At 71.6% G+C, this 57671-nt stretch carries 45 protein-coding genes and 1 riboswitch (2 of these 46 only partly in view); of the genes, 16 read left to right on the top strand and 29 right to left on the bottom strand.

What is annotated here, in order from left to right; genetic code table 11:
• From ABZ795_RS21275 to ABZ795_RS21265, 3 genes are all read right to left on the bottom strand, one after another.
• Positions 1-173 carry the beginning of an alpha/beta hydrolase gene (locus ABZ795_RS21275; RefSeq protein ID WP_357531588.1) on the bottom strand. Its footprint begins 934 nt before the window's first position, so 173 of the gene's 1107 nt are visible here — the first part of the coding sequence; the start codon lies at positions 171-173; its stop codon lies beyond the left edge, outside the window.
• Positions 170-1288 (bottom strand): alanine racemase, encoded by a 1119-nt coding sequence (gene alr, locus ABZ795_RS21270; protein WP_357531587.1) that lies wholly within the window; start codon positions 1286-1288, stop codon positions 170-172. Before alr ends, ABZ795_RS21275 begins: the two co-directional genes overlap by 4 nt.
• 83 nt (positions 1289-1371) lie before the next feature.
• Positions 1372-2841, bottom strand: a complete 1470-nt coding sequence (locus ABZ795_RS21265) for an NAD(P)H-hydrate dehydratase (RefSeq protein ID WP_357531586.1) — start codon at positions 2839-2841, stop codon at positions 1372-1374.
• Positions 2842-3014: 173 nt separating this feature from the next.
• Between ABZ795_RS21265 and ABZ795_RS21260 the strand changes: the two genes are divergently transcribed.
• Positions 3015-3335, top strand: a complete 321-nt coding sequence (locus ABZ795_RS21260) for a hypothetical protein (protein WP_357531585.1) — start codon at positions 3015-3017, stop codon at positions 3333-3335.
• Positions 3332-4939: an alpha/beta hydrolase gene (locus tag ABZ795_RS21255; protein WP_357531584.1), complete on the top strand. Its 1608-nt coding sequence runs from the start codon at positions 3332-3334 to the stop codon at positions 4937-4939. Before ABZ795_RS21260 ends, ABZ795_RS21255 begins: the two co-directional genes overlap by 4 nt.
• Before the next feature lie 47 nt (positions 4940-4986).
• On the opposite strand, the gene glmS is transcribed toward ABZ795_RS21255, so the two are convergent.
• On the bottom strand, positions 4987-6900 hold the full coding sequence (glmS, locus tag ABZ795_RS21250; RefSeq protein WP_327024075.1) for a glutamine--fructose-6-phosphate transaminase (isomerizing): 1914 nt from the start codon (positions 6898-6900) through the stop codon (positions 4987-4989).
• Between the two features lie 158 nt (positions 6901-7058).
• On the opposite strand from glmS, the gene ABZ795_RS21245 reads away from it, so the two are divergent.
• Positions 7059-8252, top strand: a complete 1194-nt coding sequence (locus tag ABZ795_RS21245; protein ID WP_357531583.1) for a pyridoxal phosphate-dependent aminotransferase — start codon at positions 7059-7061, stop codon at positions 8250-8252.
• 85 nt (positions 8253-8337) lie between these two features.
• On the opposite strand, the gene glmM is transcribed toward ABZ795_RS21245, so the two are convergent.
• The 6 genes from glmM to ABZ795_RS21215 all read right to left on the bottom strand — a co-directional run bounded on the left by glmM (position 8338) and on the right by ABZ795_RS21215 (position 12980).
• Positions 8338-9693, bottom strand: a complete 1356-nt coding sequence (gene glmM, locus ABZ795_RS21240) for a phosphoglucosamine mutase (protein WP_357531582.1) — start codon at positions 9691-9693, stop codon at positions 8338-8340.
• 136 nt (positions 9694-9829) lie between these two features.
• Positions 9830-10294, bottom strand: a complete 465-nt coding sequence (rpsI, locus tag ABZ795_RS21235) for a 30S ribosomal protein S9 (protein WP_131303517.1) — start codon at positions 10292-10294, stop codon at positions 9830-9832.
• Positions 10295-10314: 20 nt separating this feature from the next.
• A complete protein-coding gene (rplM, locus tag ABZ795_RS21230; RefSeq protein WP_013735896.1) occupies positions 10315-10758 on the bottom strand; it encodes a 50S ribosomal protein L13 in 444 nt (147 codons plus the stop codon).
• A gap of 208 nt (positions 10759-10966) precedes the next feature.
• Complete coding sequence (locus tag ABZ795_RS21225; RefSeq protein ID WP_357531581.1) at positions 10967-12334, bottom strand: nitrate/nitrite transporter; 1368 nt, start codon at positions 12332-12334, stop codon at positions 10967-10969.
• 105 nt (positions 12335-12439) lie between these two features.
• The gene (locus ABZ795_RS21220) at positions 12440-12745 is read right to left on the bottom strand and encodes a type II toxin-antitoxin system PemK/MazF family toxin (RefSeq protein WP_327024070.1); all 306 of its coding nucleotides are present in this window, start codon (positions 12743-12745) and stop codon (positions 12440-12442) included.
• Positions 12723-12980 carry a hypothetical protein gene (locus ABZ795_RS21215; RefSeq protein WP_327024069.1) on the bottom strand — a complete coding sequence of 86 codons (258 nt, stop codon included), beginning with the start codon at positions 12978-12980 and terminating at the stop codon, positions 12723-12725. The genes ABZ795_RS21220 and ABZ795_RS21215 overlap by 23 nt, the downstream gene beginning before the upstream one ends.
• A gap of 300 nt (positions 12981-13280) precedes the next feature.
• On the opposite strand from ABZ795_RS21215, the gene ABZ795_RS21210 reads away from it, so the two are divergent.
• From ABZ795_RS21210 to ABZ795_RS21190, 5 genes are read left to right on the top strand one after another with little or no spacing between them, the layout of a single operon-like run.
• A complete protein-coding gene (locus ABZ795_RS21210) occupies positions 13281-15479 on the top strand; it encodes a molybdopterin oxidoreductase family protein (RefSeq protein ID WP_357531580.1) in 2199 nt (732 codons plus the stop codon).
• Between the two features lie 38 nt (positions 15480-15517).
• Positions 15518-16954 (top strand): FAD-dependent oxidoreductase, encoded by a 1437-nt coding sequence (locus ABZ795_RS21205; RefSeq protein WP_357531595.1) that lies wholly within the window; start codon positions 15518-15520, stop codon positions 16952-16954.
• Positions 16951-19473 carry a nitrite reductase large subunit NirB gene (gene nirB, locus ABZ795_RS21200; protein ID WP_357531579.1) on the top strand — a complete coding sequence of 841 codons (2523 nt, stop codon included), beginning with the start codon at positions 16951-16953 and terminating at the stop codon, positions 19471-19473. Before ABZ795_RS21205 ends, nirB begins: the two co-directional genes overlap by 4 nt.
• Positions 19470-19817, top strand: a complete 348-nt coding sequence (gene nirD / locus ABZ795_RS21195) for a nitrite reductase small subunit NirD (RefSeq protein ID WP_357531578.1) — start codon at positions 19470-19472, stop codon at positions 19815-19817. Before nirB ends, nirD begins: the two co-directional genes overlap by 4 nt.
• A complete protein-coding gene (locus ABZ795_RS21190; protein WP_327024064.1) occupies positions 19818-20906 on the top strand; it encodes a uroporphyrinogen-III synthase in 1089 nt (362 codons plus the stop codon).
• 125 nt (positions 20907-21031) lie between these two features.
• Here ABZ795_RS21190 and ABZ795_RS21185 read toward each other — a convergent pair whose 3' ends face one another.
• The 4 genes from ABZ795_RS21185 to ABZ795_RS21170 are packed head-to-tail and all read right to left on the bottom strand — an operon-like array spanning position 21032 to position 25604.
• Positions 21032-21655, bottom strand: coding sequence for an ATP/GTP-binding protein (locus ABZ795_RS21185; protein ID WP_327024063.1), 624 nt, complete (start codon positions 21653-21655; stop codon positions 21032-21034).
• Complete coding sequence (locus ABZ795_RS21180; protein WP_357531577.1) at positions 21636-21998, bottom strand: DUF742 domain-containing protein; 363 nt, start codon at positions 21996-21998, stop codon at positions 21636-21638. Before ABZ795_RS21180 ends, ABZ795_RS21185 begins: the two co-directional genes overlap by 20 nt.
• Positions 21999-22038: 40 nt before the next feature.
• On the bottom strand, positions 22039-22446 hold the full coding sequence (locus ABZ795_RS21175; RefSeq protein WP_030329975.1) for a roadblock/LC7 domain-containing protein: 408 nt from the start codon (positions 22444-22446) through the stop codon (positions 22039-22041).
• Complete coding sequence (locus tag ABZ795_RS21170) at positions 22443-25604, bottom strand: nitrate- and nitrite sensing domain-containing protein (protein WP_357531576.1); 3162 nt, start codon at positions 25602-25604, stop codon at positions 22443-22445. Before ABZ795_RS21170 ends, ABZ795_RS21175 begins: the two co-directional genes overlap by 4 nt.
• Positions 25605-26051: 447 nt before the next feature.
• On the opposite strand from ABZ795_RS21170, the gene ABZ795_RS21165 reads away from it, so the two are divergent.
• Positions 26052-27233, top strand: coding sequence for an ABC transporter substrate-binding protein (locus ABZ795_RS21165; RefSeq protein WP_327024060.1), 1182 nt, complete (start codon positions 26052-26054; stop codon positions 27231-27233).
• Positions 27234-27423: 190 nt separating this feature from the next.
• On the opposite strand, the gene ABZ795_RS21160 is transcribed toward ABZ795_RS21165, so the two are convergent.
• Positions 27424-28284, bottom strand: coding sequence for an ABC transporter permease (locus ABZ795_RS21160; protein ID WP_357531575.1), 861 nt, complete (start codon positions 28282-28284; stop codon positions 27424-27426).
• A gap of 90 nt (positions 28285-28374) precedes the next feature.
• Entirely contained in the window at positions 28375-29400 is a 1026-nt protein-coding gene (locus tag ABZ795_RS21155; protein WP_357531574.1) for an ABC transporter substrate-binding protein, read from the bottom strand.
• A 267-nt stretch (positions 29401-29667) separates the two neighbouring features.
• Here ABZ795_RS21155 and ABZ795_RS21150 point away from each other — a divergent pair, with 267 nt between their 5' ends.
• The 4 genes from ABZ795_RS21150 to ABZ795_RS21135 all read left to right on the top strand — a co-directional run bounded on the left by ABZ795_RS21150 (position 29668) and on the right by ABZ795_RS21135 (position 33985).
• Positions 29668-30453, top strand: coding sequence for an ABC transporter ATP-binding protein (locus tag ABZ795_RS21150; RefSeq protein ID WP_357531573.1), 786 nt, complete (start codon positions 29668-29670; stop codon positions 30451-30453).
• Positions 30454-30455: 2 nt separating this feature from the next.
• Positions 30456-31406 (top strand): LLM class F420-dependent oxidoreductase, encoded by a 951-nt coding sequence (locus ABZ795_RS21145; RefSeq protein ID WP_357531572.1) that lies wholly within the window; start codon positions 30456-30458, stop codon positions 31404-31406.
• Entirely contained in the window at positions 31403-31732 is a 330-nt protein-coding gene (locus ABZ795_RS21140; protein ID WP_327024055.1) for a cupin, read from the top strand. Before ABZ795_RS21145 ends, ABZ795_RS21140 begins: the two co-directional genes overlap by 4 nt.
• 78 nt (positions 31733-31810) lie before the next feature.
• Positions 31811-33985: a hypothetical protein gene (locus ABZ795_RS21135; protein WP_357531571.1), complete on the top strand. Its 2175-nt coding sequence runs from the start codon at positions 31811-31813 to the stop codon at positions 33983-33985.
• Between the two features lie 35 nt (positions 33986-34020).
• Here the strand turns inward: ABZ795_RS21135 and thiC are convergent, their stop codons facing one another.
• The 7 genes from thiC to thiE all read right to left on the bottom strand — a co-directional run bounded on the left by thiC (position 34021) and on the right by thiE (position 39806).
• Complete coding sequence (gene thiC, locus ABZ795_RS21130; protein ID WP_357531570.1) at positions 34021-35613, bottom strand: phosphomethylpyrimidine synthase ThiC; 1593 nt, start codon at positions 35611-35613, stop codon at positions 34021-34023.
• A 16-nt stretch (positions 35614-35629) separates the two neighbouring features.
• Positions 35630-36418 carry a bifunctional hydroxymethylpyrimidine kinase/phosphomethylpyrimidine kinase gene (gene thiD, locus ABZ795_RS21125; RefSeq protein ID WP_357531569.1) on the bottom strand — a complete coding sequence of 263 codons (789 nt, stop codon included), beginning with the start codon at positions 36416-36418 and terminating at the stop codon, positions 35630-35632.
• Positions 36415-37071, bottom strand: a complete 657-nt coding sequence (locus tag ABZ795_RS21120; RefSeq protein WP_357531568.1) for a thiamine phosphate synthase — start codon at positions 37069-37071, stop codon at positions 36415-36417. The genes thiD and ABZ795_RS21120 overlap by 4 nt, the downstream gene beginning before the upstream one ends.
• Entirely contained in the window at positions 37068-37841 is a 774-nt protein-coding gene (locus tag ABZ795_RS21115; protein ID WP_357531567.1) for a thiazole synthase, read from the bottom strand. The genes ABZ795_RS21120 and ABZ795_RS21115 overlap by 4 nt, the downstream gene beginning before the upstream one ends.
• Positions 37842-37846: 5 nt before the next feature.
• A complete protein-coding gene (thiS, locus tag ABZ795_RS21110) occupies positions 37847-38047 on the bottom strand; it encodes a sulfur carrier protein ThiS (RefSeq protein WP_327024050.1) in 201 nt (66 codons plus the stop codon).
• Positions 38038-39123 (bottom strand): glycine oxidase ThiO, encoded by a 1086-nt coding sequence (thiO, locus tag ABZ795_RS21105; protein ID WP_357531566.1) that lies wholly within the window; start codon positions 39121-39123, stop codon positions 38038-38040. Before thiO ends, thiS begins: the two co-directional genes overlap by 10 nt.
• Positions 39124-39179: 56 nt before the next feature.
• Positions 39180-39806, bottom strand: coding sequence for a thiamine phosphate synthase (thiE, locus tag ABZ795_RS21100; protein WP_357531565.1), 627 nt, complete (start codon positions 39804-39806; stop codon positions 39180-39182).
• Positions 39801-39910, bottom strand: a riboswitch (TPP riboswitch). (Overlaps the previous gene by 6 nt.)
• A gap of 331 nt (positions 39911-40241) precedes the next feature.
• Between thiE and ABZ795_RS21095 the strand changes: the two genes are divergently transcribed.
• Together ABZ795_RS21095 and ABZ795_RS21090 are read left to right on the top strand one after the other, a co-directional pair.
• The gene (locus ABZ795_RS21095; RefSeq protein ID WP_357531564.1) at positions 40242-44948 is read left to right on the top strand and encodes a ThuA domain-containing protein; all 4707 of its coding nucleotides are present in this window, start codon (positions 40242-40244) and stop codon (positions 44946-44948) included.
• Between the two features lie 357 nt (positions 44949-45305).
• Positions 45306-51101 (top strand): ThuA domain-containing protein, encoded by a 5796-nt coding sequence (locus ABZ795_RS21090; protein ID WP_357531563.1) that lies wholly within the window; start codon positions 45306-45308, stop codon positions 51099-51101.
• A gap of 119 nt (positions 51102-51220) precedes the next feature.
• Here ABZ795_RS21090 and ABZ795_RS21085 read toward each other — a convergent pair whose 3' ends face one another.
• From ABZ795_RS21085 to ABZ795_RS21075, 3 genes are read right to left on the bottom strand one after another with little or no spacing between them, the layout of a single operon-like run.
• Complete coding sequence (locus ABZ795_RS21085) at positions 51221-52174, bottom strand: aldo/keto reductase (RefSeq protein ID WP_357531594.1); 954 nt, start codon at positions 52172-52174, stop codon at positions 51221-51223.
• A gap of 55 nt (positions 52175-52229) precedes the next feature.
• Positions 52230-53918, bottom strand: coding sequence for an ATP-binding cassette domain-containing protein (locus ABZ795_RS21080; protein ID WP_357531562.1), 1689 nt, complete (start codon positions 53916-53918; stop codon positions 52230-52232).
• A gap of 56 nt (positions 53919-53974) precedes the next feature.
• The gene (locus tag ABZ795_RS21075; RefSeq protein WP_357531593.1) at positions 53975-54580 is read right to left on the bottom strand and encodes a methyltransferase; all 606 of its coding nucleotides are present in this window, start codon (positions 54578-54580) and stop codon (positions 53975-53977) included.
• Positions 54581-54706: 126 nt separating this feature from the next.
• Here ABZ795_RS21075 and ABZ795_RS21070 point away from each other — a divergent pair, with 126 nt between their 5' ends.
• The gene (locus tag ABZ795_RS21070) at positions 54707-55789 is read left to right on the top strand and encodes a hypothetical protein (RefSeq protein WP_357531561.1); all 1083 of its coding nucleotides are present in this window, start codon (positions 54707-54709) and stop codon (positions 55787-55789) included.
• A 3-nt stretch (positions 55790-55792) separates the two neighbouring features.
• Here the strand turns inward: ABZ795_RS21070 and truA are convergent, their stop codons facing one another.
• From truA to ABZ795_RS21055, 3 genes are all read right to left on the bottom strand, one after another.
• Positions 55793-56623 (bottom strand): tRNA pseudouridine(38-40) synthase TruA, encoded by an 831-nt coding sequence (gene truA / locus ABZ795_RS21065; RefSeq protein WP_357531560.1) that lies wholly within the window; start codon positions 56621-56623, stop codon positions 55793-55795.
• A 69-nt stretch (positions 56624-56692) separates the two neighbouring features.
• Complete coding sequence (gene rplQ, locus ABZ795_RS21060; RefSeq protein ID WP_327024042.1) at positions 56693-57253, bottom strand: 50S ribosomal protein L17; 561 nt, start codon at positions 57251-57253, stop codon at positions 56693-56695.
• Between the two features lie 34 nt (positions 57254-57287).
• Positions 57288-57671, bottom strand: partial view of a DNA-directed RNA polymerase subunit alpha gene (locus tag ABZ795_RS21055; protein ID WP_013735931.1) — the final stretch only. It continues 639 nt past the right edge of the window; 384 of the gene's 1023 nt are visible here — the last part of the coding sequence; its start codon lies beyond the right edge, outside the window; it ends in the stop codon at positions 57288-57290.

Below are 57671 nucleotides of genomic sequence, written 5' to 3'. Positions count from 1 at the left end.
ACCTCGTCGGCGTACGGGTCGGTGGGGTCGGCCTTCAGTCGACGGACCAGGGCCCGCTCGGTGGCGACCCCGACCGCGGTCGCCGCGGCGGCCACCCCGAGGGCCGCACCCACCAGACCTGCGGCCCGGCCCGCCGCCGTCCGTGGCCTGGGGATGTGGAAACGGTTGCTCATGTGGTCACCCCGTCGTAGACCCGGGGAACCCGGGTGCCGCCGAAGCGGGTGACGATCTCGTAGTTGATGGTGCCGACCGCCTCGGCCCAGTCGTCCGCGGTGGGTTCCCCCTCGGCACCGCTGCCGAAGAGGGTCGCCACGTCACCGGCGGCCACCGGGTCGTCGCCGCAGTCCAGGACGAACTGGTCCATGCAGACCCGCCCGGAGATGGTCCGGCGGCGTCCACCGAGCTGCACCGGGCCGGTGTTGGAGGCGTGCCGGGGCACCCCGTCGGCGTACCCCAGGGGCACCACCGCCAGGTTCGCGTCACTGCCGGTGGTGTACGTGTGGCCGTAGGAGACCCCGGTGCCGGCCGGGACCCGCTTGGTCAGCATCACCCGGGCCCGGGCGGTCATCGCCGGACGCAGCCCGTGGGTCTGGCCGGCCACCGGGGAGAGCCCGTACACGGCGATCCCCGGGCGGACCAGGTCGAAGTGGGTGTCGGGTCGGGTCAGGGTGGCCGCCGAGTTGGCCAGGTGGCGGTAGCGGGGCCGCAGTCCGGCCCGCTCGACCATGGCCAGCCCTTCGTGGAAGACCGCCAACTGCCGGTCCGTGGTCGGATGACCGGGTGAGTCCGCGTACACGAAGTGGCTCCACACCCCGACCACCTCGACCAGACCGTCGGCCTGGGCCTTGGCGGCGGCGTCCAGCAGGGCCGGCCAGTCGTCGAGGATCGCCCCACCCCGGGACAACCCGGTGTCGATCTTCAGATGCACCCGGGCGGGCCGTTGCGCCTGTCGACTCGCCTCGGTCATCTCCTCCAGTTGTGGCAGACTCGCCACCCCCAGATCCACCTCGGCCGCTATGCCGGTGTGCAGGGGTAAGCCCGGCACCAGCAGCCAGGCCAGGACCGGGGCCTCGATGCCGGCCGCGCGCAGGGCCAGCGCCTCGTCCAGGGTGCAGACCCCGAGCCAGGAGGCCCCGGCATCCAGGGCGGCGTGGGCGGCCGGAACCATCCCGTGGCCGTAGCCGTCGGCCTTCACCACCGCCATCAACTCGGCGCTGGTGCCGGCACGCAGCCGACTCACGTTCTCCCGGATCGCGTCCAGATCCACGCGCACCTCGGCCTGCCACATGCCCCCACCCTACTTTCCACCCTGATCAGCGCGCTGCGCACCGGACAGGTCCGGCGGGTGCGGGCGGGTCGGCCCAGGGCAGGTCAGGGCAGCCGGGCGAGCACGGCCCGGAGCGCGGTGGCCACCTCGGGGGCGGTTACCGGGCCGCCGCGGGCCGCCTCCCGACCGGCCAGGCCGTGCACGTACGCCGCCGCGGCGGCGGCCCGCTCCGCCGGCAGCCCGGCCGCCAGCAGGGAACCGAGCAGCCCGGCCAGCACATCCCCGGTCCCGCCGGTGGCCAGCGCGGGGGTGCCGCTCGGATTGACGTACGCCCGGCCGTCCGGGGTGCCGATCACCGTGCGGTTCCCCTTGAGCAGCACCACGGCGTTCATCCAGGCGGCCAGCCGGAGGGTGGCGGCCACCCGGTCCCCGCCGGGCTGCTCACCGCAGAGCCGGGTGAACTCCCGGTCGTGCGGGGTGACCACGATCGGGGCGTCCCGCCGCCGCAACGCCTCGGCCAGGGAGCCGTCGACCAGCAGGGTCAACGCGTCCGCGTCCAGCACCACCGGCACCGGGGCGGCCAGCACGGTCCGCAGTTCGGTGACCGCCTGCTCGTCCGTGCCCAACCCCGACCCGCACACCCAGGCCTGCACCCGGCCGGCGTCGGCCACCCGACCGGTGGCGATCACGGAGGGGTGCTGGCGGACCACCTCCTCGCGGGCCCCACCGGCGTAGCGGACCAGGCCGGTGGGCCCGGCCAGGGCGCCACCGACCGAGAGGGTGGCGGCACCCGGATAGGTGGCCGACCCGGTGGCCACCCCCACCACCCCCCGGGTGTACTTCTCCGAGGCGGCGTCCAGCCGGGGCCACCACTGCGCCACATCCGACCACTCCACCACCTCAAGGGCGGGGCTGCCGCGCAGCCAGGGTTCGAGCCCGATGTCGACCAGCTCCACCTGCCCGGCCAGGGCGGCGGCCGGGCCGACCGCCAGGGCCGGCTTCAGCGCGCCGAAGGCGACCGTGACGTCGGCGCAGACCGCGTCGGGTCGGCCGGAGGAGGTGAGGGGCACGTCTCCGGTGTCCACCACCACCCCGCTGGGCACGTCCACCGCCAGCACGGTCGGCCGGGCCCCGTCCCGCCCCCGGTGTCCCGGCAGACTCGCCACCACCCGGGCGGCCGGCTCCCGCAACCCGCCCTGCCCGCCGATGCCGACGATGCCGTCCAGCACCAGGTCGAGCACGGGCGGCGGGTCCGGCACGACCCGTCCACCGGCGGCCCGCAACGCGGCCAGCCCTTCGGCGTGGACCCGATCCGGGGTCAGCAGCAGCGCCGACACGGCCGCTCCCCGCCGGGCCAGGCGGGCACCGGCGTACAGGGTGTCACCACCGTTGTCCCCGGAGCCGACCAGCAGCAGCACGGGGGCGGCGTACACCCCGCCCCGCTCGGCGAGCAGCAGCACGCACCGGCGCGCCAGTCCGGCGGCGGCACGCTGCATGAGGGTGCCCGGTGGGAGTTCGGCCATCAGTGCCGCCTCGGCCGCCCGTACCTCCGCCACCCGCCAGACCGGTCTCACCCGGCTCACCCTACCGGTGCGGGGGCCGCAGGGTAGCCCTCCGCCGATCGCCCGGCAATGCCTGTGGACAACCCGGCGGCACCTGAGGCGCCGGTTGTCCACAGGGCACCCCCGCCGCCGCCTGGGCCGCCTAGCGTCCGGTGAGTCGGCGGTACGGGGCCACGGGAGGGGCGATGCACCAGCAGGGATCGACCGCGCAGCCGGGTGTGGAGGTGGCTGTGCAGCCGGAGCAGTTGCACCGGATCGGACGGTCAGTGGGTGATCACGGCCATCGGGTGGCGAGCGGGTTGGCCGGGCTGCCGGGGTTGGCGGCACCGGCCCCCGGCTGGGCGGCCGGGGCCGCGCTGGGCGCCCTGGAGGCGGCCGTGCAGTCCTGGACGGCCCGGCTGGGCGGCCGGATCACCCAGACCGGTGAGGCCGTACGCTCCGCCGCCCGGTCGTACGAGTCGGCGGATGCCCGGGCCGCCACCCGACTGTCCGGCCTGCCCCGGTGACCGGCCCCGAGACGGCGGGCCAGGTCGGCTACGCCCAGCTCTCGACGGCCGATCCGGCGGGTTGGCAGGCCACCGGGACTGCCTGGGCGGGGCTGTGCGGCCTGACCCGACGACGGGCCGGGGAGCTGGCCGACGAGGCGGCGGCCCTGCGCCCCCAATGGTCCGGGCTGGCCGCTACCGCAGCCCAGGGCCAGTTGTCCGATCTGCGGGCCCAACTGCTCACCCTGGCCCCGGTGGCGATCGAGATCGACCAGGTGCTGGCGGAGTTCGCCGCCCGGCTGGCGGCGGCCCGGGCACGGTTGACGGCGGCGGTGACCCTGGCCGCCGCCGTCGGGGTGCTGATCGACCGCTGGGGTAGGGCCAGCCCCGATCCGGGTAGGGTGCCGCCGCACCGGGCCGTGCAGACGGTGACCCCGGTGGCGACGGCCCTCCGGGAGGCCCTGGCCCTGGCCGCCACGGCGGATCGGGAGGCCGCTGCCCGGCTGGACCAACTGGCCGCCGAGGCCGAGTCGGGCTGGATGACCCGACCCCCACCGGACCGGCCCGACCCGCACGCCGATCCGGCCCAGGTCAACCGCTGGTGGGCGGGGCTGACCCCGACCCAGCGCCGGTGGCTGATCGGCCACGAGCCGGAGCTGGTCGGTCGGCTGGACGGGATTCCGGCCGCCGCCCGCGACCAGGCCAACCGGCTGCTGCTGGAGGTACGGCGAGAGGAGCTGGTGCGACGCTGGGAGCGGTTGCTCAACCGGGTGCCACGGGGGCCCGCCGAGGCGCTCGGGCTACGCACGGTCGACGCCGCGTTGCGCGGGCTGGACGCCCTGACCGCTCGGCTGGCCGACCCGCAGCCCCCGCGGGCGTACCTGCTGGGGCTGGATGTCGGGGGTGAGGGGCGGACGGTGGTCGCCCTGGGCAACCCGGATCGGGCCGCCGCCATCCTGACCCATGTGCCGGGCACGACCGCCGGGCTGGACGACGCCACCGGCGAGCTGGGCCGGGCCACCCGGGTGCTGTCACGCGGCGCCGACCTGGCACCCGGACAGGAGACCTCGGCGGTGCTCTGGCTGGACTACGACGCCCCGGACTTCCTGCACGAGGCGGCCTGGGACCGCCAGGCCCACGCGGCCGGTGAGGCGCTGCACCGCTTCCAGGACGGGCTGCGGGTCACCCATGACGGGCCGCCCGCTCGGCAGACCGTGCTCGGGCACAGCTACGGATCCCTGGTGGTGGGCACCGCCGCCCGGGATCACGGGCTGGCGGCGGACGCCCTGATCTTCGTCGGCTCCCCCGGGGTCGGGGTGGGGCACGCCGACGAGCTGGGGGTGCCCGCCGGGCAGGTGTGGGCCAGCGCCGCACCGGACGACGTGATCCGGCTGACCCGACCCCCCGGTGAGCTGGCCCGACAGGCCCTGGTCAGTCTCTCCCCGGTGGCCGCGATCGCCGGGATGCTGACCGGCGACGACGACCAGCGCTGGTTCGGGCGGGATCCCGCCCACCCCTCCTTCGGGGGCAGCCGCTTCCCCAGCGGCCGGTACGGCCACAGCGGCTACTGGCATCCGGACAATCCGGCCCTGGACGGCATGGCCCGGATCGTGGTCGGCGGCTGACCGGGCAGGTGCGGCCGGGCGGTCCCTGGGACCGCCCGGCCCGGCGACTACTCGACCGTGACGGACTTGGCCAGGTTGCGCGGCTGATCCACGTCGTGTCCCCGGGCGGCCGCGATCTCCGCGGCGAAGATCTGCAGGGGCACGGTCGTCAGCAGCGGCGCCAGCAGGGTCGGGGTACGCGGCACGTAGATCAGGTGGTCGGCGTACCGGACCACGGACTGGTCCCCCTCCTCGGCGATCACGATGGTGCGGGCGCCTCGGGCGCGTACCTCCTGGATGTTGGAGACGATCTTGTCGTGCAGCAGGCTGCGGCCCACCGGGGAGGGCACCACACAGATCACCGGGGTGCCCTGGTCGATCAGGGCGATCGGGCCGTGCTTCAGCTCGCCCGCGGCGAACCCCTCGGCGTGCATGTACGCCAGCTCCTTGAGCTTGAGGGCTCCCTCCAGGGCCACCGGGTAGCCGACATGACGGCCGATGAACAGCACGGTCGGCTCGTCGGCCAGCTCGCGGGCCAGTTCCCGCACCGGCTCGATGCGCCCGAGCAGTTGCCGCAGCTTGTCCGGCACCTGGTGCAGTTGCTCCACCACGGCCGCCACCTCGTCGGCGAACTTGATGCCGCGCACCTGGGCCAGGTGCAGGCCGATCAGGTAGCAGGCGACCAACTGGGTCAGGAAGGCCTTGGTGGAGGCGACCGCGATCTCCGGCCCGCCGTGGGTGTAGAGCACCGCGTCGGACTCACGGGGGATGGTGGAGCCGTTGGTGTTGCAGATGGCCAGCACCCGGGCCTTCTGGTCCTTGGCGTGCCGCAACGCCATCAGGGTGTCCATGGTCTCGCCGGACTGCGAGATCACCACGATCAGGGTGGACCGGTCCAGCACCGGGTCGCGGTAGCGGAACTCGCTGGCCAGTTCCACCTCGCAGGGGATCCGGGTCCAGTGCTCGATGGCGTACTTGGCCACCAGCCCGGAGTGGTACGCCGTGCCGCAGGCCACGATGAAGATCTTGTCGACGTCGCGCAGATCCTGGTCGCTGAGCCGGACCTCGTCGAGCACGATCTCGCCGCTGTCGGTCAGTCGGCCCAGCAGGGTGTCCGCGACGGCCTGGGGCTGCTCCTCGATCTCCTTGAGCATGAACCAGTCGTAGCCGCCCTTCTCGGCGGCCGAGGAGTCCCAGTCGATGTGGAAGTCCTTGCCGGCGGCGGGCTGACCGGCGAAATCGGTGATCTCGATGGTGTCGGCGGTGATCAGGACGATCTGGTCCTGACCCAGCTCGACCGCCTCCCGGGTGTGCTCGATGAAGGCGGCGACATCGCTGGCCAGGTAGTTCTCCCCGTCGCCCCGGCCGACCACCAGGGGGGAGTTGCGCCGGGCACCGACCACCGCACCGGGTATCCCGGCGTCCACGGCCAGCAGGGTGAAGGCCCCCTCCAGCCGCTGGCAGATCACCTGCATGGCGGCGGAGAGCAGGTGCGGCCCCTCCGGCTGACCGGCCGCGCGCAGCTCGGCCATCGCCTTGGCCATCAGGTGCGCGGCGCACTCCGTGTCGGTGTCGCTGACGAAGGTGACGCCCTCGTCCTCCAGTTCGGCACGGAGCTTGGCGAAGTTCTCGATGATGCCGTTGTGGATCACCGCTACCCGTCCGTCCGGGGACAGGTGGGGGTGGGCGTTGCGGTCGGTGGGTCCCCCGTGGGTGGCCCAGCGGGTGTGGCCGATGCCGGTGGTGCCGTCGCCGATGCCGATCGGGCTGGCACCGCAGGCCTGCGGGTCCTCGGCGGCGCGCTCGGAGAGCACCTTCTCCAGGTTGGCCAGCTTGCCGGCCTTCTTCTCGGTCAGCAGTTCCCCGTCGCAGGCGATCGCCACCCCGGCCGAGTCGTAGCCGCGGTACTCCAACCGCCGCAGACCGTCGAGCACGATGCCGAGCGCCGGTCGGCCACCGGCGTAACCCACGATTCCACACATGGATGGCAGCCTAACCCAGTTTTACTCAACTCGCTTGCTCGAAAGCCGGGTAAACAATCACCGAACTTGAGCGATTGGCGCAGTATCGGTGATCGGGGTCACAAATCTCCCCGACGGGGTCGGGCGCCCCACCGCCTTGCCCCCGTACCCTGACGAGCGTGACGAGCACCGATGTCGACCCCCTGGTGAACCGGATGCGCCCCTTCGGGACGACGATCTTCGCCGAGATGTCCGCCCTGGCCGTCCGCACCGGTGCGGTGAACCTCGGGCAGGGCTTCCCGGACACCGACGGCCCACCCGAGATGCTCACCGCCGCCGCCGAGGCGCTGTGCTCCGGACACAACCAGTACCCCCCGGGCCCGGGCATCCCCGAGCTACGCGCGGCCGTGGCGGCCCACCAACGCCGCTTCTGGGGCCTGGAGTACGACCCGGACGGCGAGGTGGTCATCACCGCCGGTGCCACCGAGGCGGTGGCCGCAGCGATCCTCGCCCTCTGCGAACCCGGGGACGAGGTGGTCTGCTTCGAGCCGTACTACGACTCCTACGCCGCCTCGATCGCCCTGGCCGGTGCGGTGCGCCGCCCGGTGACCCTGCGCCCCGGCCCCGACGGTCGGTACGTCTTCGACCCCTCCGCGCTGCGGGCCGCCTTCGGCCCGCGTACCCGGCTGGTGCTGCTGAACTCACCGCACAACCCGACCGGCAAGGTCTTCACCCCGGCCGAGGTGGCCATGATCGCGGACCTCTGCCAGGAGCACGGCGCGTACGCGGTCACCGACGAGGTGTACGAACACCTGGTCTTCACCGACGCGGCGACCGCCCATCTGCCGCTGGCCGGTCTGCCCGGGATGCGTGAGCGCACCCTGCGCATCTCCTCGGCCGGCAAGACCTTCTCCTGCACCGGCTGGAAGGTGGGCTGGGTCAGCGGGCCGGCCGCGCTGGTCTCCGCGGTGCTGCGGGTCAAGCAGTTCCTCACCTTCGTCAACGCCGCCCCCTTGCAACCGGCCGTGGCGGTGGCCCTCGGGCTACCCGACGCCTACTTCACCCAGTTCCGGGCCGACCTTCAGGCCCGTCGGGACCAACTGATCGGTGGGCTGACCGAGGCCGGGTTCGAGGTGCTCACCCCGGAGGGCACCTACTTCGTCACCGCCGACATCACCGACCTCGGCGGCTCCGACGGGGTGGAGTTCTGCCGGTCCCTACCCGAGCGTTGCGGGGTGGTGGCCGTACCCACCCAGGTCTTCTACGACGACCCGGAGGCCGGCCGGCGGCTGATCCGGTTCGCCTTCTGCAAACGCACCGAGGTGCTGACCGAGGCGGTGACCCGGCTGCACCGCCTGGCGCCCAGCTCCTGAGGAACCCGCACGGCGGTCACGCAGGTGGGCCGGAACCCCTCGATCCCGGCCCACATCGATCAGCTCCGGCTGTGGTGAGCCGGGTTCAGGAGGCGGGGCTGGCGGTGCGGACCAGGGCGGCGATGCGTTCGGCGACCTGCTGGGCGATCTCCTCCGTGGCCGCCTCGACCATCACCCGCACCAGCGGCTCGGTGCCCGAGGGGCGCAGCAGCACCCGGCCGGTCTCGCCCAGCTCGGCCTCGGCCCGCTCGACCTCGGCGCGGACCGCCGGTGCGGCGGCGCCCACGGTACGGTCAGCGACCGGCACGTTGATCAGCACCTGCGGCAGCTTGGTCACCACCGCCGCCAGGTCGGCCAGGGTACGGCCGGTGGCCGCCATCCGGGCCATCAGGTGCAGCCCGGTCAACACCCCGTCGCCGGTGGTCGCGTACGCCGGCATCACGATGTGCCCGCTCTGCTCACCACCGAGGGCCAGCCCGGAGGCGCGCAGCTCCTCCAACACGTACCGGTCGCCGACCTTGGTCTCGATCAGCCGGATGCCCTGGGCGGACATGGCCAGCCGCAGACCCAGGTTGCTCATCACGGTGGCGACCAGGGTGTCCGCGGTCAGGGTGCCGGCCTCCCGCATGGCCAGGGCCAGGATCGCCATCACCTGGTCGCCGTCGACCTCCTCGCCGTCGGCGGTCACCGCGACGCACCGGTCGGCGTCACCGTCGTGCGCGATGCCCAGGTGGGCGCCGTGCTCGACCACGGCCTGCCGCAGGGCCTCGATGTGGTTCGACCCACACTCGTCGTTGATGTTCAGCCCGTCCGGCTCGGCGTGGATCGCGATGACCTCGGCCCCGGCCTCCCGGTACGCCACCGGAGCCACCTCGGCGGCCGCGCCGTTGGCGCAGTCGACCACGACCTTGATCCCCTCCAGGCGGTGCGGCACCGTGCCGACGAGGTGCTGCACGTAGTGGTCGGCGCCGTCGAGCAGGTCGTGCACCCGGCCGACTCCCGCCCCTACCGGACGCTGCCAGGCGACACTGCCGTTGGCCTCGATGGCCGCCTCGATCCGCATCTCGATCTCGTCGGGCAGTTTGTGCCCACCGGCCGCGAAAAGCTTGATCCCGTTGTCCGGCATCGGGTTGTGGGAGGCCGACAGCATCACCCCCAGGTCCGCCTTGGCCTCCGCGGTGAGGAAGGCCACCCCCGGGGTGGGCAGCACGCCTACCCGGATCACGGTCGCGCCCGCGCTGGTCAGCCCGGCCACCACGGCCGCCTCCAGCATCTCGCCGCTGGCCCGGGTATCCCGCCCGACCACCGCCAGGGGGGCATGACTGCGGTCGGATTCGGCAAGGGTGTGGGCGGCGGCGATCGCCACCGAGAGCGCCAACTCCGGGGTGAGATCGGCGTTCGCCCGCCCGCGTACCCCGTCCGTGCCGAACAACCGGCCCATACCCGCCAACCTCCGATGAAACAACCGTTGTGGGGAGAAAATGCCCTGCGATGAAGAGGCGGAAACGGCCGGTCCACCTCCCAGTCGAGGGGAGGCGGACCGGCCGTCCGTCAGAAGTACAAGGTGCGGCTGAAGATCAGCGCTTCGAGTACTGAGGAGCCTTACGGGCCTTCTTGAGACCGTACTTCTTGCTCTCCTTGACCCGGGCGTCCCGGGTCAGGAAGCCGGCCTTCTTCAGGGCCGGGCGGTCGTCCGGCTCGCTGACGATCAGCGCCCGGGCGATGGCCAGCCGCAGCGCACCGGCCTGGCCGGTGGTGCCGCCGCCACGCAGGTTGGCGATGACGTCGAAGGTCTCGGCCTTCTCGGCGGTGACCAGCGGGTCCTTGATCAGCTGCTGGTGCACCTTGCTCGGGAAGTAGGCCTCAAGGTCCCGGCCGTTGCAGGTGATCTTGCCGCTGCCCGGCACGATCCGGACCCGGACGATGGCTTCCTTGCGGCGGCCCACGGTCTGGATCGGGCGGTCACCACGAGGCGCGCGGGCGACGGGCGCCGGCGCCTCGGTGGCCTCAGGGGCGACCTCGGTGGCGGTGATGTCGGTCATGCTGCTTCCTTCGCCCGCGCTCACTGCGCGATCTGCTTGATCTCGAACGGCACCGGCTGCTGCGCGCCGTGCGGGTGCTCTGCACCGGCGTAGACCTTCAGCTTCTTGATCAGCTGACGGCCGAGCTTGTTGTGCGGGAGCATCCCCTTCACAGCCAGCTCGATGGCCCGCTCGGGGCGCTTGGACAGCAGCTCCTCGTAGCCGACCTGCTTGAGGCCACCCGGGTAACCGGAGTGCCGGTAAGCGATCTTCTGCTGGCGCTTGTTGCCGGTCAGCGCGACCTTGCCCGCGTTCACGACGACGACGAAGTCGCCCGTGTCAACGTGCGGCGCGAAAGTCGGCTTGTGCTTGCCCCGCAGCAGCGTGGCGGCGTGGGTGGCCAGGCGGCCCAGCACGACATCAGAGGCGTCGATGACGTGCCACTGACGCTCGATCTCACCCGGCTTCGGGCTGTACGTACGCACAGGTCTACCTTGTCTCGTCGTCGGTCTGGGGTCGCGCGCCGAGGGGACCAGGACTTCCCAGCCGGACCAGCGCGCACGAACGACCAAGCGTACCTCAGGCGGCACGCCCACAGATGTCGTACAACAGCAGGCAACGATACCCGCAGCCTGCCCGGCCGGTCAAAACGGGGTCCGCCAGGCGTGCCGACGGCCTCGGGAATGGCCTTGATCACACCCCGGCCCGCGCCAATCGGGCCCTCGGACGCAGGTACGCAACCCAGGTGAGCAGGAGCAACACCAGGAAGAAGCCCACGTAGAACCGCAGTGCCGGCTGGATCCCGCCGTAGGTCGACCGGGCCCAGGCGTAACAGATCGGCACCAGGAAGCCGCCGAGGGCACCGACCGCCGAGATGATGCCCAACGCGCCGGCGGCCTGCCGGCGCATCGCCAGCATCACCTCCGGCGAGCCGCCCAACTCCGCCCCCTTCACCTGGAAGATCCGACTGATCATCCGGTAGGTCGAGCCGTTGCCGACGCCGGTGGCCACGAACAGCAGCAGGAAGGCCACGAAGAAGACACCCAGGCTGCGCTGCTCGACCGACCAGAGCGCGAGCAGAGCGCCGACGGCCATCAGCACGAAGCTGACCATCGTCACCCGGGCACCGCCCACCACGTCGGAGAGCCGACCGCCGAAGGGGCGGCAGAAGGAGCCGACGGCCGCGCCGAGGAAGGCCCAGGTCAGTGCGACGTCCGGCCGACCGAACACCGAGGTGAGCAGGGTCGGGAAGGCCGCCGAGTAGCCGATGAACGAGCCGAAGGTGCCGATGTACAGCAGGGACATGATCCAGGTGTCCCGATGCCGCAGCGACGACCAGACCGGCCGCACGTCGGCCTTCGCCTCGACCAGGTTGTCCATGAACAGGTACGCGCAGACCGCAGCGATCACCGCCAGCGGGATGTACATCAGCCCGGCCCGGGCGAGTGCCAGCCCGCCACCGAGCACGATCACCTGCGGCACCAGGAACTGCACCACCGCCACGCCGATGTTGCCGCCGGCGGCGTTGAGGCCCAGGGCCCAGCCCTTCTCCCGCTCCGGATAGAAGAACGAGATGTTCGCCATGCTGGAGGCGAAATTGCCACCGCCGAATCCGGCGGTGGCGGCGATCAGCAACAACATCGGGAAGCCGATCTCCGGCCGCTCGACCGCCCAGGCCAGGCCCGCGCACGGCACGATCAGCAGCAGGGCGGAGACGATCGTCCAGTTCCGGCCGCCGAACACCGGCACGGCGAAGGTGTACGGCAACCGCAGCAACGCGCCGACTCCGCTCGGCACGGCGGTCAGCCAGAGCGCCTGACTGGTGGTCAACTGCCAACCGGCGTCACCGAGCCGGACGACGACGATGCTCCACAGCAGCCACACCGAGAAGCCGATGTGTTCGGCGAAGATCGACCAGATCAGGTTGCGGCGGGCGATCCGGCTGCCGGTCGTACGCCAGAAGGTGTGGTCCTCCGGTGCCCAGTGCCCGATCCAGCGGCCGGGACGGCGGTCCAGGTTCTCCTCCTGGACAACCTCGGGTTGTGCGCTCGTGGTGGTCATGGCGCCGAAGCTAGGAATCGACAGTTACCGCAGCGTTCGTCCTTCGGGTCGGCTCGGCAACGGGAAGCGCACCACCGGCCGAGGTGCGCGGTGAGACAGGCCGGTTCAGAGTTGCTGGAGGATGCGCAGCGCCCGGTCGACGTGGCGCATCGTCTCGACGTCGGCCACGTCCACGCACTCGGTGAACCACTTCTTCATCGGCGAGGAGATCCGGTCGGGCATCACCACCCAGCCACCCATCGGCACCGCCAGCGGTGAGTCACGCAGCAGTGCCGCCTCGACCACCTCGGCGACGATCACGATCGGTACTGCGGTGGAGTTGTAGACGTCGGAGCTGATCACCAGCCCGAGCCGCTCGCGGGCCCCCTCGATCCGCCAGACCTCGCCCCTACGCAGCACGTGGGCGACCACCGAAGAGCAGGTCGTCGACCAGGCCCACCTCCTGCGCGTCGGCCAGCGAGGCGGCCTCCAGATCCAGCCCGGCCCGGCTCACTGCGGCGGCGTGGGCCGCGAAGACCTCACGCAGCGCCTTCTCCCGCGCGGCCTGGTCCATCCAGGCGGAGAGGGAGAGTCCTTCCCGTTTGGCGAACCGTCGGGCGTCCGCGATCGTCTCGTCGGAGAACGACAGAGTCACCTTGGCTGTCATGCCAAACAGACTACCGCCGGTATGACCGCCAGTCATCCGATCCGTACACCCTCGGGCTGACCCGGGGCGTGGCCGCCGAAGACGGCCGTCGCCGGGCCGCGGTAGCTAACGGCTGCGGCGTCGAACGCCTCGGTCACCTCCATGTCGACCACCTCCTTCTTCCCAATATGCGGAAGAGTCGTTCCACATTCCAGGCCATGCGATCCGATGCGCCGCCGCCGTGCGGTGTGAGCGGCACTTGACAGGACCGAAACAAACGGGACGCGGGCCGGAAACTGGACGGCGGCACGCTTTGCCGACATGACAGACGGTGCACGGTCGGCAACTGCACCGGGGCGCACGCCCCGGGAGGTGGCGACGCACTGCCCGTACTGCGCCCTCCAGTGCGGGATGACGCTGCGTGAGCAGGACGGGCAGGTGTCCGTGCTCCCCCGGCAGTTCCCCACCAACCGCGGCGGCCTCTGCCAGAAGGGCTGGACCTCGGCCGAACTGCTGACCCACCCGGACCGGCTGACCACCCCGCTGCTGCGCGACCCGGCCAGCGGCGAACTCCGCCCGGCCAGCTGGGAGGCCGCGCTGGACCGCATCACGACCGGCATCGGCGAGGTGCAGCGACGGCACGGCCGCGACGCGGTCGCCGTCTTCGGCGGCGGCGGGCTGACCAACGAGAAGGCGTACGCGCTGGGCAAGTTCGCCCGGGTCACCCTGGGCACCCGCAACATCGACTACAACGGACGGTTCTGCATGTCCTCGGCGGCCGCCGCCGGCATGCGCGCCTTCGGGGTCGACCGGGGGCTACCCTTCCCGCTGGCCGACCTCGGGCACGCCGACACCCTGCTGCTGGTCGGGGCGAACCCGGCGGAGACCATGCCCCCGCTGGTGCGGTGGCTGACGGAGATGCGGCAGCGCGGCGGCACCCTGATCGTGGTCGACCCCCGGGTCACCGCCACCGCCCGGCAGGCCGACCTGCACCTGCAACCACTGCCCGGCACCGACCTGGCGGTGGCCAACGCGCTGCTGCACATCGCCCTGACCGAGGGCTACCTCGACCGCGACTACGTGGACACCCGTACCACCGGCTTCACCGAGGTCCGGCGCACGGTGGCGGGCTGGTGGCCGGCGCGGGCCGAGGCGCTCTCCGGCGTGCCGGTGGCCGACCTGGAGGCGACCGCCCGCGCCCTCGGCACCGCCGAACGGGCGATCATCCTCACCGCGCGGGGCGCGGAACAACACGCCAAGGGCGTGGACACGGTCACCGGCTTCGTCAACCTCGCCCTGGCGCTCGGCCTGCCCGGTCGCCCCGGCTCCGGGTATGGCTGCCTGACCGGTCAGGGCAACGGGCAGGGTGGCCGCGAGCACGGGCAGAAGGCCGACCAACTGCCGGGATACCGCCGGATCGACGACCCGGCGGCCCGCGCCCACGTCGCGCAGGTGTGGGGGGTACCCGCCGACGAACTGCCCGGTCCGGGGGTGCCCGCGTACCAGTTGCTGGATTCGCTGGGCACCGACGACGGCCCGCGTGCGCTGTTGGTCTTCGGCTCCAACCCGGTGGTCTCCGCGCCACGGGCGGCGAGGATCGAGAGCCGGTTACGTGATCTGGACCTGCTGGTCGTCGCCGACCTGCTGCTCTCCGAGACGGCGGCGTTGGCCGACGTGGTGCTACCCACCGCTCAGTGGGCCGAGGAGGACGGCACCATGACCAACCTGGAGGGTCGGGTGCTGCGCCGCCGCGCCCTGCGCCCGCCCCCACCCGGCGTCCGCACCGACCTCGCCATCCTCGCCACCCTCACCACCCGGATAGAAGGAAGGGCCCCTTCTTATCGCCTCGTGCATAGGAAGGGCCCCCTGTTAACACCCGACTGCGAAGCCGAAGCAGCCGCCGACGGTGAGCGCGAGGCGCGAGCCGCCGACCCACGTACGGTGTTTGCCGAGTTGCGGCGGGCCTCGGCCGGCGGGATCGCCGACTACGCCGGGATCAACTGGGAACGGATCGACGCCGCCGACGGGGTGTTCTGGCCCTGCCCGCGTGACGACGGGCCGGACTCGCCACGACTGTTCACCGACGGCTTCCCCACCCCCGACGGGCGGGCCCGGTTCCATCCGGTGGAGCACCGACCGGCGGCCGAGGATGTCTGCGCGGAGTACCCGCTGCACTTCACCACCGGCCGGGTGCTCGCCCAGTACCAGTCCGGCACCCAGACCCGTCGGGTGGCCGCGCTACGCCAGGCCGCTCCGGACGCCTTCGTGGAGCTGCATCCCGACCTCGCCGGGCGGCTCGGGGTGGCCGACGGCGAACCGGTGCGGGTGCTCTCCAGGCGGGGCGAGTTCCGCGCGCCGGCCCGGCTCAGCCCGACCATCCGGCCGGACACCGTCTTCGCACCCTTCCACTGGGGTGGGGCCGCCCGGGCCAACTCCGTCACCAACGACGCCGTCGACCCGATCTCCGGCATGCCCGAGTTCAAGATCTGCGCGGTCCGGGTGGAGCGGGTGGCGTCGTGAACGAGCGCCAGCGAGGGGACTGTCGGCCGGAGGCGATGATCGGCCAGCGGGTGGTGGTGGTCGGCAACGGGATGGCCGGGGCCCGCCTCGCCGCCGAGCTGCACGCCCGGGGCCAGGACAAGGTCACCGTGGTCGGGGCGGAGCCGCACCGGGCGTACAACCGGATCATGCTGTCCACCCTGCTCGCCGGCAAGATCGGCGAGCAGGAGGTGGAGCTTACGGAGGCCACCGGGCGGGGGGTCGACCTGCGTACCGGAGTCGCGGTGCGGGCCATCGACCGGGCCGCCGGGGAGGTACGCACCGACGACGGCGATCGGATCGGCTACGACCACCTGGTGCTCGCCACCGGCGCGCGGGCGGTGGTGCCGGCGCTGCCCGGCCTGGACCCGACCTCGCCGCCGGAACGGGTGGTGGCGTTCCGGAGCCTGGCCGACTGCCGGCGCATCCTCACCCTGGCCGAGGGTGCCCGCCGCGCCCTGGTACTCGGCGGTGGGCTGCTGGGCCTGGAGGCCGCCCGGGGGTTGGCCGCCCGAGGCCTGGAGGTCGCCGTGGTGCACCGGGTGCCGTACCTGATGGAACGCCAGCTGGACGCCGTGGCCGGCGAGATCCTGGCCGGCACCCTCGCCGAACTCGGGGTGACCACCCACCTGGCCGTCACCCCGACCGGCCTGACGGCCGACCCCACCGGGGTCCGGCTTAGCCTGTCCGACGGCCGTACCCTCGACGCCGACCTGCTGGTCCTCGCCTGCGGGGTACGCCCGGACACCGCGCTCGCCGAGGCGGCCGGCCTGACGGTGGACCGGGGGGTGCTGGTCGACGACCGGCTGCGCACCAGCGACCCGCGGGTTTCCGCGATCGGCGACTGCGCGCAGCACGGCGCCGCCCCGACCGGGCTGGTCGCACCGGCCTGGGCGCAGGCCCGGGTGGTGGCCCAACTGCTGACCGGGCAGGACCCGCAGGCCCGGTACCGCCCCCGGCCGGTGGTCACCCGACTCAAGGCGGCCGGCATCGACCTGGCGGCGATGGGTGACCCGACGAACGGCCCCGGCGAGGAGTTGACCTTCGCCGATCCGACCCGGGGCACCTACGCCCGGCTGCGCATCCACGACGACCGGTTGGCCGCCGCGATCCTGCTCGGCGACAACCCGTCGGTGGGCGCGGTCATCCAGTTGTTCGACCGGGGTCACCCGGTACCCGCCGACCGGCGGGCACTGCTGCTCGGCCGGGCCGTGGGCGGTGGCGGCGGCGCGACTCCCGCCGCCTCTCCGGCGTTGATGCCGGACGCGGCGACCGTGTGCCAGTGCAACACGGTCAGCAAGGGCGCGGTGGTGGCCTGCTGGCGGGGCGGGGCGCGCACCTTCGACGAGGTCGTAGCCGGGACCAGGGCCGGTACCGGCTGCGGCGGCTGCCGGGACGCGGTCGCCGGCATCGTCGACTGGTTGTCCAGAACGGATCCGGTGGAGGTGGGACGATGACCGGCGGCAACGTGGTCGTGATCGGCAACGGCATGGTCGGGCAGCGGTTCGTGGACGCGCTGCGTTCGCGGGACCCGCAGGGCCACTGGCGGGTCACCGTGCTCGCCGAGGAACCCCGGCCGGCGTACGACCGGGTGCGGCTCTCGGCGTACTTCGACGGTGTCTCGGCCGACGAACTGAACCTGCACACCGCGTACGACGGGGTGCGGTTGCGCCTCGGTGAGGCGGCGACCACCGTGGATCGGGCCCGTCGGGTGGTGACCACGGCCGACGGCGAGTACCCGTACGACGTGCTGGTCTTCGCCACCGGCTCGTCGGCGTTCGTGCCTCCGGTGGAGGGGGTCGACCTGCCCGGGGTGTTCGTCTACCGGACCCTGGACGACCTGGCGGCGATCGAGGAGCACGCCCGGGGACGGCGGACCGGCGCGGTGATCGGGGGCGGTCTGCTCGGCCTGGAGGCCGCCAACGCCCTGCGCCTGCTCGGCCTGGTCACCAGCGTGGTGGAGTTCACCCCCCGGCTGATGCCGGCCCAGATCGACACCGCCGGGGGCGCCCTGCTGCGCCGTTACGTGGAGGAGCTGGGGGTGGGCTGCCGCCTCGGGGTGGCCACCACCGCGTTGCGACCCGGCCCGGACGGTACGGTCGCCGCCCTGGAACTGGCCGACGGCACGTCGCTCGACGCCGACCTGGTGGTGGTGGCCGCCGGCATCCGTCCCCGCGACGAGCTGGCCCGCGCGGCCGGGCTCGACCTCGGCCCGCGCGGCGGGCTGTTGGTGGACGACTCCTGCCGCACCAGCGACGAGCGGGTCTACGCGGTCGGCGAGTGCGCGGCCGTCGAGGGCACCTGCTACGGCCTGGTGGCACCCGGGTACGCGATGGCCGAGGTGGTGGCCGACCGGCTGGTCGGTGGGGCGGCCACCTTCCCCGGCGCGGACACCGCCACCAAGCTCAAGCTGCTCGGCGTCGACGTGGCCTCCTTCGGTGACGCGCATGGCACCACCCCGGGCTGCCTGGACGTGACGTACACCGATCCGGCCACCCGGGTCTACGCCAAGCTGGTCCTCTCCGACGACGCGACGACGCTGCTCGGCGGGGTGCTGGTAGGCGACGCCAGCGCGTACCCGACCCTGCGGGCGAGTGTCGGCGCACCGCTGCCGGCGCCCCCGTTGGCGTTGCTCGCCCCGGCCGGTGCGGACGGCGCGACCGTCGGGGCGCTGCCGGCTTCCGCGCAGGTCTGTTCCTGCAACGCGGTGACCCGCGCGGACATCGACACGGCCATCGCGGGCGGCTGCGCGGACGTGGCCGCCCTGAAGGCGTGCACCCGGGCCGGCACCAGTTGCGGTTCCTGCGTGCCGATGCTCAAGCAACTGCTGGACGCGGCCGGGGTCACCCAGTCCCGGGCGTTGTGCGAGCACTTCGACCTCAGTCGGCAGGAGCTGTTCGACATCGTCCGGGTACGCGGCATCCGGACCTTCTCCCGGTTGATCGCCGAACACGGGCAGGGCCGGGGTTGCGACATCTGCAAGCCGGTGGTCGCCTCGGTCCTCGCCTCGCTCGGCAACGGGCACATCCTCGACGGCGAGCAGGCCGCGTTGCAGGACACCAACGACCACTTCCTGGCGAACCTGCAACGCGACGGCAGCTACTCGGTGGTGCCCCGGATCCCCGGCGGTGAGATCACCCCGGAGAAGCTCATCGTCATCGGCGAGGTGGCCCGGGACTTCCAGCTCTACACGAAGATCACCGGTGGACAGCGGATCGACCTGTTCGGGGCCCGGGTGGAGCAGTTGCCGCAGATCTGGCGTCGGCTGGTCGACGCCGGATTCGAGTCCGGTCACGCGTACGGCAAGGCGCTGCGGACGGTGAAGTCCTGCGTCGGGGCCACCTGGTGCCGGTACGGGGTGCAGGACTCGGTCGGCCTGGCCATCGCCCTGGAGTTGCGCTACCGGGGGCTACGCGCACCTCACAAGATCAAGTCGGCGGTCTCCGGGTGTGCCCGGGAGTGCGCCGAGGCCCGCAGCAAGGACTTCGGCATCATCGCCACCGAGACCGGCTGGAACCTCTACCTCGGCGGCAACGGGGGCTTCCGACCCCGGCACGCCGATCTGTTCGCCACCGATCTGAGCACCGCGGAACTGGTCACCATGATCGACCGGTTCCTGATGTTCTACGTCCGCACCGCCGACCGACTGCAACGCACCGCCGCCTGGATCGAGGCCATGGACGGCGGCCTCGACCACCTGCGAGCGGTCATCGTGGACGACTCGCTCGGCCTCTGCGCCGAACTCGACGCCGCGATGGCCCGGCACGTCACCTCCTACTCCGACGAGTGGCGGGACGTGCTCGACGACCCGGACCGACTGGGCCGGTTCGCCTCCTTCGTCAACGCACCGGACGTACCCGACCCGTCGATCACCTTCGTCACCGAACGCGGCCAACCCGTACCCGCCGGTGGTCGGCCACCCACAACCGACGGCCGTCAACCGGTCACCCTCGGACTGCCGGAGGTGCGGCGATGAACACCGTGACGACCGTGCGCTGGCACACCGTCTGCCCGTTGAGCCGACTGGACCTGGACCGGGGCGTGGCCGCCCTGGTCGACGGCGTCCAGGTAGCGCTGTTCCGGACCGCCGACGGGTTGTACGCGATCGAGAACCGAGACCCGGTCACCGGCGCGTACGTGCTGTCCCGGGGCATCGTGGGCAGCCGCCGCGGCGTGCCCACGGTCGCCTCGCCGCTGCACAAGCAGGTGTACGACCTGCGTACGGGGGACTGTCTCGACCTGCCCGGTGTCTGTGTCACCCGGCACGAGATCCGGTGCCGGGACGGCATGGTCGAGGTGCGGCTGCGACAGGAGGAGTGAATGCGCGAGGAACTGGCCGGCTTCACCATCGGGGTGACCGCCGACCGGCGGCGGGACGAACTCGCCGCGCTGCTCCAGCGGCGCGGCGCCCGGGTGGTGCTCGCCCCCGCGCTGCGGATCGTGCCGCTCGCGGACGACACCGCGCTGCGCGAGGCCACCCGGGCCTGTCTGGACCGGCCACCGGACGTGCTGATGGCCAACACCGGGATCGGCATGCGCGGGTGGCTGGAAGCCGCCGAGGGCTGGGGGGTCGCCGAGCCGCTGCGCTCGGTGCTCGGCAACTCGTACGTGGTGGCCCGGGGCCCCAAGGCGCGCGGCGCGATCCGCGCGGCCGGCCTGCACGACCAGTGGTCTCCGGAGTCGGAGAGCTGTGAGGAGGTCGTCGAGCACCTGCGCCGGCGAGGGGTGGCCGGGCAGGTGATCGCCATGCAGTTGCACGGCGATCGGCAGCCCGAGTGCACCCGCGCCCTGGAGGAGGCCGGGGCGACCGTCATCGAGATCCCGGTCTACCGCTGGGCGCCACCGACCGACCCGGCCCCCCTGCACCGGCTGGTCGACCTGGTGGCCGGTCGGTTGGTGGACGCGGTCACCTTCACCTCGGCACCGGCTGCGGAGGCGCTGCTGCGCGCCGCCGGGGACCGGACGGAGGCCGTCCTGGCCGCGTTGCGTAGTGATGTGCTGGCCAGTTGTGTCGGCCCGGTGACCGCCGAGCCGTTGGTCCGCCGGGGGGTGCCGGTGAGCGCGCCCAGCCGGGCCCGGTTGGGCGCCCTGGTCCGCACCATCGTCGACGAACTGCCCCGGCGTACGGTCACCATCAAGGCCGCCGGGCACCTGCTCACGCTGCGCGGACACGCCGCCGTGGTGGACGGCGAACTACGTCCCCTGGCGCCGGCGCCGATGGCGGTGCTGCGGGCCCTGGCCCAGGCTCCGGGCCGGGTGCTGTCCCGTACCGCCCTGCTGCGGACCCTGCCCCGGGGGGCCGACGAGCATGCCGTGGAGATGGCGGTGGCCCGGCTGCGGGCCGGTCTGAAGGCCCCCCGGGTGGTGCAGACCGTCGTCAAGCGCGGCTACCGCCTCCGCATCGACTGAGACGAAGGAAGGGCCCCTGGTTAACGCCTGGGGTAGATAAAGGGCCCCCGCTTAACAGGCGAGGGCACCCGTCCCGCCGAGACCCGACAAGTGCCGGGCAGGCGGGACGGATGCCCCTTCCCAGGTCAGCCGACCGGAGTCGGGAAACCCCGGTCGTGCTCGGCCTGAAGCCGAGCCATGGCGTGTTCGACGACGGTCACCATCACCTGCTTGACCGCGTCGCGCCGCCGGGCGTCCGTCATCACCAGCGGGACGTCCGGTGAGATGGCCAGTGCCTCACGCACTTCATCCAGGTCGTACTGCGGCGCGCCGTCGAACCGGTTCAAGGCGACCACGTACGGCAGCCTGCGGTTCTCGAAGTAGTCCAACGGTGCGAAGGCATCCGTGATCCGGCGGGTGTCCACCAGGACGGCAGCCCCCACCGCACCACGGATGATCTCGTCCCACATGAACCAGAACCGGGTCTGACCAGGCGTGCCGAAGAGGTACAGGATCAGATCCTGCGCCATGGTGATTCGGCCGAAGTCCATGGCGACCGTGGTGGTCTCCTTGCCCGGCACCTTGGACGAGTCATCGATACCGACGCCCGCCGCGGTCATCACCGCCTCGGTGGTCAGCGGTGTGATCTCCGAGATCGCCCCGACCAACGTGGTCTTGCCGACACCGAAGCCACCCGCGACGACGATCTTCGCGGAGATGATTCCCCGGCTCTGGCGGGCCCCGGCGGGGTCATAGCTCGCGAAGTCCACTCAGCACCCTTCCCAGCATTTCCATCCGCTCCTCGAAACCTGTGGCGGGAGCAGCCGTTTGTAGCGTCAGCAGGCCCTCGGAGACCATGTCGGCGACCAGCACCCGAGCGACACCCAGCGGTAGCCGGGTGTACGCGGCGATCTCCACCAACGACTCGGGGCGGCCCTCGCAGACCATTGCGATGCGATGTTTGTCGTGCCCGGCAAACCGCGACTCGGCGATCTGGGTGGGGCTGGCGAGCAGCACCGCTTCCAGGGCGATGTCCCGAAGCGGTTCGGTACGCCCCCGGGTGACCGCGTACGGTCGCACCAGAGCACCCCGCGGGTCACGTCGTGAATCCATCCGCAATCACCTCCTCTCCCGTCCGCCGTGGCATCGTCCGCTATGACCGCACCGCGTCCCGGGGCAGCGGCACCAGCGCCGCGCCCACCCGCTCGACCAGCAGGGCCATCTCGTAACCCACTTGACCCACGTCGCAGCTACGCGCCGCCAGCACCGCCATCGACGAGCCGTCGCTGATCGACATCAGGAACAGGTAGCCGCTGTCCATCTCGATGACGGTCTGCAACACCCCGCCGGCGCTGAACATCCGCGCGGCGCCCTCGGTCAGGCTGACCACCCCGGAGGTGATGGCCGCCAGCTGATCCGCGCGGTCCGCCGGCAGGTCGCGGGAGGAGGCAAGCAGCAGCCCGTCCGCGGACACCGCCACCACGTGGGCGATTCCCGCCACGCTGTCGGCGAAGTTGGTCAGTAGCCAACCCATGTCCTGCATGGCCGCGGGCCTGTTCATCGGCTCGTCTCCTTGGTCGAGGTGCTGTTCTGAGTCGCGCCGGCCGTTCGGCCGCGCTGGACGCCGCGGTGGTAGGCCGACAGCAGACCGCGGACTTCGTCCGGCGTACGCCGACTGTGTTCCCGTCCGTTGCGGGGTTCGATGCCACCGGGCACCAGCTGCGCCTGCGGCACCCGCTTGGGCAGCCCGGACCGGGTCGTCCCGGCCGGGGTGGGCTCGGCCGCCTGGCTGGCGCGCGACCAGCCCTCGTCTGCCGCGGTCCGCCAGGCCTCGTCGGCGGCGGAGGCGGACTCGGCAGTCGGCGCCGGTGGCGGGGCCGCCGGTGGCGGGGCCGGCGCGGCCGGGGCCGCCGCCGGGGTCGGGGCGTGCGCAGCCGGCTGGGCGCCGGTCGGTCCGCCGGAGAACACCGGGTACGACGGCGGCTGCAGGGCGGCCCCGCCGGCAGCCGCACCCGGGGTACGGGTGGGCAGTGGGGTGCGTCCCTGGGTCGGTGTGACGGCCGGTGTCGACACGTCAGCGGTGGCCGCGGCGGCGGTCGGGGCCCCGGCGGTCGCCGACGGCTCGTCGAACTGCGGCCGGCTGAAGATGGCCGTCACGTCGTTGCCGTGCGACCGGAACCAGACCGCCTCCATCTCGCGGAAGATGGGCGCCTCGGCCTGCGGCGGCTCCGCCGGTGCGGTGATCGGCGCGCTGGCCAGCGGGGCGGTCGCGGCCAGACTGGCCCCCAGCCCGCCGAACATCGGGGTGTCCTGGCCGCCACCGGGACCCTGGCCCGCCGTCGGCGCGAACCCGGTGGGAGCCGCGGTCGGCGTGAATCCGTTGGTGGTGGTGGCCGCGGCACCGGCGACCGGGCCGGCCGGCAGCACGGGTGCGGCCGGGCGCGGGTCGCCGGTCGAGTTCGCCGTCCGGTAGGACAGCGGATCGATGGTCGGCTGCGCGACCGTGGGCGACCCGGCGCTGAAACCCCCGGCGTAGGCCGGTGGCGACGCGTGAGCCGGTGGGGTTTGCTCCGGGGTCGGTTCCGCGACCGGCCACGGGGTGGCCGTCGGGGCGCTGCGCCACCGGTCGCTGAGGGTCGCGGTGGTGCTGCGCCCCGCGGCTGCCAGAGGGTCACCGGCACCGGTCGGGGCCGGCTCGACCGCCAGCGGCTGACGCGGCCGGGTGATCGCCTGGTCCCGGCCCCTGAGGCTCGGCAGGATCACCGTGGCGGCCGGCAGGGTGATCTGGGCGACCGTGCCACCCTCGACGTTGCGGCGCAGCTCGACCCGGATGCTGTAGCGCGCCGCCAGCCGGCTGACCACGGCCAGACCCATCAGCCGGAACGCCGCGACGTCCACCGTCGAAGGAGCGGCGAGCCGCCGGTTCAGGGTGTCCAACTGCTCGTCGGTCAGCCCCAGGCCACGGTCCTCGATCTGGATCAGCACGTAGTCCCGGATCCGCCGACCGTCGGCGACCACGGTGGTGTTCGGCGGGGAGAAGCGGGTGGCGTTGTCGAGCAACTCGGCCACCAGCCGTACGACGTCGTTGACCGCGTGGGCGGCCACGGACACGTCCGTGTCCACCGTGCCGAACTCGATGCGGTTGTAGAGCTCCACCTCGGACTGGGCGGCGCGCAGCACGTCGACCAGCAGGGCGTCCTCACGACGCGGGACCGCGGAGTCGGCCCCGGCCAGCACCAGCAGGTTCTCGTCGTTGCGGCGCATCCGGGTGGCCAGGTGGTCCAGCTCGAAGAGCTGGGCCAGACGCTTCGGGTCCTCCTCGCCGCGCTCGATCGCGTCGAGTTCACCGATCATCCGGTCGACCAGGGTCTGACTGCGTCGGGCGAGGTTCAGGAACATCGCCGAGACGCTGCTGCGCAGCGCCGCCTGCTCGGCCGCGACCCGGACGGCCTCCCGGTGTACGACGTTGAAGGCCGAGGCGACCTGGCCCACCTCGTCACGGTTGTCGAGCCTGATCGGGTCCCGTACCTCGCGGACGATCTCCTCGACACTGCCGTCACTGACGTTGCCCATGCCCTGGAGGCGACGCACCGCCTCGGGAAGGTCGTGGTTGGCCACCGAGAGGGCACCCTCGCGGAGCCGACGCAGTGAGTGGTTGAGCGAGCGGGCCAGCACCACGGCCAGGGTCACCGCGATGATCAGGGTGAGCAGCACCAGGGTCGTCTCGACGATCGCCTGCCGGATCACGTCCGACCGGGCCTGCTCGGCCTGGGCCAGGAGGCGGTTCTGCAGCTCGATCTCGGCCCACCGCATCAGTTCGTGCACCGCACCGATCGCGGCCGTGGCCTCCTGGGCGGTCACCGGTGCATCCCGGCCGACCGTGCGGCTGATGTCGGTGGCGATCCGGTCGGCCAGCACCACGGCGTCACCGGAGACGGTGCTGTTGACCAGCGCCTGCTGGACCGGGTCGGCGGCCAGGGAGAAGGCCAGCAGCGCCTCCTGCTGACCGGTCAGGGTGGCCACGAAGGCGGAGAACTGCTCGGTGTCCAGCCGGCCGTTGGTCAGTGCGGTGAAGGCGATCGCCTCTTCCTCGGCGACGGCCGCCTTGGCGCGGGCGAAGGCGGCCACCGCCCGTCGGCTGTCGGCAAGACTCTCCTCGCCCGGCAATTGGGCCAGACCGTCGCTGTAGGAGACCAGGTCGGCCAGGACCACGCCGTAGCGCAGCACGGCCTCGGCTACCTGCATCTGCTGGCGGTCCAGCACTTCCTGACGGGTGCCGTCGAGGGTGTCCAGGTGCCGGTCGATGGTCGCCAGGCGGTCGCGCACCGCCGCCGGGACCTCACCGACCCGGGCCCGCTCCGCGCGGTAGGCGTCGACCCGCTCCTGGGTCCGACGCACCCGCAGGTTGTACGCGTCGACCTGCTGCTGGGTGGAGGCCAGGTAGGCGGCGGCGGTCATCCGCTCGGCGTGCAGATCGTTCGTCAGGGCGGAGATCCTGGTCGACAGCGCGGTCAGCGAGCGGGCCTGGGTGGCCTCGAAGGCGCCTTCACCGACCGAGATCAGACGAACTGTGGCCAGCGCGATGACGGCGGCCACCGGAACGACCAGGATCAGCGCCAGCTTGGACCGGATCCGGGCGTCACGCAGCCGGGGCAGCCTGCGCCGGCCGTTGCGCTCGGCTTCGCCGCTGGCGGGCAGGGTCGTCGGTCCGGTGCTCACGACATCGCCTCCGTCGTTTTCTCCGCGCCTGGCCCGTCGATCCGTGCCTGGAGCGACGGCCGGCGCCACGCGCGGCACGGCCGCGATTTCATCAGACGGGATCGTGTTTGGGAAGCCGCAGTGAGGCAGGAAACGGTTGGAGGACACGCATCCTGTAGTCCGGTCAACTAATACCTACATTTCCACAGTGCCCTTGATCAGGGCATGTAGCTCCAGAGTGGTCATTCGTGTCGTCAGAGTGAGCAAACGAAAACAGGTCGCTACCCCAACATGTGGGATTGGTGTCCCGAAACGCTCCCGCTGGCTCCGCTTGACCGCAGCGCCCGGCATTGGCAAGGTTTTGCAGGCTTCGCGCACACGGTACGGCAGACCCGACCAGAATATCTACTGAGGACGCTGCCGCCGCCGGTGACCGGGCCCCGCCCGTGCCGCATCAGGAGGACAGAGTTGACCCCCTTCCGCTCCGCGACCGCTCTGGTGGCCGCTTCAGCTCTACTGGCCACCACCCTCACCGGCTGCCAGTTCGGCGGGCAGGAGCAGGACACCTCGCCGATCGTCATCGCCGCCGACCTGGAACTGTCCGGGGCGGCCGCCAGCGTCGGCAAGGCGTACCGGCAGGCACTGGAGTTGAAGATTGAACAGCTGAATGACTCCGGCGCCCTGAACGGCCGGACTATCAAACTGCTGCCGAAGGACAACCGCTCCGACGCCGGAGAGTCACTGCGCAACATCGTCGACTTCGCCAACGATTCACAAGTCAGCGCCATCATCATGGGCGGCTGCAACGAATGCGCGGTCGGCGCGGTCCGCACCATCAATGAGAAGCAGATCCCCACCATCGCGCTGGCATCGGCCGGCGCGGTATCCAACCCGGTGGCAGATCGACGCTACGTGTTCAAACTGGCACCGAATGCAGCCGATAATGCCGGCGCTATCACCGGCGAACTGAGCCGTCGACGGGTCGCCTCCGTGGGGCTGCTGCGCAGCGACGACGCCTACGGCAAGGAGGGCGCCGAGGCCCTGCGGGGCGAGTTCAGCAAGGCCGGGATCCAACTGCTGGCCGAGGCCACGGTCCGCACCACCGACACCGAGGTGGACCGGCAGGCCGCCACCCTGGCCGCCGCCCAGCCTGAGGCGCTGGTCGTCTGGACCCCACCGGAGCAGGCGATGCTGGCCGCCGGCGCGGTCAAGCAGGCCGGCTTCACCGGGCGCCTGTTCTTCGACGCCTCCGCCGCGGGTGACCTCTTCCTCGGCGCCTCGGCCCGGGCCGCCGAACGGGCCACCCTGGTCTTCACCCAGACGATGGTGATCGACGATGTCATCGCCACCACCCCCGCCAAAGCCGCCCGTCGTCAGTGGTTCCAGGACTACACCGCCCGTTTCGGCGGCTACCACGGATCCTCGTCCTTCGCGGCGGACGCCGTGCAGCTCATCGTCGATGCTGAACTGCGCGCCGGTGGTCCGGCCGGCAAGGTCGACCGGGAGAGCCTGCGGGACGTGCTGGAGACCTCCCAGATGGACGGACTGTCCGGGCCGATCCGGATGACGCCGGACAACCACTCCGGGCTGATGCCGCAGGCGCTGACCACTCTGGTCGCTCGTAACGGGCGTTGGAGGTTGGCTGGCTGAGGTCTTCGTCCTCTGGTTTGCTCGGTGGGGTGTGGCCCCAGCACAACCGGTTTCGGGCGGTCAGGCTTGATCCCTGCGCCGGTTGTTGCTGGGGCCACACCTGCGTTCGTCCACGGGTGACGGACGCAGGTCAGGGTGAGTGGTGCTGTCTGTCCTGGGTGCGGTCCGTTGGAGGGTGCTGGGGGTTGGGTCAGCGGCTGGAGGTGGTTTCTCGGACCCAGGGCAGGCTGAAGCGCTCGATGACCACCAGGGCGGTGTAGAGCAGGATGCTGACCAGGGCGATCAGGATGATCGCCGCCCAGGCGGTGGCGGTGTCGCCGATGCCGGCGTACTGCTGGATCACATAGCCCAGACCACCCTCGCCGGCCTGGAACTCGCCGATCACCGCGCCGATCGCGGCCAACGGCATGGCCACCTTCAGGCCCACGAAGATCTGCGGCAGGGCGGCCGGGAAGCGGATCTTCCGGAACGCCTGCCAGCGGGAGGCGTTGTAGGAGCGGATCAGCTCGGCCAGGTCGGCCGGGGTGGTCGTCAGGCCGGTAGCGGTGGACAGCACGATCGGGAAGAAGCAGAGCAGGAAGACCATGGTCAGGATGGGCTTCTGACCCCAACCGAGCGCCACCACCAGCAGCGGGCCGAGGGTGATCTTCGGTACGGCGTTGACGGCCACCAGCAGTGGGGTGAACATCCGCTCGACCGTCCGCGAGGCGGCCAAGGCCAGGCCGATCAGCACTCCCGCCGCGGCGGAGAGCGCGAAGCCGACCAGGATCTCCCGGGTGGTGAGCGCGGTGTGCTCCAGCAACCGTTGCGGCCGGTCGGCGAACGCGGACAGCACCGAACCCGGCGGCGGCAGGGCGGCCGGGTGGATCAACTCCAGCCGAGCGGCCAGCCACCAGACCCCGAACGCGATCAACAGCCCAACGGCCGGTAACACCGCCGCCACGGTGGCGATCCGCAGGTCACCGGCGCGCCAGCGCCGGGGACGCGGTACGGCAGAGGACGGCTCGGGCAGTGTCTGCCCCACCGTCTGCCGCGGACGGACGTCGGTCATCGGACCTCCTGAATGTGGTGTTTCGGCGTCGACGCCGGTACGCCGCACCTGTCGTGGGGTGCGGCGTACCCGGCATCGACGTGATCAGCTTCAGCTCTTGGGGGCCAGGTTGAAGTCGATGACCTGCTCGGGGGTCAGATCCGACTTCAACGCACCCGCACCGCGCAGGATGGCGATACTCTTCGCCACCCGGCCACTGTCCAGGGTGCCCAGGGCGGTGCCGGAGTTGCTGGAGCGGACGTAGCCGGCCATCAGCTGAAGCTCGGCGGCAGCCGCGACGGGGTTGACCGCCTCGACGTTCTTGGCCAGGATCTCGGCCGCCTCCTGCGGGTTGGCCAGGGCGTCCTCCAGGCCCCTGAGCAGCGCCGCAGTGAACCGCTTGACCATCTCCGGCTTTTCGCTGGCGATCTGCTTCGAGGTGATCAGCACGTTGCCGTAGAGATCCTGCATCACGTTGCTGTACGGCAGCAGAACGGCCTTCTTCTTGGTCACCGCCTCGATCGTCGGCTGACCGACGACGAACTGACCGATGCCGTCGACCGAGCCGGAGCCGAGGGTGACCATCAGGGTCTGGGCCTCACCGTTGACCCAGGTGACCTTGGTGTGGTCGATGCCGGCCATCCGGGCGTACGTCGGGAAGAGGTTGCGTACGACGGAGCCGGGGGTGTCGGCGAGCTTCTTGCCCTCCAGGTCCTTCGGGGTGTTGATGCCGGTGCCCTCGACGGTGGCGATGGCCGCCATCGTGCGCTGCTGGATCGCGGCGACCGCGACGAAGTCCTTGGCCTCGCCGTTGCCGAGTTGCAGCAGGCCACCGGTCAGGTCGATCGGGCCGAAGTGCGCCTGCCCGCCGACGACCGTCTGGATGATCGAGCCGGTGCCCTGGCCAGGCTTGATCTCGACCTCGAAGCCGGCCTCCTTGAAGTAGCCCTTCTCCTTGGCCACCCAGGCGTAGGCGTCACGCCCGAAGTTACCGAACGAGGTCAGGTAGGTCACCTGCTCCAGGGCGGCGCCACCGCCGTTGGTGTCGTCGGCCTCGTCCGAGCCGCTGCACGCGGCGACGAGGGCTAGTGCGGTGGCCATCGTGGCCGCGGCGACCGTACGGGTCAGCCTTCTCATCAAGTACACCTTGTCCTTTCCCACCGGGGCATCGGGCCGCCGGAGGGGTCTGTCGGGCGGCGCCGGCAGCCGGGAGGGAGCCGACACCGCGCATCGAGGGGGATTCTTCGCGGGCACAGCGTACGAGAAGTCTCGCTTTGTGACACCAGGCGCATCGGGTTGCGGTAAGGAAACAAAGTCAACTCCACCCCGGACGGTGCAATCTGCACAGAGCCGGTTAGCCTTTGACGGATTGCTGATCAACCACTCAGCCGGAGGCCCCCGGAGATGATCCGTCTGTCCGAGGTGTCCCGCACCTTCGACGGCCGTACCGGCCGAGTCGAAGCGCTGCGCGGCATCGACCTCGACGTGGGCGACGGCGAGTTCGTCGCCGTCCTCGGCCGCTCCGGGTGCGGCAAGTCCACCCTGCTGCGGTTGATCGCCGGGTTGATTCCGGTCAGCTCCGGCACGATCACCGTGGGTGGCGACCCGGTCACCGGACCGCGCCAGGACATCGCCATGCTGTTCCAGCGACCGGCCCTGCTGCCGTGGCGGACCGTACTGGACAACGTGCTGCTGCCGGTGGAGATCTTCGGCTGGAAGCGCGCCGACCACCGGGAGCGGGCCCGGCAACTGCTGGAGGTCGCCGGCCTGGCCGGGTTCGAGAAACGACTGCCGCACGAACTCTCCGGCGGTATGCAGCAGCGGGTGTCGCTGTGCCGGTCGCTGATCGGCAACCCCCGGGTGATGCTGATGGACGAGCCCTTCTCCGCCCTGGACGCGCTCACTCGCGAGGAACTGTCCGGGGAACTCCAGCGGGTGCACATGAGCAGCCGGGCCACGGTCGTCTTCGTCACCCACTCCATCGACGAGGCCGTCCTGCTGGCCGACCGGGTGGTCGTGCTCAGCCCGCGCCCCGGCCGGGTACGAAAGATCGTCGAGGTGGCCATCCCCCGACCCCGCACCCTGGGCCGCCACGCCCACCTGGCGGAGGTCGCCCAGGTCAGCGCCGACCTGCACGAGCTGCTGATGGAACGCGACCAGCCGCTGGGCGTCGGTCCGGAAGGACGATGAGGGTGCGCGTCACCGTATTCACTGAACCGCACCGGGGCGCCAGCTACGAGGATCAGCTCCGCTTCGCCCGGCTCGCCGAGGAGGGCGGGTTCGAGGGCTTCCTCCGCGCCGACCACTACCAGGCGATGGGGGACGAGCCGGCCCTGCCCGGCCCGACCGACGCCTGGCTGACCCTGGCCGCCCTGGCCCGGGAGACCAGCCGGATCCGGCTCGGCACCCTGGTCACCTCGGCCACCTTCCGGCTGCCCGGGCCACTGGCCGTGATGGTGGCCCAGGTGGACCAGATGAGCGGCGGCCGGGTCGAGCTGGGCATCGGGGCCGGGTGGTACGCCCGCGAGCACACCTCGTACGGCATCCCGTTCCCCTCGGTCGGGGAACGCTTCGACCGGTTCGCCGAGCAGTTGGAAGTGATCAGCGGACTGTGGGCCACGCGATCGGGCGAGACCTTCAGCTACACCGGGAAGCACTACCAGCTCACCGAGGCCCCCGCGCTGCCGAAGCCGGTGCAGACCCCCGGCCCGCCGATCATCGTGGGCGGGCGGGGTCCCCGGCGTACCCCGGAACTGGCCGCCCGGTACGCCGACGAGTTCAACGTTCCGTTCACCAGCCTGGAGCAGACCGCGGCGGCGTACGAGCGAGTCCGGCGGGCCTGCGACCAGATCGGCCGCGCCGACCGCGGACGAGCCCCGCTGGTGTACTCGGCCGGCATCGTGGTGGCAGTCGGGCGTACCGATGCGGAGGCCGCACGGCGGGCGGCGCCGCTGCACGTCAAGAGCGCCCTGCCGCCCGAGGATCCGGTGGTCGGCTCGCCGCAGCAACTGGTCGACCGGATCGGCGAGTTCGCCGCGATCGGCACCGAGCGGGTGCACCTGCGTCTGATCGACCTGTCTGACCTCGACCACCTGGAGCTCATCGCCAGCGAGGTGCTCCCCCACCTGGAGAAGACCCGATGATCGACAACAACCCCGTGGCCCCGGCGACCGACCAGGACCTGGTCCTCGGCCCGGTGGGCCAGGAGATCGTCTACGAGAACGACCGGGTACGGGTCTGGCACATCCGGCTGGAGCCGGGCGAGCAGCAGCCCCTGCACCGCCACGACCACCCCTACCTGGTGGTGGCCGTTGAGGGTGCGAAGAATCTGATCCAGACCGTCGACGGCGTCCGGATCGACGCGGACGAGCCGACCGGTGGGGTGGTCTACCGCGACCCCGGGGCGGTGCACATGCTCACCAATGTCGGCGACACGACATACCTGGCTCGACTGATCGAACTCAAGTAGCCCTACCGCAACCAGGTAGGACGGGCGTTCACGGCGCGCCGGTGGCGATCGGTGGCAACGGAACGTAACGTGCCGGACATGGCCAATCGGACCTTGAGCCGCCTACTGCTCACGGCGTTCGGCGTCAGCCTGCTGGCCGGAGCCGGTCAGCTTGGCCTCGCCTTCGGCTTCGGCATCATCCGGCTCACCGGCGCCTTCAACGGCGCCACCGTCAACCAGTGGCCGGCCCAGCTCGTCTGGGTCGGCTGGTTCGCGGCGAACGCCGCCGTGATCGGTGCCGTGCTGACCGAGCGGGCGGCCCGGCAGGACCGCCAGCTCACCGGCACCGGCCGGCAACTGGCGGTGGCCGGCAGCGCTGCCCTGGGGGCCACCGTCGTGGCACCCTTGTGCATGCAGCCGGCCCGCAGCGCCGAGCTCATCTCGGTCGACCCGGTCTGGGCGGTCGCCATCTGCGCCGTCCTCGGCGCGGTGGTCGGGGCCGGTGCCGCGCTGGCCGTCCTGGTCCGCCCACCATTCGCCTGGAACATGGCCGCCCTGGCCGGGGCGATGTGGCTGATCGCCCTGCTGTCGGTCGTACCCTCCCTGGGTGCCAGCGGGCCGCTGACCCCGGTCCGCCTAGGCGTGCTGGAACCGTCCTGGCTGTCCGCCGACACGGCCCAACGGTTGGCGTTGCTGATTCTGCCGCTGCTGGCGCTACTGGCCGGGCTGGCCGGTGGAGCTGTCGCCCGCTGGCGCGGACACCCCCCGCTGACCAGCGGGCCGAGCGGGGTGGCCGGGCCGGTGCTGGTGGCCTTCGCCTACCTGGCCGCCGGGCCCGGCGACTCCGCCGACCGCTACCAACTAGCCCCGTACTACGGTGCCCTGATCGCGATCGCGGTCGGCGCCCTCGGTTCGGCCGCCGCCGCTCTGCTGCCCTGGCCGCTGACCGGTCGTTCCGCCTCCGGCACCCCGGCCATCGAACCGACCGCGATCCTCCAGCCGCTACCCGCCACCCCGGCCCTGCCCGCCTCCTCGCCCCGTTCGGCCGAGCATCACCCCGTAGCGGCTGCCGACGCCCCACCGCACTGGCAGTGGCCGGAACCCCAGCCCTCCCTGGACCCATCGACGGCCACCGAGGTCACGACCGAAGCCAGCCCCGAAGCACGGCGACTGCCACCGACCTCGGCTGCCGACCGCCACCCCGACCCGACCCCGGCCACCGACCACCTGTCCGCGACAGAATCCGAACCGGCCACGGTGGCCTGGGAACCTGCGCCGAGTGCGGCTGCGGCGACCACAGAACCCGGACCAACAGCGGCCACCACGTCGGCCGTCGAGACTCAGCGGGCACCGACCCCGGCGGCGGAGACAGTCGATCCTGCGGAGGACTCCGCTCCGGTGGGCGACGGCAGTGACATTCCGCTGGCCAAGCGGTCCGCCCGCTCGCCGCTGGCACCCGCCCCGGCTGCGTCAGCAGCGCCAGATCCAGTCGAGGCTTCGGCGGGCAAGGCGCCGACCCCCCGGCGGACCCGCAAACCCCGGGCCGGTACGACGGCCGCCCCGGTGAAGCCACAGCCAGAGCAGTCTGCGGACCAACAGCCCGAGCAGGCGAAACCGGTCGTCCTGCCGGAGGCCACCAAAACCGGTGACGACAACAGTCCAGCCGACCCCAGCGCGCCTACCGCCACCTCCTCGGAGGCGACCGGCCCCGTCGAACCTGACCTGAACGCCCCGGCCACTCCGGAGGACAGCGCCCGGCCGACGCAGTCCCCGTCCACCCTCACCGACTCGGCCCCCACCGATTTGCGGCCCGAACCGGCGCCACGCCCCCGGCACCGCCTGTCGTTGCCCGAACTGAACTCGGCAACGCCGTGGAACGCCTTCGCGCCCGCCCGACCGGCCGATCCGCCACCGGCCGAGGACCAGCAGACCACCACACCGGAGGTCTCGGCGGCCTTCGCCGCCGCCCCGGCCCGCGCCACCGACCCGGCGGCCACCGCCCGTGACCTGTCCGCCGCCTTCACCAAGCCACCTGCGGTCGCCCCAGAGGACATCCAGCCCGGTGAGGACCGCGACAAGGGTCTGCGTGGCCTGTTCCGGCGGGGCAGATCCCGCCCGGGCGGCATGGTCGACGGTGAGGAGCCGCTGCCCGCCCAGGACGAGGAGTACGTGGACTGGGTGACCGGGCTCGGTCGGCCCGTGGCCGAGGAGGAGCCCGGTCCGAAGAAGTCCCGCCGCTCGCTGCGCTCGACCGGCCGGCACCACCGGGACTGAATCGACCCCGGTGACCGGCCGGCAGAGCGGACCGGTCAGGCCAGCGGCAGGTAGACCCGCCCGCCGGCGGCCAGGAACTCGTCGGACTTGTCCTTCATGCCCCGGGCGGCGTACTCCTTGAGGTCCTGGGTGATCTTCATGGAGCAGAACTTCGGCCCGCACATCGAGCAGAAGTGGGCCGTCTTCGCCGGTTCGGCCGGCAGCGTCGCATCGTGGTACGACCGCGCGGTCTCCGGGTCCAGGGACAGGTTGAACTGGTCTTCCCAGCGGAACTCGAACCGCGCCTTGGACAGGGCGTCGTCCCAGGCCTGAGCGCCCGGGTGCCCCTTGGCCAGGTCGGCCGCGTGGGCCGCGATCTTGTACGCGATCACGCCCGCCTTGACGTCGTCCCGGTCCGGCAGGCCCAGGTGCTCCTTCGGGGTCACGTAGCAGAGCATCGCGGTGCCGAACATGCCGATCATCGCCGCCCCGATGGCCGAGGTGATGTGGTCGTACGCGGGTGCGATGTCCGTGGTCAGCGGGCCCAGGGTGTAGAAGGGGGCCTCGTGGCACCACTCCTGCTGGCGGTCCACGTTCTCCTTGATCTTGTGCATCGGCACATGACCCGGACCCTCGATCATCACCTGTACGTCGTACTCCCAGGCGATCTTCGTCAGCTCGCCAAGCGTGCGCAGCTCGGCGAACTGGGCCTCGTCGTTGGCGTCCGCGATCGACCCCGGCCGCAGCCCGTCGCCGAGGGAGAAGGTCACGTCGTAGCGGGCCAGGATCTCGCACAGTTCCCGGAAGTTGGTGTAGAGGAAGTTCTCCTCGTGGTGCGCCAGGCACCAGGCCGCCATGATCGACCCGCCCCGGGACACGATGCCGGTCACCCGGTCCACCGCCAACGGCACGTACGGCAGCAGCACCCCGGCGTGCACGGTCAGGTAGTCCACGCCCTGCTCGGCCTGCTCGATCACGGTCTCCCGGAAGACCTCCCAGCTCAACTCGACCGGGTCACCGCCGACCTTTTCCAGCGCCTGGTAGATCGGCACCGTGCCGATCGGCACCGGCGAGTTGCGCACGATCGCCTCCCGGGTCTCGTGGATCCGCTTGCCGGTGGACAGGTCCATCACGGTGTCCGCGCCCCACCGGGTAGCCCAGGTCAGCTTCTCCACCTCCTCGGCAACGGAGGAACTGACCGCCGAGGTGCCGATGTTGGCGTTCACCTTGACCAGGAAGGCCTTGCCGATGATGGCCGGCTCGCACTCCGGGTGGTTGACGTTCAGCGGCAGCACCGCCCGCCCGGATGCGATCTCCTCCCGGACGAACTCCGGTGACATGCCCTCCCGGATCGCCACGAACTCCATCTCCGGGGTGACCACCCCGGCCCGGGCGTACCCCAGCTGGGTCGGCCGCTTGCCGTCCGCCCCGGCCAGGGGGGTGCCCGGACCGCGTACCGGGGCCACATCCCCCCGCTCGGCGATCCACGGCCCGCGCAGCGGGGACAGCCCCACCTGCGGGTCGGAGCCCGGACCGGAGGTGTCGTAGAGCCGTACGGGTGGGTTGTCCCCGGTCAGCTCCACCTCCGCGAACGGCACCCGGATCTCCGGCCGCGAGCCCTCGACGTACACCTTGCGCCGTACCTGCATGACAGCCTCCCTGTGCTCAGGCGGACCAGCCAAAGTGGTCCAACGGACCGCGTCCCGCACCCAACTCCCAGTTCCGCGCGCCGGCCAGTCCCCGGCTCACGTACTTCTTGGCCTCCGCCACCGCCACCGGCACCGGATCGCCCATGGCCAGCCGCACCGCGGTCGCCGCCGAGAACGAACACCCGGTCCCGTGGCTGTGCCGGGTCGGCACCCGGGGGGCCCGCAGCACGGTCGTGCCCTCCGGGCCGTGCAGCACATCCAGGGCCTCGCCGCCGGTGTCCACATCACCGCCGGTCACGATCACCCACTCCGGGCCCCCGGCGGCCAGGGCCCGGGCGGCCGTCGTCATCTCCGCCAGATCCGTCACGGCAGCCCCGGTGAGAGCCGCGGCCTCCGCGCTGTTCGGGGTCGCCACCCGGGCGTACGGCAACAGCCGCTCGACCGCCGCCACCACCCCGAGGCGGTGTCCGCTGGTGGCCACCAGCACCGGATCGACGACGAGCTGCGGCAGTCGCCCGGCCGCCGCAGCGTCGGCGATCGCACCCGCCACCGCCGGCGTACCCAGCATCCCGGTCTTGACCGCCCGCACCGCGAAGTCGGACAGCACGCTGTCCAACTGTTCGGTGACCGTCTGCGGGGGCAGCGGCAGGACGGCGTCCACACCTCGGGTGTTCTGCGCGGTGACCGCGGTGAGCACACTCGTGCCGTAGGCGCCGAGGGCGGCGAAGACCTTCAGGTCGGCCTGGATGCCGGCGCCGCCGCCGGAGTCCGAGCCGGCCACGGTGAGCACGGTGGTAGGGGTCATCCGTCTTCCTCAACATTGCTGGTCGAAGCTGCCTGGAAGGCGCTGGTCAGTGCGGCAGCGGTCTGCTGCGGGTCAGGGGAACGCATGATCGCGCCGAGGACGGCGACACCGACGGCGCCGGCCTGCCTACAGGCGCGTACCTGGGCCGGTGTCTCGATGCCGCCGAGCGCCAGCACCGGCACCGGGCTCAGCCGGATCAACCCGGCCAGTCCCGCCGGCCCCAACGCCGGCCCGTAGCCGGGTTTGGTCCTGGTCGGATAGACCGGCGAGAGGGTGACGTAGTCCTCGGTGCGCAGCCGACGCAGTTCCGCCTCGTCGTGACAGGACCGACCGACCAGGTCAGCCCTCGGCGGCGGACCGGGGTCACTCGCCGACAGGTGCACAGCGGCGGAGTGGGCGGGCAGCAGGGGGTCGGGGCCGGCGACGATCAGGGTGCCGCCGGCCTCGGCCAGGATCGGCCGCAGGTCGGCGGCGAGGGCGAACCGTTCGGCGCGGGGCAGGTCCTTCTCGCGCAGCAGCACCCAGCGCACGCCCCCGGCCACGGCCGCCGCCACCACCTCCGCCAACGGCCGCCGGGCCACCCGCCGGTCCGTCAGCACCACCACGCCGGAGACACCCCCGGACAAGCCGTCGGCGCCCGGGTGCGGGGTCATAGCTCGGGGCGGCCTTCGTCGGGGGTGCTGGCCAGGGCGTGGAGGCGGCGGGGGATGCGGCCGGCACCGGCGGCCAGGCGACCGGCGGTGATCGCGTGGCGCATCGCGGTGGCCATCGCCACCGGGTCCGCAGCCCGGGTCACCGCGCTGGCCAGCAACACCGCGTCGCAGCCCAGCTCCATGGCCAACGCCGCGTCCGAGGCGGTACCGATCCCGGCGTCCAGGATCACCGGCACCTCGACGCTCTGCCGGATCAGCCGGATGTGGTGAGGGTTGGACACCCCCAGCCCGGACCCGATCGGCGAGCCCGCCGGCATCACCGCCGCGCAACCGACGTCGGCCAGCCGACGAGCCAGGATCGGATCATCCGAGGTGTACGGCAGCACGGTGAATCCGTCGGCGACGAGTTCCTCGGCGGCGCGCAGCAGTTCCACCCCGTCGGGCAGCAGGGTCCGCTCGTCGCCGATCACCTCCAGTTTGACCCAGTCGGTGTCGAAGGCGTCCCGGGCCAGGTGCGCCACCTTCACGGCTTCCCGGGCGGTGTAGCAGCCGGCCGTGTTCGGCAGCAGTCGCACCCCGCACCGGTCCAGCAGGTCCAGCAGACCTCCGGAGCCGCCGGGTACGGTGTCCACCCGGCGCAGGGCCAGGGTGACCAGCTCGGTGCCGGAGGCCCGGATCGCCTGTTCGAGCACGTGCAGGTTGGCCGCTCCGCCGGTACCCAGGATCAGCCGGGACCCGAACCGGGTACCGCCGATCTCGAAGCCGTCCATCCTGGTCACCCGCCCTGGGCGGCGCTGAGCACCTCTACCCGGTCGCCGCCGTGCAGCACGGTCGCCGGCCATCCGGTACGCGGCACCACCTCGCCGTTGACCGCCACGGCCACCCCCCGGTGCTGCGGCGTGACCTGTCGTACCAGTTCAGCGACCGTGGCGCCGTCGGGCACCACCTGCCCGACTCCGTTGACCGTCAACTCCATCTGTCGTCCTCCTTGCTGTCCGGACGGAACCGGTCGGCCCGGAAGGGACTGAGCATCGACTCGTCCGCTTCCGCCCCGGTGATCAGGCCGGTGATCAGGTCCGCGGTGACCGGGGTCAGCACGATTCCGTGCCGGTGGTGACCGGTGGCCGCCAGCACCTGCGGGCGGTCGGGCAGCGGCCCCAGGATCGGGGCGTTGTCCGGGGTGCCGGGGCGCAGCCCGGCGATCGTCTCCACCAGGTCGTACTCGGCCAGTTCGGGCAGCAGGTCGATTGCGGCCCGCAGCAGCCGCAGCACCGCACCGGCGGAGACCGCCAGGTCGGAGCGTTCCTCGACGGTGGCACCGACCACGACCTCACCGCACTCGCGCGGGACCAGGTAGACGTGCTCGCCGTCGGCGTACCCCCGGATGACGTGCCGGAAGCCCGGCGGGCCGCCGTCCGGGGTACGCAGCCGCAGCACCTGGCCCTTCACCGGGCGGACCGGCAGCCCGGTCAGGGCGGTGGCGCCGCAGCCGGCGGCGACCACGGTCACCTCGGCGGACACCTCGGACAGTCGCCCCACCGGCTCGGTGACCAGCACCGCGCCGGCCCGCTCGGCGGCCAGCCGCAGCGCCGGTACCAGCCGACGCGGATCGACCTGGTGATCGGTGGCGGCGAGGGCACCCCCGCGAACCCGGGGGGCCAGCGCCGGTTCATGCTCGCGCAACTGGGAGGGCAGCAGCGGGGTCACCGGCAGACCCAGACCCTGCTGGTACGCCCACAGCCGCCGCGCCTCGGCCAGGTCGTCGGCGGTCAGCCCGACCATCAGGGTGCCCTCAGTCCGGTACCCGATGTCCAGGCCGCTGGCCTCGGTCAGCTCGGCGGCGAAGGCCGGCCAGCGTCGAGCGGACTCGGTGAGCAGCCCGGTCAGTTCGTGTTCACCGAAGTACGCCTCCGCCACCGGCGCCAGCATCCCGGCGGCCACCTGGGAGGCTCCCGACCCCGGAGCCGGATCGTGCACCACTACCCGCAGTCCCCGGGCCGCGCACCGCCAGGCGATCGCCAACCCGATCGGCCCCGCCCCCACCACCGCCACCTGCGGTGCAAGGAAGGGCCCCCGCTTAACGTCTCCGGTATAGGAAGGGCCCCTGCTTAACACGTCAGCGCCCTGACCAGCTCGGCTGCGGCGTGGGCGGGATCGGCGGCTGCGGAGAGCGCGCCGACCACCGCCACCCCGTACACGCCGGCGGCCCGTAACCCGGGTACGTCCGCCGCCGTCACTCCCCCGATGGCGATCACCGGCACGGCGACCGCCTCGACCACCGCCCGGACGCCGGCCACCCCGATCGCCGGTGGCAGGCCGTCCTTCGTGGTGGTGGCGTGGCAGGGGCCCACGCCCAGATAGCTGGCTCCGGCGGCGACCGCCTCGGCGGCCGAAACCGGCTCCCGGGCGGTGGCGCCCAGCACCGCCTGCGGGCCGAGCACCTGCCGGGCCGCCGCCACCGGCAGGTCCTCCGCGCCGACATGACCGCCGGCGGCCCCCGCCGCCAACGCCACATGCAGGCGGTCGTTGACCAGGCAGGTGACGCCGTACGGCCGGCAGCGGGCGAGCACCCGGCAGGTCAGCTCGTACGCCTCCCGGTCGGTGACGGCGTCCTCGGCCCGGACCTGGACCACCAGCTCGGGGTGGGCCACCGGCAGGACGGCCGCGAGCACGGCCAGCGCATCCCGCCCCGGTCGAGTGTCGGTGATCAGATGCAGTCGTCCGAGGGACGGCACGGCAACACTCCTCCCTGCGCCGGCATTACCCGGATCAGGTTCGACGGTCGGGGGCTGGCAGCCCCCCTCTCAGCCCGGTACACCGGGCTCCCGTGGGTTCGTTGGGTGTCACCGTACGTCGTTTCGGCTGCGCCGCCAACCCCCGGACCCGCCCCGGCCAACCCCGGGAGCTGGCCGGACTCCACCGTTTCACTCTCATCCGGCGACCAGAAGGGACCCGGTTACGCAGTGACTCATGCCAATTGGATGACGCCTCGTTACCAAGCTGTTACATCAATGAGTCTTGCCCGAAACCGATCGATCAAAGGAAATTTGATTGATCGGCTCAGTTCCTCGGCAGCCAGACCCTCACCGTCAGGTACGAGCACTCGGACCGACCCGGAGTAGCCACCGACGTCCGCTCCGACCCGTCCTACACGGAAAGAGGAGATCTTCGTGCCCCGACTCAGCCGCGGGCGAGCAACGCTCGACCCGTTAGCCGTGGCGCTACTCGCCCTGGCACTCGTTCTGACCGCCGCGCCGTTCCCGATCGCCCGCCCCACAGCCGCCCAGGCCGCCGGCCGTACCACCACCCAGGCCGCCGCCCCCACCACCGCTCAGGCCGCGGCGGCGGAGCCGTTCTCCGTCCTGGTGTTCTCCAAGACCGCCGGGTTCCGCCACGACTCGATTCCCGCCGGCATCCGGGCCATCCAACAGCTCGGCACCGCGAACAACTTCACCGTCGTCACCACTGAGGACGGTGCGGCCTTCACCGACACCAACCTGGCCAGGTTCAAGGCGGTCATCTGGTTGTCGACCACCGGCGACGTGCTCAACGCCACTCAGCAGTCGGCCTTCGAGCGCTACATCCGGGCCGGTGGCGGATACGTCGGGGTGCACGCCGCCTCCGACACCGAGTACGACTGGGCCTGGTACGGCCAACTGGTCGGGGCCTACTTCAACAGCCACCCGGCCAACCAGACCGCCACCGTGAAGGTCGAGGACACCACCCACGAGTCGACCCGGCACCTGCCGGACCGGTGGTCCCGCTTCGACGAGTGGTACAACTTCCGCACCAACCCCCGCGCCCGTCAGGTGCAGGTGCTGGCCTCGCTGGACGAGCGCAGCTACAGCCCCGGCAGCGGGGCGATGGGGCACGACCACCCGATCGCCTGGTGCCAGAACTACGACGGTGGCCGGTCCTGGTACACCGGTGGCGGGCACACCCAGGAGTCCTTCGCCAACGCCGAGTTCCTCCAGCACCTGCTCGGCGGCATCCAGACCGCGGCCGGGGTGGTGCACGCCGACTGCGGCGCCGGTCGGGCCGCCAACTTCGAGAAGGTGACGCTGGACAGCAACACCAGCAACCCGATGGAGCTGGACATCGCCGAGGACGGGCGGGTCTTCTACATCGAGCGCGACGGCCGGGTCCAGATCATCAAGCCGGACACCGGGCAGACCGTCACCGCCCTGCGGCTGAGTGTCTTCGCCGGCAACGAGGACGGCCTGCTGGGCATCCGCCTCGACCCCAACTTCAGCAGCAACGGGTGGATCTGGCTCTACTACGCCCCGAGCGCGGGCGGGTCCCGCAACTACCTGTCCCGGTTCACCGTCACCGGTGACACGATCAGCGCGTCCAGCGAACGGGTCGTCCTGGAGGTGCCCACCCAGCGCAACACCTGCTGCCACATGGGCGGGACGATGACCTTCGACTCGGCCGGCAACCTGTACCTGGCCACCGGGGACAACACCAACCCCTTCGAGTCCAGCGGATACAGCCCCTTGGACGAGCGCTCCGGGCGCGCGGACTACGACGCCCAGCGTACCGCCGGCAACACCAACGACCTGCGCGGCAAGGTGCTGCGGATCCGGCCCCAGGCCGACGGGACGTACACCATCCCGAGCGGGAACCTGTTCGCCCCGGGCACCGCCCGGACCCGTCCGGAGATCTACGCGATGGGGCTGCGCAACCCCTTCCGGATCGGCATCGACCCGGTGACCAATGTGCTCTACGTCGCCGACTACGGCCCGGACGCCACCACCACCAACGCGAACCGGGGCCCGGAGGGCCTGGTGGAGTGGAACATCGTCGACCGGCCCGGCAACTTCGGCTGGCCGTACTGCCACGGCAACAACCAGGCGTACAACGACTACCAGTTCCCGTCCGGCCCGAGCGGGGCTAAGTTCAACTGCTCCGCGCCGGTGAACAACTCCCCCAACAACACCGGTCTGACCAACCTGCCGGCGGCCATCCCGGCCACGGTGGACTACGGCTACGGCGGCGACAGCCGCTTCCCGGAGATCGGCGGCGGCGGAGCGCCGATGGCCGGCCCGGTCTACCGGTTCGACCCGACCATCTCGTCCCGCCGCCAGTGGCCGGCGTACTTCGACGGCAAGTCGATCTTCGGCGAGTGGAACCAGTCGCGGATGTACACCATGCAGGTCAGCCGGGACGGCAAGACCCTCGTGGACATCAACCGGATCCTCGACCAGATGACCTTCGTCCGGCCGATGGACATGGAGTTCGGCCCCGACGGCGCGTTGTACCTGATCGAGTGGGGTAGCGGCTTCGGCGGCGACAACGACAACTCCGGGGTCTACCGCATCGACTACACCGCCGGGGCCCGGGCTCCGATCGCGGTGGCCGCGGCGACCCCCACCTCGGGGGCTCCCCCGCTGGCGGTCACCTTCTCCAGCGCGGGTTCCCGCGACCCGGACGGTGGCACCCTCACCTACGCCTGGACCTTCGGTGACGGTGGCACCTCCACCCAGGCCAACCCGACCCACACGTACACCCGCTCCGGCAGCTACACCGCGCAGTTGCGGGTGACCAACCCGGCGGGCCGCAGCGCGGTGGCGAACGTGCCGATCACGGTCGGCAACACCGCCCCGACGGTCACCATCGAATTCCCCCCGGACGGCGGCTTCTTCGCCTGGGGTGACCAGGTCGCGTACACCATCCGGGTGACCGACCCAGAGGACGGCACGATCGACTGCGACGAGGTCGAACTCCAGGTGCTGCTGGGTCACGACGAGCACGCCCATCCCCTGGAGCGGCACACCGGCTGCACCGGCACGGTGCAGACCCAGCTGGCCGACGGCCACGGGGCGGACGCGAACGTCTTCACCGTGCTGGAGGCGACCTACACCGACCGGGGTGGTTCCGACGGAGCCGAGCCGCAGACCGGCCGGGCCCTGAAGATCCTCCAGCCCAAGCGCAAGGAGGCAGAGTACTTCTCGGCCACCGGCCGGGTGGCCGGTGCCACCGGGGGCGGCACCGCCGGGGTGGAGAAGGAGACCACCGGTGACACCGCCGGCGGCGGGCAGAACATCGGCTTCATCGAGGACGGCGACTGGTGGTCGGTCACCCCGGCCAGCCTGACCGGGGTCACCTCGATCCAGTTCCGGGTAGCCTCGGCTACCTCCGGTGGCCGGATCGAGGTCCGGGCCGGGGCCGCCGACGGTCCCCTGATCACCACTGCCACGGTGGCCGGCACCGAGGGCTGGCAGACCTACACCGACGTCACCGCGCAGATACCCAACGGCGCCTCTTCGGAGGGCGGGCTGTACTTCGTCGCCCGGGACCCCAACCGGGGCACCGGAACCCTGTTCAACGTCAACTGGATGAACTTCGTCGGCCCTGGGGTCAGCGGCAACGCCCCACCGACGGTCACCGCCACGGCCACCCCGACCAGCGGGACCGCGCCACTGGCCGTGACCTTCACCGGTACGGCGTCCGACCCGGACGGGGACACCCCGCTGACGTACGCCTGGGACTTCGGCGACGGTGGCACGGCGACCACCCTCAACGCCACCCACACCTACACCACGGCGGGCAACTACACCGCCACCCTGACGGTCACCGACAGTCGGGGTGCCCGGGGCCAGGCCACCGTGCAGATCCGGGTGGACGGGCCCGGGGGCAATGAGCCCTGCCAGGTGGAGCAGGGGCCCCAACGGTCGGACGAGTTCACCGGCACCGCGCTGGATCGCCAGCGGTGGACCAGTGTGGTGCGGGACAGCCAGGGGTACTCGCTGACCGGGGGTGCCCTGCGCCTGCCCACCGCGGCGGGTGACCTGTACGGCACCCGCAACGACGCGACCAACCTGGTGCTCCAGCCCGCGCCCAGCGGGGCCTGGCAGGCGACCACCCGGGTCACCGTCGCGGCCCGGGCCGACTACCAGCAGGCCGGCCTGATCCTGTACGGCAACGACGACAACTACGCCAAGCTGGACCTGGTCTACGGCGGCAACCGCAAGGTGGAGTTCATCCGGGAGAGTGCCGGCACCCCGCGCAACGAAAGCGCGGACGCCACGGCCGCTCCCACCGGCGACACCATCCACCTGCGACTGACCAGTGACGGGACGAACCTGACCGCGGCCTACTCGACCGACGGGCAGACCTTCACCCCGGTGGGTCGGTCCGCTGCCCTGGCCGGGATCACCAACCCCCGGATCGGTCTGTTCGCCCTCAACGGCGGCACCACCGCCCCGGTCCTGAACGCGGACTTCGACTGGTTCCGGATCACCCCGGAGGCCACGACGGGTACGAGCGCCACACCCTCGGACGAGTTCACCGGCAGCACCCTGGAGAAGTGCCGGTGGAACGCCATCGTGCGGGAGGAGGCGACCCGGTACCGGGTGACCGACGGTGCCCTGCGCATCGATGTACCCAACGGTGACATCTACGGCACCAGCAACACCGGGCCGACGAACTTCATCCTGCAGAACAGTCCGGCCGGGAACTGGACGATCCAGACCCGGGTCGACGGCAGCCTGTTCAACGAGCAGTACCAGCAGGCGGGTCTGCTGGTGTACGCCGACGACGACAACTACCTGAAGTTCGACTACGTCACGGACAACGCGGCCGGTCAGACGATCTCGCGACGGATCGAGTTCCGTAGTGAGGTCGGCGGGGTGGTGCAGAGCACCCAACCCCAGGCCACCGGGCTGACCCAGGGGATCTGGCACCTGCGCCTGTCCCGCAGCGGCAGCACCTACACCGCCGCCTACTCGGCGGACGGAACGAGTTGGACCAGCCTGGGCTCCTTGACCAGCACCGCGGTCGGGACCACCCCGAAGGTGGGGCTGTTCACCCTGGGGGCCAACCAGACCGCCTCGAAGACGGCCGCCTTCGACTACTTCCGGCTGACCCCGGGCTAGTCGACCGATCGGAGCCGGCCCGCACCTGGAGGGGTGCGGGCCGGCTCCCGTCCCGAGGTGCCGGGCCGACCTCCAAAGGCCCGAGACCGGACGTACGACTTAGCGGGTGATACCGGGAAATGTCACCCTCCGTTACCGAACCGTTATTCATCGAAACCTTGCCAAGTACTCATAGAGCGGAAGTAATTTGTTCAACGGCTCAACATAATGCTGGAACGGACGCCCCGGCAGGCGACCGATCCGGCTCCACCTGGGACGGTCTTCGGCGAACCGGCCCCGCGACCCCTGTCCGTCAGGACCAAGGAGACCGGAGTGTCCCGACCACACCGTGCCCGCGCACCCATAACCGCCGCCTTGATGAGTCTCGGCCTCGCCGTGACCACGCTCGTCGGCGGACCCGCGCAGGCCGCCCCCACCACCACCAAGACAGCACCCCTGGCGCAGACCGCACCGGCGCCGGCCCCAGCACCACAGGCCGCCGCCGACGACTTCTCGGTCCTGGTCTTCTCCAAGACCGCCGGCTTCCGGCACGACTCGATTCCGACCGGCATCGCCGCGATCCAGCAACTGGGTGCCACCCACGGCTTCACCGTGGAGACCACCGAGGACAGCGCCTCCTTCACCGACGCGAACCTGGCCCGCTACCGGGCGGTGATCTGGCTCTCCACCACCGGTGACGTGCTCAACGCCGAACAGCAGGAGGCCTTCGAGCGCTACATCCAGACCGGTGGCGGCTACGTCGGCGTGCACGCCGCCTCCGACACCGAGTACAACTGGCCCTGGTACGGCGAGCTGGTGGGGGCCTACTTCGCCAACCACCCGGCCAACCAGACGGCCACCGTCAAGGTCGAGGACCCGGCGCACGAGTCCACCGCCCACCTGCCGGAGCGCTGGTCCCGGTACGACGAGTGGTACAACTTCCGCACCAACCCGCGCGGCAAGGTGCACGTGCTGGCCACCCTCGACGAGCGCAGCTACTCCCCGGGCACGGGCGCGATGGGTCACGACCACCCGATCGCCTGGTGCCGGGACTACGACGGCGGCCGGACCTGGTACACCGGTGGCGGTCACACCCGCGAGTCGTACGCCGAGCCGGAGTTCCTCCAGCACCTGCTCGGTGGCATCCGGACCGCGGCCGGGGTCAGCGGCGCCGACTGCCGTGCCTCCCTGACCTCCAGCTTCGAGAAGGTGACGCTGGACAGCAACACCAGCAACCCGATGGAGCTGGACATCGCGGCCGACGGCCGGGTCTTCTACATCGAGCGCGACGGCCGGGTTCAGATCATCAAGCCGGACACCGGGCAGACCGTCACCGCGATCGACCTCGACGTCTTCACCGGCAACGAGGACGGCCTGATCGGCATCCGCCTGGACCCGAACTTCGCCACCAACAACTGGGTGTACCTCTACTACGCCCCGAACGACGGGGTAGCCCGTAACCTGCTGTCCCGGTTCACGGTCACCGGCGACACCATCGACCCGGCCAGCGAGAAGCAGGTGCTGCGGGTCGACACCCAGCGCAACACCTGCTGCCACGCGGGCGGGACGATGACCTTCGACTCGGCCGGCAACCTGTACCTGGCCACCGGGGACAACACCAACCCGTTCTCCTCGGACGCGTACACCCCGATCGACGAGCGGCCCGGCCGCGCCGACTACGACGCGCAGCGCACCTCCGGCAACACCAACGACCTGCGCGGCAAGGTGATCCGGATCCACCCGGAGGACGACGGGACGTACACCATCCCGGAGGGCAACCTGTTCGCGCCGGGCACGGAGAAGACCCGCCCCGAGATCTACGCGATGGGCTTCCGTAACCCCTTCCGGATCGGCATCGACCTGGAAACGGACGTGCTGTACGTGGCCGACTACGGGCCGGACGCCGCCTCCGCCAACCCCAACCGGGGCCCGGAGGGCCTGGTCGAGTGGAACATCGTCGACCAGCCCGGCAACTTCGGCTGGCCGTACTGCCACGGCGCGAACCGGGCGTACAACGACTACCAGTTCCCGTCCGGGCCCAGCGGGGCCAAGTTCGACTGCGCCAACCTGGTCAACGACTCTCCGAACAACACCGGTCTGACCAACCTGCCGCCGGCCGTCTCGGCCACGGTCGACTACGGCTACGCGGCCAACCCGCTGTTCCCCGAGATCGGTGGCGGTGGCGCCCCGATGGGCGGCCCGGTCTACCGGTACGACGCCGACCTGACCTCCGACCGCAAGTGGCCGGCGTACTACGACGGCAAGGCGCTGCTCGGTGAGTGGAACCAGTCCCGGATGTACACCATGCAGGTCACCTCGGACGGCAAGTCCCTGGTGGACATCAACCGTCTGCTGGACGGGATGAGCTTCATCCGGCCGATGGACTTCGAATTCGGTCCCGACGGCGCGCTCTACATGATCGAGTGGGGTAGCGGCTTCGGCGGCAACAACGACAACTCCGGGGTCTACCGCATCGACTACATCGCCGGTGACCGGGCCCCGATCGCGGTGGCCAACGCCGACCCCACCTCCGGCCCGGCCCCGCTGACGGTCAGCTTCTCCAGCGCCGGCTCCCGTGACCCGGACGGCGGAGCCCTGACCTACGCCTGGAACTTCGGCGACGGCAACAGCTCCGAGGAGGCCAACCCCACCCACACGTACGCCTCGGCGGGCAACTACACCGCCCAGCTCACCGTGACCAACCCCAAGGGGCGTACCGCGGTGGCGAACGTGCCGGTCACGGTCGGCAACACCGTACCGACGGTCACCATCGAGTTCCCGCCGGACGGCGGCTTCTTCGACTGGGGTGACCAGGTCAAGTACACCATCAAGGTGACCGACCCCGAGGACGGGGAGATCGACTGCGACGAGGTCGAACTCCAGGTGCTGCTGGGTCACGACGAGCACGCCCACCCGCTGGAGCAGCACACCGGCTGCGAGGGTGTGGTGCAGACCCAGCTCGCCGCCGGACACGGCGCCGAGGCGAACGTGTTCACCGTGCTGGAGGCGACCTACACCGACCAGGGCGGCTCCGGTGGGGCCAGCCCGCTGACCGGCCGCTCCCTGCAGATCCTGCAGCCCAAGCGCAAGCAGGCCGAGTACTACTCCAACACCGGTCGGCTGGCCGACGGCACCGGCGGCGGCGACCCGGGAGTGGTCAGGGAGGCCGCCGGGGACACCGCGGGCGGCGGCGAGAACATCGGCTTCATCGAGGACGGCGACTGGTGGTCGGTCGAGCCGGCCAGCCTGACCGGCATCGAGTCGATCCGGTTCCGGGTGGCCTCGGCCGCCTCCGGTGGTCGGATCGAGGTCCGGGCCGGTGCGCCGGACGGTCCGCTGGTCACCTCGGTCGCCGTACCGGGCACCGGGGACTGGCAGTCGTACACCGATGTCACCGCTGAGGTTCCGGCCGAGGCGGACTCCGACGGCAAGCTGTTCTTCGTCGCCCGCGACCCGGCCGGCGGCACGAGCAGCCTGTTCAACGTCAACTGGATGGACTTCCTCGGCAAGGGGGTCACGGACAACGCCCCGCCGGTCGTCACGGCCAACGCCTCCCCGACCACCGGCACCGCGCCGCTGGCGGTCTCCTTCAGCGGTACGGCCACCGACCCCGAGGGCGACACCCCGCTCACGTACGAGTGGGACTTCGGTGACGGTGGTACGGCCGACACCCTGAACGCCGAGCACACCTACGCCGCGCCCGGCACCTTCACCGCCGTCCTGACGGTGACGGACAGCCGAGGTGCCCGGTCGTACGCCACCGTGCCGATCCGCATCGAGTCCCCGAACACCTCCTGCCTGGGGGCCCGTTCGGACGACTTCAGCGGCGACACCCTGAACCGGGACCGGTGGACCAGTGTGGTGCGGGAGAACCAACTCCTGTCCGTCTCCGACGGCGCACTGCGCATCCCCACCGAGGCCGGTGACCTGTACGGCAGCCGCAACGACGCGACCAACCTGGTGCTCCAGCCCGCACCCAGCGGGGCCTGGCAGGCGACCACCAAGGTGACCGTGCCGGTCACGGCCACCTACCAGCAGGCCGGTCTGATCGTCTACGGCGACGACGACAACTACGCCAAGGTGGACCTGCTCTACAACGGCAGCCGCCGGGTGGAGTTCCTCCGGGAAGCTGCCGGCACCCCGCGCAACGACAGTGCCGACAATGTCGCCGCACCGGAGGGTGACACCGTCTGGCTGCGGATCAGCAGCGACGGCAGCACCCTGACCGCGGAGATGTCGGCCGACGGGCAGACCTTCAGCCCGGTCGGGCGCGCCGCCGAGCTGGCCGGCATCGAGAACCCGCGGATCGGCCTGTTCGCCCTCAACGGTGGCACGGACGCCCCCGTCGTGGACGCCGAGTTCGACTGGTTCCAGGTGACCCCGGACGAGCCCGCCGGGCCGGTCGACCGGTCCGACGAGTTCGACGGCATCTCGCTGGACAAGTGCCGGTGGAACGCCATCCTGCGGGAGGACCCGAGCGCCTACCGGGTCGGCGGCGGGAAGCTGAGCGTCGACGTGCCCAACGGTGACATCTACGGCACCAACAACACCGACCCGACGAACTTCATCCTGCAGAACGCCCCTAGCGGCGACTGGACGATGGAGACCAGGATCGACGGCAGTCTGCTGGACGAGCAGTACCAGCAGGCGGGTCTGATCGTGTACGGCGACGACGACAACTACGTCAAGTTCGACTTCGTCGCCGACAACCCGGCCGGCCAGCCGGTGACCCGACGGATCGAGCTGCGCAGCGAGATCGGCGGGTCGATCCAGGACCCGCAACCGGGTGCGGAGGGCCTGACCTCCTCCGAGTGGTACCTACGGGTGTCCCGCACCGGTGACGTCTTCACCGGGTCGTACTCGACGGACGGCACCACCTGGACGGAGTTGACCGGGCTGACCAACGCGGCCGTGGGGGCCACCCCGAAGATCGGGGTGTTCACCCTCAGCGGCAACCAGACCGCCTCGAAGGTGGCCACCTTCGACTACTTCCGGTTCTCTGCGGAGGACGCTCCGAGCGACACGACGGCGCCGGTGACCACCGCCGAGGTGTCCGGCACCCCGATCGAGGGCTGGCACACCGGGCCGGTGACGGTCACCCTGTCCGCCACCGACGAGGAGGGCGGCAGCGGGGTGGCCCGCACGGAGTACCAGCTCGGCGAGGCCGACACCTGGACCACCTACACCGATCCGGTGCAGGTGACCGGGGACGGCGAGCACGAGCTGCGGTTCCGGTCCGTCGACGAGGCCGGCAACGTGGAGGAGACGAAGACGGTCACCGTCCGAATCGACACCACCGCCCCGGTCAGCACGGCGACGTTCGCTCCGGCGAACGACGAGGGCTGGCACGACGGCACCATCCCGGTGGTGCTCACCTCGACCGATGCCGGTTCCGGGGTGGAACTGCTGGAGTGGTCGCTCGACGGTGGCGCCTGGACGCCGTACTCCGAGCCGGTGGAGATCAGCGGCGACGGCACCCATGAGCTGTTGTACCGGGCCACCGACAAGGTCGGCAACGTCGAGACCCTGAAGTCCGCGGTGGTACGCATCGACGGCACCAAGCCGACCCTGCTGGTCTCCGGCATCGCCGACGGCCAACTGTACGGCGACAGCCAGGACGTACGGGTGTCCTGGCAGGCGGTCGACCCGACCTCCGGGATCGCCACCGTGGTCGGCACCCTGGACGGCCGGCCGTACTACAGCGGCACCCTCCAGGCGATGTACGAGCTGCCGTTGGGTCTGCACGAGCTGACCGTGACCGCGACCGACAAGGCGGGTAACAGCACCACCGCCTCGGTCCGGTTCTTCGTCACCACCTCGTTCCGGGACATGCAGTTCCTGCTGGACCGGTTCAAGGCGACGGGACGCCTGTCGAACAAGGCGCACGAGCAGTTGTCCAAGCAGCTCGAGAAGGTCCGCAAGGAGGAGGCGAAGGGCAACGACGAGAAGGCGATCAAGGAGCTGAAGAAGTTCCGCGACCTTGCCGCCGACGCCAAGCTCATCGCCGAGGCCGAGATCCGGGAGGTGCTGATCCGGGACGCCGACGCCATGATCGTTCGGCTCGGCGGCACGGCCAGCACGGCAGGGGTCAAGGCCAACGAGGGCAAGTCCGTCAAGGGGGCCGGACGCCTCGGTGACGACCCGACCCGGTTGGCACCCGGCCGCCGGCTGTGATCCACGGGCCCCGTCCGGTCTCGACCGGACGGGGCCCCGCTCCAACCACGAACCGGCCCGGCACGCAGCACGCGCGCCGGGCCGCTTCATACACCCCAGGCCCCGGTTCACACGCCGGGCTACTGACTGTCGAGCACCTCGCGCAGGGCCGCCAGGTCGGCCTCGGTGGGCTGCCAGGACCCGGCCGCCGCGTTGGCGCGTACCTGCTCGGGGGTGGTAGCCCCGGCGATGACCGAGGTCACCGAGGGTTGGGCGGCCAGCCCGCCGATGGCCACGTCCAGAATGGACACCCCCCGCTCGGCGGCGTACTCCTCGATGGCCTCGATGGTGTCCCAGTCGGCGGCGGCGAGCCGCTGGGCGTACCGGCCGCCACCGGCCAGCCGGCTACCGGCCGGCGGGGCCTCGCCCCGCTTGTACTTGCCGGTCAGCAGCCCGTTGGCCAGCGGGAAGAACGGCAACATGCCGAGCCCGAAGCGTTCGCAGGCGGGCAGCACCTCGATCTCGACGTCCCGGTTGAGCAGGCTGTAGTTGTTCTGGGCGCTGATGAAGCGGGTCAGCCCGCGACTCTTGGCCGTCCAGTCGGCGTCGGCGATCTGCCACCCGGCGAAGTTGGAGTTGCCCAGGTAGCGCACCTTGCCGTCGCGGACCAGGTCGTCCAGGGCCGCGAGGGTCTCCTCGATCGGGGTGCCCGGGTCGGGCTCGTGAAACTGGTACAGGTCGATGTAGTCGGTGTCCAGTCGACGCAGCGACGCCTCCGCCGCCCGGATGATGTAGCGCCGTGACCCCCGGACCCCGAAGTCCCGCCCGTTGGCGCCGCTCATCGACATGCCGAACTTGGTCGCCAGCACCACCTCGTCCCGGCGCCCCTTGAGGGCGGCACCGAGTTGCGCCTCCGACCCGCCGTGCGGTTCGCCGTAGATGTCCGCGGTGTCGAAGAAGTTGATCCCGACGTCGAGGGCCGCGTCGACCACGGCGCGAGTGCCGTCGAGGTCGAGTTTGCGGCCGAAGTTGTTGCAGCCGATCCCCACAGCGGACACCACGAGCCCGGAGTCGCCCAACCGGCGATAGGTCATCTCACTCACGAGATCACCATATGCCGCGCGGAGGAACGCCGAGTGACCTCGCCGGTCACCGCCGGGAGGACACCTCCCAGACCGGCTCGTCCGTCTCCACCACCTCGCCGTCGCCCTGAAACAGCAGGAACCGGTCGAAGGTGCGGGTGAACCAGCGGTCGTGCGTCACCGCGAGCACCGTGCCGGAGAAGGCGGCCAGCCCGGCCTCCAGGGCCTCGGCGGAGGCCAGGTCCAGGTTGTCGGTGGGCTCGTCGAGCAGCAGCAGGGTCGCCCCGGACAGCTCCAGCAGCAGCACCAGGAAGCGGGCCTGCTGCCCGCCGGAGAGGATGCCGAACCGCTGGTCCCCCTGGCCGGCCAACTCGTACCGGCTGAGCGCCGCCATGGCCGCGTGCCGGTCCATGCCGTCGCGGTGCTCGTCACCCCGCCAGAGGATCTCCACCAGGGTCTTGGCCATCAGCTCCGGCCGGTCGTGGGTCTGCGAGAAGTGCCCGGGACGCACCCGGGCACCGAGCCGCGCGAGGCCGCCGTGCGCCACCGGGGCCAGGGCCGCCGCGCCGTCGACCGGCGGGTTGGCCGGGTCGGGGTCCGTGCCGCCGCGCGCCAGCAGCCGCAGGAAGTGGGACTTGCCGGTGCCGTTGGCACCGAGCACCGCCACCCGGTCGCCGTACCAGACCTCCAGGTCGAAGGGGTAGGTCAGGCCGTCGAGTTCCAGCTGCTCGCAGATCAACGCGCGTTTGCCGGTCCGCCCGCCGGTCAGCCGCATCCGGATGTCCTGGTCCTTCGGCGGTACGGGCGGCGGCCCGGCCTCCTCGAACTTGCGCAACCGGGTCTGCGCCGACTGGTAGCGGGAGGCCATGCCGGAGTTGTAAGCGGCCTTCTGCTTGTACATCAGCATCAACTCGCGCAGCTTCTCGTGCTCCTCGTCCCACCGTTTGCGCAGCTCGTCCAGGCGGTCGTGCCGGGCCACCCGCGCGGTGTGCCAGCTGGCGAAGCCGCCCGGGTGCACCCAGGCGCTGCCACCCTCCACGGCGACCACCCGGTCGGCGGTGTGTGCCAGCAACTCCCGGTCGTGCGAGACGTAGAGCACGGACTTGCCGGACTCCCGCAGTCGCGCCTCCAGCCATCGTTTGCCGGGTACATCGAGGAAGTTGTCCGGCTCGTCGAGCAGCAGCACCTCGTCCGGGCCGCGCAGCAGCAACTCCAGGGCGAAGCGCTTCTGCTGACCGCCGGAGAGGGTGCGTACCGGTCGCTGCCGCGCGGTCTCCCAGGGCAGGTCGAGCACGATGGTGGCGACCGTGTCGAAGAGGACCTCGGCGTCGTACCCGCCGATCTCCCCCCAGGCGGCCAGGGCCTCCGCGTACGCCAACTGGGCCTTGCCGGCGGCGCTGCTGTACTTGCCGCGCAGCTCGGCGGCGCGCATGGCCGCCTCGGTCTCGGCGAGTCGGCGACCGGCCTCCCGCAGCGGCGGCGGGGCCAGCGACAACGCCAGGTCGGCCAGGGTGGACTCGTCACCGATCATGCCGATGAACTGCCGCATCACCCCCAGCCCACCGGCCCGGGCGATGGTGCCGGTACGCACCGGCAGGTCACCGGCGACCATCCGCAGCAGGGTCGTCTTGCCGGCACCGTTCGGCCCGACCAGGGCCACCTTGGCGCCCTCACCGACCCGGAACGACACGTCGGCGAAGAGTTCCCGCCCGTCCGGCAGGTGGTGTCCGACCGCTGCCACGTCCACGTATCCCACGCGGGCATCCTCCCGGAGCCCGGCAAAGCAGCCAACCGATTACCGGCCTGGGCCGCTCACCGCGTGACGCGAAGCACCCGGAAGCCCTTCTGGCTGGCGTGCCGCTCCACCTGCCAGCCCTGCTCCACCAGCCAGCGGTGCAGCGAGTCACCGCCCAGGTGACGACCCACCACCAGCCAGGCCACCCCCTCCGGGGTCAACCGGGGCAGCCAGTGCAGCAGCAGGTCGTGCAGCTCGTCCTTGCCGGGCCGGATGGGCGGGTTGGACCAGATCTGGGCGAAGGTCAGGTCGGCCGGCACCTCCTCGGGTGCCGCCACCCGTACCCGGTCGGCCAGGCCCAGGCCGTCCGCGTTGGCGGCGGTGAGTTCCCGGGCCCGCTCGTTGACGTCCACCGCCCACACCTTTGCGGTCGGGGCGACGGTGGCGAGCACACAGCTGATCGGCCCGAAGCCGCAGCCGAGGTCGAGCAGGGCCCCCTCGGTCGAGGCCGGTGGCAGGTCGGCCTTGCGCAGCAGCACGGCCGTACCCGGATCCAGGCGGTTGGCGGAGAACACCCCGGCCGCCGAGGCCAGGGTGAAGTCGCGGCCGGCGACGGCGAACTGCACCTCGCGCGGCTTGGCGGAGGCGCTGGGTGCGGTGGTGAAGTAGTGGTCCCCGGTCACGCCGGTCATTCTTCCACCGGCCCGAAACTCCCCCGGCGGGACGCCGGCCCTCGGCGAAGCGACCCGCCGCAAGGTGTTTTCCTCAAAAAACCTACTAAAGGGATAAAAGTCCCTACTCTGGTCGGCATGGTATATCGGTACGACTCCGATGAGGACGCCTACGGCCCGTACCGGGATGACGACCCCGAGGGACAGGCACCGCCCGCGACCGACGCGGTACCGGCCGGACCCCCGCGGTCCCGTTTCCCGGCCCCGTCGCTGCCGCGGCCCAACCAGATGGTGCTGCCCTCGACGACGGCCTCGGCAGCGGCCCCGCCGCCGCAGGACCCGCCACCCCGCTACGAGGCCGCCACGACGGTGCCGTACGACCCCTCTCCCGCCGCCGTACCCCAGCCCGCACCGGCGTCGGCCGCCCCACCACCACCCCGTCGCGGTGGTGGCCGCACCTGGCAGGTGCTGATCGGCGGTGCCGCCGCCCTGGTGCTGCTGGCCCTCTGTGGACTGGCCGGCGCCGCCCTGCTCGACGGCCGGCGTTTGATCGGCCAGCAGGCGGCACCGAGCACCCCACCGGAGAACAACACCCCGGGCACGGATTCGCCCCGGGCCGGCGACCTGGATTCCCGCGACACCGACCAGGCCCCACTGACCGGCCGGGAGGTCTTCCCCAACAGCACCCTCACCGTCGGCGACGGCCGACGCTACGAGGTGCTGCGCGCCCAGTCGAGCGCCAGTTGCGCGGTGGCGGCCACCGGGGAGGTCTCGGACCTGCTCGTCCGGCTCGGTTGCAGCCAGGTCGTCCGAGCCACCCTGCGCTCCAGCGACCAGCAGCATCTGGTCACCGCCGGACTGTTCAACCTGACCGACCGGTCCAGCGCCGAACGGGCCCGGGAGCGCATCCGGCAGGTGCTCGACGATCGGGAGGGCCGCTTCCGCGGTATGCCGGCGGGCGACGGCACCGAGGTCATCGCCACCGCCCCCGCCCGGGTCGGCTGGCAGGTACGCGGCCACTATGTCGCGTACGCGGTGGTGACCCGCGCCGACGGCGACACCATCCGCTCCGGCGACACCGCAGTCCGCGAGATCCTGTTCGACCTGCTGGAACTGCACCTGAACCGGGAGGTGCTGGAGCACCGGGCCAACGGGGGCGTAGCCAACCAGCCCACCCCCGCGGAGGACACCGGCAGCCAGAACGGGTCCGACGAGGACTGAGGCTCAGGCCTCGGCCGGCACCCGCAACCGTCGGGTGGCCTCGGCCCGGCGGGCGTACTCAGCCGGGTCCTCCGGGTAGCCCACCGCCACCAGGGTCAGCCCGTGCGCCGGGGCCACGGTCACCTCACTGGACCGTTCCCGCCGGGTCAGCAGCCCGGCCGGCCACTCCACCGGTCGGCGACCGTCCCCGGCCACCAGCATCGCGCCGACCAGGCTGCGCACCATGGCCTGGCAGAAGGCGTCCGCCTGCACGGTGGCGACCAGGATTCCGTCCGGGTCACGCCGCCAGTCCAGCCGGGTCACCTCCCGCAGGGTGGTGGCGTTCTCCTTCCGCCGGCAGTACGCGGCGAAGTCGTGCTCCCCCACCAGCCCGGCGGAGGCCGCGGCCAGCCGATCGCAGTCCAGCGGGCGGGGCCAGGCCAGCACCTCGTGCCGACGCAGCGGCTCGGCCCCCCAGGGGGCATCGGTCACCCGGTACTCGTACCGCCGGAAGGTGGCCGAGAAGCGGGCGTCGAAGGTGTCCGGCACCTCCGTCATCGCCCGGACCCGCACATCACCCGGCAGCAGCCGGGCCAGCCGACGCAGCAGCCGGTCCCGGTGTTCCTGCCAGACCTCGGCGGGCAGGTCGAGGTGGCAGACCTGCCCGGAGGCGTGCACCCCGGCGTCGGTCCGGCCAGCCACCGTCAACCCGGTCGCGGTCCCGGCCCCGAGCACCAGGTCCAGCGTCTCCATCAAAACCCCGGCGACCGTACGCCGACCCGGCTGGGCGGCCCAGCCGGAGAAGTCCCCGCCGTCGTAGGCGACATCCAGCCGCAGCCGGATCCGCTCGTCCACCTCGTACCTCCTCACGACGACTCGGGCCCGACATCCCGTGGGGGATGCCGGGCCCGACGACGGCCTTGATCAGGCCTTGCCTTCCTCGGTGGCCAGGTCGCTGTCCTCGCGGGCGGCGGCCGTGTCACCGGACGCCGACACCGGGGCCTCGGAGTCCTGGTCGGCCGAACGCGCGGCCGGGGTCTCCTCGGCCGGGGCGAGCGCCTCGACCTTGTCCTGCTGGGCGGCCTTGCGGGCGGCGGTCTTGCGGTTCGCCGTCGGCTCGGTGACCTGCAGCTCCTCGACCAGCTCGATGATCGCCATCGGAGCGGCGTCACCCTTGCGCGGACCGGTCTTCACGATCCGGGTGTAGCCGCCGTTGCGGTTGGCGTACCGGGGCGCGATCTGGTCGAACAGGGAGTAGACCACGTCCTTGTCCTTGACGACGCCCAGCACCCGGCGGCGCGAGGCGAGGTCGCCGCGCTTGGCCTTGGTGATGAGCTGCTCGGCCAGCGGACGCAGCCGCCGGGCCTTCGTCTCGGTGGTCTGGATCTTGCCGTGCTGGAACAGCGCGGTGGCCAGGTTGGCCAGCATCAGCCGCTCGTGCGCGGGGCTGCCGCCGAGGCGGGGGCCCTTGGTGGGCGTGGGCATGCTTGGTGCTCCTCAGGTGTGGCGGCAGCGCGGACTAGAGCTGCTCGGTCTCGCGGTAGTCGTCGGTGTCGTAGTCGGCCTCGCCGAAGGCGTCCACGACGTGCGCCGGGTCGAAGTTCGGAGCCGAATCCTTCAGCCCCAGACCCATCCCGGCGAGCTTCATCTTGACCTCGTCGATCGACTTCTGGCCGAAGTTGCGGATGTCGAGAAGGTCGGCCTCGGTACGCCCGATCAGCTCACCAACGGAGTTGATGCCCTCGCGCTTGAGGCAGTTGTAGGAGCGGACGGTCAGGTCCAGCTCCTCGATCGGCAGGGCCAGGTCCGCCGCCAGCTGCGCGTCCTGCGGCGACGGGCCGATGTCGATGCCCTCCGCCGTCTCGTCCAGCTCCCGGGCCAGCCCGAACAGCTCCACCAGCGT

This window comes from Micromonospora sp. NPDC047134 (assembly GCF_040643455.1).
GTDB lineage: Bacteria > Actinomycetota > Actinomycetes > Mycobacteriales > Micromonosporaceae > Micromonospora.
The sequence above is the reverse complement of the archived record's forward strand: the minus strand, read 5'-3'. Positions and strand labels throughout refer to the sequence as shown.

What these genes read in the sequence shown, in the direction of transcription:
- alr (WP_357531587.1), bottom strand. Translation starts at nt 1,288, where the DNA reads ATGTGGCAGGCCGAGGTGCGCGTGGATCTGGACGCGATCCGGGAGAAC.
- ABZ795_RS21260 (WP_357531585.1), top strand. Translation starts at nt 3,015, where the DNA reads ATGCACCAGCAGGGATCGACCGCGCAGCCGGGTGTGGAGGTGGCTGTG.
- glmS (WP_327024075.1), bottom strand. Translation starts at nt 6,900, where the DNA reads ATGTGTGGAATCGTGGGTTACGCCGGTGGCCGACCGGCGCTCGGCATC.
- glmM (WP_357531582.1), bottom strand. Translation starts at nt 9,693, where the DNA reads ATGGGCCGGTTGTTCGGCACGGACGGGGTACGCGGGCGGGCGAACGCC.
- rpsI (WP_131303517.1), bottom strand. Translation starts at nt 10,294, where the DNA reads ATGACCGACATCACCGCCACCGAGGTCGCCCCTGAGGCCACCGAGGCG.
- ABZ795_RS21225 (WP_357531581.1), bottom strand. Translation starts at nt 12,334, where the DNA reads ATGACCACCACGAGCGCACAACCCGAGGTTGTCCAGGAGGAGAACCTG.
- ABZ795_RS21215 (WP_327024069.1), bottom strand. Translation starts at nt 12,980, where the DNA reads ATGACAGCCAAGGTGACTCTGTCGTTCTCCGACGAGACGATCGCGGAC.
- ABZ795_RS21210 (WP_357531580.1), top strand. Translation starts at nt 13,281, where the DNA reads ATGACAGACGGTGCACGGTCGGCAACTGCACCGGGGCGCACGCCCCGG.
- nirB (WP_357531579.1), top strand. Translation starts at nt 16,951, where the DNA reads ATGACCGGCGGCAACGTGGTCGTGATCGGCAACGGCATGGTCGGGCAG.
- nirD (WP_357531578.1), top strand. Translation starts at nt 19,470, where the DNA reads ATGAACACCGTGACGACCGTGCGCTGGCACACCGTCTGCCCGTTGAGC.
- ABZ795_RS21190 (WP_327024064.1), top strand. Translation starts at nt 19,818, where the DNA reads ATGCGCGAGGAACTGGCCGGCTTCACCATCGGGGTGACCGCCGACCGG.
- ABZ795_RS21180 (WP_357531577.1), bottom strand. Translation starts at nt 21,998, where the DNA reads ATGGATTCACGACGTGACCCGCGGGGTGCTCTGGTGCGACCGTACGCG.
- ABZ795_RS21175 (WP_030329975.1), bottom strand. Translation starts at nt 22,446, where the DNA reads ATGAACAGGCCCGCGGCCATGCAGGACATGGGTTGGCTACTGACCAAC.
- ABZ795_RS21160 (WP_357531575.1), bottom strand. Translation starts at nt 28,284, where the DNA reads ATGACCGACGTCCGTCCGCGGCAGACGGTGGGGCAGACACTGCCCGAG.
- ABZ795_RS21155 (WP_357531574.1), bottom strand. Translation starts at nt 29,400, where the DNA reads ATGAGAAGGCTGACCCGTACGGTCGCCGCGGCCACGATGGCCACCGCA.
- ABZ795_RS21150 (WP_357531573.1), top strand. Translation starts at nt 29,668, where the DNA reads ATGATCCGTCTGTCCGAGGTGTCCCGCACCTTCGACGGCCGTACCGGC.
- ABZ795_RS21140 (WP_327024055.1), top strand. Translation starts at nt 31,403, where the DNA reads ATGATCGACAACAACCCCGTGGCCCCGGCGACCGACCAGGACCTGGTC.
- ABZ795_RS21135 (WP_357531571.1), top strand. Translation starts at nt 31,811, where the DNA reads ATGGCCAATCGGACCTTGAGCCGCCTACTGCTCACGGCGTTCGGCGTC.
- thiC (WP_357531570.1), bottom strand. Translation starts at nt 35,613, where the DNA reads ATGCAGGTACGGCGCAAGGTGTACGTCGAGGGCTCGCGGCCGGAGATC.
- thiD (WP_357531569.1), bottom strand. Translation starts at nt 36,418, where the DNA reads ATGACCCCTACCACCGTGCTCACCGTGGCCGGCTCGGACTCCGGCGGC.
- ABZ795_RS21120 (WP_357531568.1), bottom strand. Translation starts at nt 37,071, where the DNA reads ATGACCCCGCACCCGGGCGCCGACGGCTTGTCCGGGGGTGTCTCCGGC.
- ABZ795_RS21115 (WP_357531567.1), bottom strand. Translation starts at nt 37,841, where the DNA reads ATGGACGGCTTCGAGATCGGCGGTACCCGGTTCGGGTCCCGGCTGATC.
- thiS (WP_327024050.1), bottom strand. Translation starts at nt 38,047, where the DNA reads ATGGAGTTGACGGTCAACGGAGTCGGGCAGGTGGTGCCCGACGGCGCC.
- ABZ795_RS21090 (WP_357531563.1), top strand. Translation starts at nt 45,306, where the DNA reads ATGAGTCTCGGCCTCGCCGTGACCACGCTCGTCGGCGGACCCGCGCAG.
- ABZ795_RS21085 (WP_357531594.1), bottom strand. Translation starts at nt 52,174, where the DNA reads ATGACCTATCGCCGGTTGGGCGACTCCGGGCTCGTGGTGTCCGCTGTG.
- ABZ795_RS21070 (WP_357531561.1), top strand. Translation starts at nt 54,707, where the DNA reads ATGGTATATCGGTACGACTCCGATGAGGACGCCTACGGCCCGTACCGG.
- rplQ (WP_327024042.1), bottom strand. Translation starts at nt 57,253, where the DNA reads ATGCCCACGCCCACCAAGGGCCCCCGCCTCGGCGGCAGCCCCGCGCAC.